Origin of the sequence: Pseudomonas sp. GCM10022186, assembly GCF_042656385.1 — a bacterium.
Classification (GTDB): Bacteria; Pseudomonadota; Gammaproteobacteria; order Pseudomonadales; family Pseudomonadaceae; genus Metapseudomonas.
Map to the genome: position 1 here is coordinate 55,854 of NZ_JBHSOU010000002.1, position 57,671 is coordinate 113,524.

Consider the following 57,671-nt stretch of genomic DNA (forward strand, 5'->3'; position numbering starts at 1 on the left):
CTTGCCCAGGCCGAAGAGCATCAGCACCGGGATCAGGTACACGAAGCTGGGCATGGTCTGCATGATGTCCAGCAGCGGCATCAGCACCCCGCGCAGGCGGTCGCTGCGGGCAGCGAGGATGCCCAGGGGAATGCCGATCAGCACCGAGATGAAGGTGGCCACCAGCATCAGCGCGACGGTCTGCATCAGCTTGTCCCAGAGCCCCACGGCGCCCACCAGGAACAGCAGCCCGGTGATCACCACCGTCGGCAGAATGCGCCGGGTGGCGTGCCAGGAAATCCCGGCGACCACGATCAGCACCAGCCACCAGGGCGTGGCGCGCAGGATCCCTTCCAGGTAGACGATGGCCCAGAGCAGGGTATCGGAGATGTGGCGGAACACATCGCCATAGTTGGTCACCAGGCTGTCTACCCAGCCATTGACCCAGTCAGCGATGGAGAAGGTGAAGCGTTCGGGGAACATAGCTCGCTCCGGTCATGTGGGAGGCCTTCTCCACCCGGGGAGAAGGCCGGTATCAGGGTTCGCCCGAAGCCTCAGAGGGCGGCTTCGATCTTCTTCGCCGCATCCTCGCTGACCCAGGCGTGCCACACCTCCGGGTGCTCCTTGAGGAAGACCTTGGCGAGATCCGCCGAGTCCATCTTCTCCTTGGCCATCTTCGCCAGGTTCTGGTTCAGCAGGTCGATCGGCAGGTTGACCTTGTTCAGTACCGCCACCAGTTCCGGGGCTTCGTCATGGAAGGTCTTGGACAGGCCGACCTGGATGGTCACGCTCTTGTCCACGCCGGGCTTTTCCTCCAGCTTCACCAGGTCGGCCTGGCCCATCAGCGGTGTCGGCGACCAGTAATAGAAAAGGATAGGCTCGCCACGGCGATAGCTCGACAGCACGGCCGCATCCAGGGCCGGGCCGGTGCCGGGACGGAAGTTGGTGAACTTCTCTTCCAGGCCGTAGCTCTTGAGCATCTCGCTGTTGTCCAGTTCGCAGGTCCAGCCGGCCGGGCAGTTGTAGAAGCGTCCCTTGCCCGGCTCCTCCGGGTCGCGGAACAGCTCGGCGTACTGGCCGAGATCAGCGATCGCCTTGAGCTGCGGGGCCTTCGCCTCGATGCCACGCTTGGCGTCGCCCTCGATCACGTAGCGCGGCACGTACCAGCCTTCGGTGGCGCCGACGATCGGCGCCCCCACGCCCACCACCTTGCCGGCGGCGGCAGCCTTGTTCCAGGCATCGCTGCGGCCGATCCACTCTTCGGCGAAGATCTGGATGTCATTGTTGCCCAGGGCCTGCTCCATGGTGATGGAGTTGCCCGGCAGGCTGTCGGTCTCGCAGCCGTAGCCGTTCTTCAGGACGAACTGCAGCAGGTCGGTGAGCAACATACCGCTTTCCCAGTTGAGCCCGGCGAACTTCACCGGCTTCCCGGATTCACACCAGCCCGCCGCCTGGGCGGAGGCCGACCCGGCCAGCAGGCCCGCCGCACACATCAGGCCCAACACTCGCTTCTTGAATTGCATGTTCCGACGCTCCTGAAACTTGGTAAGGGTTAAGGCAGTTCGTTCATTTGCGGAAGCCGGTGGTGCCGGCTTCCGCTGCCAATGACTGGCGATTGTTGTTTTCAACGACCGGCCACGACTCGTGATCGTCCCGGGGCCTCATGCAGTTGTTCTACGGTCTTCCTGACCCGAGGCTGGCGTTGTGCGCCCGCCTCTCATTTCAGTACTTCAGATTCACAGGCTCGGCAGCAGCTTCGCCGGCACCAGGGCGTTCAGGCAGCCGCTGGCCAGCAGGGTGCTGGCAGCCTCGATGTCCGGGGCGAAGAAGCGGTCTTCCTGGTAGTAGGGCACCTTGGCGCGCAGTTGGCCGCGGGCCTCTTCCAGCTTCGGCGAGCTCTTCAGGCCTTCGCGGAAGTCCAGGCCCTGGCAGGCGCCCAGCCATTCGATGGCGAGGATGCCGCGCACGTTGTCGGCCATGGCCCAGAGGCGCTTGCCGGCGTTGGGCGCCATGGACACGTGGTCTTCCTGGTTGGCCGAGGTGGGCAGGCTGTCGACGCTGGCCGGGTGGGCCAGGGCCTTGTTGTCGCTGGCCAGGGCGGCGGCGGTGACCTGGGCGATCATGAAGCCGGAGTTGACCCCGCCGTTCTCCACCAGGAAGGGCGGCAGCTGCGACATGTGCATGTCCATCATCAGGGAGATGCGGCGCTCGGACAGCGAGCCGATCTCGGCGATGGCCAGGGCGATATTGTCGGCGGCCATGGCCACCGGCTCGGCGTGGAAGTTGCCGCCGGAGATCACGTCGCCCTCTTCGGCGAACACCAGCGGGTTGTCGGAAACGGCGTTGGACTCGATCTCCAGCACTTCGGCGGCCTGGCGCAGCTGGGTCAGGCAGGCACCCATGACCTGGGGCTGGCAGCGCAGGGAGTACGGGTCCTGCACCTTGTCGCACTTCTCGTGGGAGCGGGCGATCTCGCTGCTGGCGGTGAGCAGGTCGCGGTAGGCGGCAGCCGCGTCGATCTGCCCGCGCTGGCCACGGGCGGCGTGGATGCGCGCATCGAAGGGGGCGCGGGAGCCGAGCATGGCCTCGACGCTGAGGGCACCGCAGACGCTGGCGGCGGCGTACAGGTCCTCGGCCTCGAACAGGCCGCGCAGGGCATAGGCGGTGGACACCTGGGTGCCGTTGAGCAGGGCCAGGCCTTCCTTGGCGGCCAGGGTCAGGGGTTCCAGGCCGGCGACGGCCAGGGCTTCGGTGGCCGGCAGCCACTGGCCCTTGTGGCGCGCCTTGCTCTCGCCGAGCAGCAGCAGGGACATGTGCGCCAGGGGGGCGAGGTCGCCGGAAGCGCCCACCGAGCCCTTGAGCGGAATGTGCGGATAGACCTCGGCGTTGATCAGCGCCACCAGCGCGTCGATCACCTTGCGGCGGATGCCGGAGAAGCCGCGGGCCAGGCTGTTCACCTTGAGCAGCATGATCAGGCGCACCATGGCGTCGTCCAGTGCCTCGCCGACACCGGCGGCGTGGGACAGCACCAGCGAGCGCTGCAGTTTTTCCAGGTCGGCCGGTGCGATGCGGGTCGAGGCCAGCAGGCCGAAACCGGTGTTGATGCCGTAGGCGGTGCGGCCCTCGGCGATGATGCTCTCGACGCAGGCGACGCTGGCGTCGATCGCCTTGCCGGCGCTGGCGTCCAGGGTCAGCTGCAGGGGCTGCTGGTAGGCCTTGCGCAGGTCGGCCAGGGTCAGGTGGCCGGGTTTCAGGTGCAGGTTCATCGAATGTCTCCTTGTCCGCCGCCATCGATTGGCGGCGTTCGTTGCACGTCGGACGCGGCGCCAGCGCCGCGTCCCTTATTGAAAGTTTGGCTCAGGCGCCGTTGGGGGCCTTGTCCAGGTTCAAGGGTTCGGTCGGCAGCACCATGTGCTCGGGCACCGAGCGGGCGGTGCGGCGGGCGACCAGGTAGTAGAGGACGCTGGGCACCACCAGGCCGATGATCCAGGAGATATCCACGCCGCCCAGGTAGTGCACCAGGGGGCCGGTATAGAGCTTGGTGGAGATGAAGGGCATCTGTACCAGCACGCCGATGGTGTAGACGATGATCCCCGGCATGTTCCAGCGGCCGTAGCGGCCGTTCGGATCGGACAGCGCCGGCACGTCGTAACGCTCCCTGGTGATGAAGTAGTAGTCCACCAGGTTCACTGCGCTCCAGGGGGTGAAGAACGCCAGCAGGAACAGGATGAAGGACTTGAACGCGCCCAGGAAGGAGTGCTGGCCCAGCAGCGCGATCAGGGTGGCCGCGCCGACGATGCCGAGCACGAAGACCAGGCGCTGGGTGCGCGATACCTCGATGTGCCCGCGGAAGCCGCTGATGATGGTGGCGATGCACATGAAGCTGCCGTAGGAGTTCAGGGTGGAGATGGTCACCTTGCCGAAGGCGATGCTGAAGTAGAGCAGCGCGGCCGTGGCGCCGGCGCCGCCGAGCCCGACGATGTAGGCGACCTCACGGCCGGCGAACTGACCGTTGGCCATGGCCGCGGCGAACACGCCGAGCACCATCGACACCTGGGCGCCGATCACCGAACCCAGGCCGGCGGCGAGGAAGGTCTTCACCGACGAAGTGCTGCTCGGCAGGTAGCGCGAATAGTCGGCCACATAGGGGCCGTAGGCGATCTGCCAGGACGCCGCCAGCGACACCGCGAGCAGGAAGCTGGACCAGCTGAAATGGCGGTTCTGCAACAGCTCGCCGATGTCGCCCAGGGCCATCACGCGGCTGAACAGGTAGATGAAGGCGATGATCCCGAGCACGCTGGCGATCCGCCCGATCATGTGGATCACCCGGTAGCCGAACACGGTCGACAGGACGATCACGCCGGCGAAGATCAGGATGCCCGCGCTATCGCTGACGCTGAGCAGCTGGCCGATGGCCTGGCCGGAAAGCACGGTGCCGGTGGCGGTGAAGCCGAGGTACATCAGGCACACCAGGACGATCGGGATGGCCGCGCCGTAGACACCGAACTGCACCCGGCTGGAGATCATCTGCGGCAGGCCGAGCTTCGGCCCCTGGGCCGCGTGCAACGCCATCACCGCACCGCCGAACAGTTGGCCGATGAGCAGGCCGATCAGCGACCAGAACACGTCACCGCCCAGCACCACGGCGAGGGCGCCGGTGACGATGGCGGTGATCTGCAGGTTGGCGCCCAGCCACAGGGTGAACTGGCTGTAGAGGCGGCCGTGGCGCTCGGCCTCGGGAATGTAGTCGATCGAGCGGCGCTCGATCAGGGGCTTGGCCGAAGGCTCGTGTGACTGGGTCATGCAACGGTTCTCCGCTAGGGCTGTTGTGACGATGCTCTTGTTGTTGTCCTGGTGCAGATCGAGAACTGACGTGCCTGCACGGCGCTCCACGGCGCCTCCCTGACGGGCTCAAGGCCCATGCGCAACACGCCGCCCAGGGGACCGGGACAGTGCGTGCACATGGGCCCGGAACTCAGCGCTTGCCGGTGATCATCGGCAGGTTCAGGCCTTGTTCCCTGGCGCAGTCGATGGCGATCTGGTAACCGGCATCGGCGTGGCGCATGACGCCAGTGCCCGGGTCGTTGGTCAGCACGCGGGCGATGCGCGCGGCCGCTTCGTCGGTACCGTCGCAGACGATCACCATGCCCGAGTGCTGGGAGAAGCCCATGCCCACGCCGCCGCCATGGTGCAGCGAGACCCAGGTGGCGCCGCTGGCGGTGTTCAGCAGGGCGTTGAGCAGCGGCCAGTCGGACACGGCGTCGGAACCGTCGGCCATGGCCTCGGTCTCGCGGTTCGGGCTGGATACCGAGCCGGAGTCCAGGTGGTCGCGGCCGATGACGATGGGCGCCGACAGCTCACCCGAACGCACCATCTCGTTGAACGCCAGGCCGAGCTTGGCGCGCAGGCCCAGGCCGACCCAGCAGATACGCGCCGGCAGGCCCTGGAAGCTGATGCGCTCGCGGGCCATGTCCAGCCAGCGGTGCAGGTGAGCGTCGTCCGGGATCAGTTCCTTGACCTTGGCGTCGGTCTTGTAGATGTCCTGCGGGTCGCCGGACAGCGCGGCCCAGCGGAACGGGCCGATGCCGCGGCAGAACAGCGGACGGATGTAGGCCGGGACGAAGCCGGGGAAGTCGAAGGCGTTGGCCACGCCCTCTTCCTTGGCCATCTGGCGGATGTTGTTGCCGTAATCGAAGGTGGGGATGCCCTGCTTCTGGAAGTCCAGCATGGCCTGCACGTGCACCGCCATGGATTGCTTGGCGGCCTTGACCACGGCCGCCGGCTCGGTCTGCGCGCGGTCGCGGTACTGCTCCCAGGTCCAGCCGATCGGCAGGTAGCCGTTCAGCGGGTCGTGGGCGCTGGTCTGGTCGGTGACCATGTCCGGGCGCACGCCCCGGCGAACCAGCTCCGGCAGGATCTCGGCGGCGTTGCCGTGCAGGGCGATGGAGATGGCCTTGCCTTCGGCGGTGTACTGCTTGATGCGCGCCAGGGCGTCGTCCAGGTCCTTGGCCTGCTCGTCGACGTAGCGGGTCTTCAGGCGGAAGTCGATGCGGCTCTGCTGGCATTCGATGTTCAGCGAGCAGGCGCCGGCCAGGGTCGCGGCCAGGGGCTGGGCGCCGCCCATGCCGCCGAGGCCCGCGGTGAGCACCCAGCGGCCGCTGAGGTTACCGTCGTAATGCTGGCGGCCGGCCTCGACGAAGGTTTCATAGGTGCCCTGGACGATGCCCTGGCTGCCGATGTAGATCCAGCTGCCGGCGGTCATCTGGCCGTACATGGCCAGGCCCTTGGCGTCCAGTTCGTTGAAGTGTTCCCAGGTGGCCCAGTGCGGCACCAGGTTGGAATTGGCGATCAGCACGCGCGGGGCGTTGGCGTGGGTCTTGAACACCCCCACCGGCTTGCCGGACTGCACCAGCAGGGTCTCGTCCTCGTTCAGCTCTTTCAGGGTCTCGACGATCTTGTCGTAGCACTCCCAGTTGCGCGCGGCACGGCCGATGCCGCCGTAGACCACCAGCTCCTTCGGGTTTTCCGCAACCTCGGGGTCGAGGTTGTTCATCAGCATGCGCAGCGGCGCTTCGGTCAGCCAGCTCTTGGCGTTCAGCTTGTTGCCACGCGGTGCGCGGATCTCGGTGTCACGGAATTTGGTCATGCCTGGCTCCTCATAGGGTGGTAGCGGTGGGCAGTGTCACTGTCTGACTGCGCGGGAAAGGCAGCGCACATCTACACACATATAAACTTGTACATACAAGCATATGCAAGCAAGGGGCCAAATCTCTTCCCGCCTCCTCACGAGAAAACGCGAAGCCTTGCGGCTCAAGGGCTGCAGACGATCCAGATGTATAGACAAGTAAAGCAGACGGGAGCCGGAAAACTGTTACCGCACGACGAGAATGCCCATTTTCGGAGCAGTCATGCTTCGAAGTGGGGCCCTAGGTAACAGTTATTTCAGTGACGCATCGATGCGCTGGGCGACATCCACCGGCACCCAGCTCGACCAGATATCCCGGTGCTGGCGATAGAAGGCATCGGCCATGGGAGCGGCCTCGGCGTGCTCCTCGGCCATGCGCGCGAGGATGCCGTTGAACAGCGGCAGGGGAATCTCCAGCTTCTCGAAGGCCTGCACCAGCGGCGGAGCCTTCTCGCGCAGGTCACGGGAGATGCCGATGGCGATCTTCGCCGGCAGCGAGCGGGTACCGATGGGCTGGGGGTTGTTCGGATCGATCAGGGTTTCCCAGGCCTTCTGGTCGAAGGGGGGCTCCTCCAGCTGCACCAGTTGGTAGCGGCCCATCAGCGGCGTGGGGGACCAGTAGTAGAAGAGGATCGGCTGACGCTGGCGGATCGCCGAGCTGATCGCCGCATCCAGCGCCGGGCCGGTACCGGTGCGGAAGTTCACGTAGCTGTCTTCCAGGCCATAGGCCTTGAGCTTCTGGCTGTTGACCCCTTCGCAGGTCCAGCCCGTGGGGCAGTTGTAGAAGCGTCCCTTGTCGGGTGACTCCGGGTCCTTGAACAGCGCCTTGAAGCGCGGCAGGTCGCTGACCGAGCGCAGTCCCGCAGCAGGCGCGCCCTCGCCTTTCACCAGGTAATCCGGCACCCACCAGCCTTCGGTGGCGCCTTTCACCGGCTCGCCGACGGCGAACACCTCGCCGGCCGCTTCGGCCTTGCGCCACAACTCGCTGCGGCCGGCCCATTGCTCGGCGATCACCTGGATATCGTTCTGCCGCAGGGCGTTCTCCATGGTCAGGGTGTTACCCGGCAGCACGTCCGTCTTGCAGCCGTAGCCTTTCTCCAGCAGCAGGCGCAGCACTTCGGTGGTGAACATGCCGCTTTCCCAGTTCAGCCCGGCCAGCACCACGGGCTTGGGGTAGGGGCATTCGGCGGCTTGGGCTTCCAGCGAGGCGGGCAGGACCAGGGACAGGACGATGGCGACGAGGACGCTGTGGCGGGGCATGGACGGCTCCGGTAGGCGTGGCGGGCGACAGGGTTAGGTGTAGACCCTGTGGCGCGGTCGTGCCTACCGGATTTCAGCGGCGGATTGAAACCTGTAGGGGCGAATTCATTCGCCAAGCAGGCCGAAGGTCTGCCCTTCAGGGTCCGCAAGGGGGCAGCTGTGCCGCCCTTGGCGAATGAATTCGCCCCTACAAGGATTGGCCGCCCCCGCTTAGCGCGGCGTCAGCTCGATCAGGCAGCAGGCGGCGCCTTGGGCGCTCAGTTTCACTTCGGCCAGGGCGCCGGAGGTTTCCAGGTGCAGGCAGTCATGGCGGCCCAGCACCCCGGAAGCCTGTCCATCGAGGCTGAGGCTCACCCCGCCTTCGGCAGCGAACAGCAGCAGGGGGCTGGCGGCGGAGAAGAGCTTGAGCTCGCCCTCGACCCGCAACCATTGCAGGCGAGCGCTGTAGCGCTGCGGCGAGTAGATGAGGTTGAAGTCGCGAATGGCGCCGTCGATCAGCTCGCAGTGCACGGTACTGCCGCCATCGAAGGCGAAGGCGTCCAGGGCGGTCAGGTCGCGGGAGCGCTGGCCATCCACCTCGAGGCGCATGCCGGCGCCTTCCAGCACGGTGATCACCCGCTGGTAGCCGGTGAAGGCGGAAAAGCCGCCGGACTCGCCGACATCGGCGATGGACAGGCGCCAGCCGAAGCCATCCAGGCCGTCGCCAGCATCACGGGCGATTTCCTGGGTGGAACCGGCGCCGTTCTTCCACGGCATGCGGGGATAGTCGGCGGCACGCAACAGGCGGGATTGGGTCATGAACCGAAACGTCCTTCGAGGCGGTAGCGGGAACCGGGATAGAGGAGACGCGCGCTGGTCACGGTATTGCGCCCGGACCAGGTGCGTCGGCGGATCAGCAGGCAGGGCTCGCCGCGCTCGATCTGCAGCAGCCGGCACTCCTCGGCGTCGGCCAGGATGGCCTCGACCACATGCTCGCCCTCGGTCAGCGGCGCCACCTGGGACAGGTAGGCGTAGGGCGTCTGGCGGGTGAAGTCCTGCTTCAGGTAATCGGGAGCGACCGCCGGGTTCACGAAGCGGTCCTCGATCTGCACCGGCACATCGTTCTCGAAATGCACGATGCGCGAATGGAAGACCCGCTGCCCCTCGCGCAGGTCCAGCGCCAGGGCGCGCTCGGGGCCGGCCACCTCATCCACCAGGCTGACCACCACGCAGTGGTGGCGATGACCGCGCAGGGCAATCTCCTCGGCAATGTTGTGCACCTCGAACAGCGCCGACTGACCCTTGGGTTCGGCGACGAAGGTGCCCACACCCTGCATGCGCACCAGCAGCCCCTCGGCGGTCAGCTCGCGCAGCGCGCGGTTGATGGTCATGCGGCTGAAGCCCAGCTCATTGACCAGTTCGCTTTCCGACGGCACGCGGTAGTGCGGCGGCCAGGCGCCGCTCTGGATCTGCTGGCTGATCATCTGCTTGACGCGGGCATAGAGCGGCGCGGGGGTTTCCCCTATCTGGGCGGCCAGCGAGGATGGTGCGGTGGGCGAACTGGACACGGGTATCTCCTTGTCGGCGTGGGCTGGACAGGCGAAGCCCGGAACGGGGTGCCCGCTCCCGGCATGTACCGGATTCGACAATTCCAGACAAGTGCGCGACTGACGTGAGTTTACGTTACACGCAAACGTCTGTATATGTATATACAAATAAAACCACCCATCCCGGGGTCCCTCGCCATGTCCGCATTCTTCGCCGAACGCGCCCTGCTGCCGCAAGGCTGGGCGCGCAACGTCCGCTTCGAAGTATCAATCAACGGCCTGCTCGAAGAGGTCCGGGCCGATGCCGGCGCGGACGGCGCCGAACGTCTGAACGGCCCGGTGCTGGCGGGCATGCCCAACCTGCACTCCCACGCCTTCCAGCGCGCCATGGCTGGCCTGGCCGAGGTGGCGGGCAACCCCAACGACAGTTTCTGGACCTGGCGCGACCTGATGTACCGCCTGGTGGGCCGGCTCGATCCGGACCAGGCGGAAGTCATCGCCCGCCAGCTCTATATCGAGATGCTCAAGGCCGGCTACACCAGCGTCGCCGAGTTCCACTACGTGCACCATGACGTCGACGGCCGCCGCTACGCCGATCCCGCCGAGCTCTCCCTGCGGGCCAGCCGCGCCGCCCGCGACGCCGGCATCGGCCTGACGCTGCTGCCGGTGCTCTACAGCCACGCCGGTTTCGGTGGCCAGGCGCCCAATGACGGGCAGCGCCGTTTCATCCACAGCACCGACAGCTACCTGGCCCTGCAGGAACGCCTGCGCAGCGAGATCGCCCGCCAGCCCAACCAGCGCCTGGGCCTGTGCTTCCACTCCTTGCGCGCGGTCACCCCCGAGCAGCTGGCCACGGTGCTGGGTGCCGAGCAGGGCGCCCGCCCCATCCATATCCATATCGCCGAGCAGCAGAAGGAAGTGGACGACTGCCTGGCCTGGAGCGGCCGCCGCCCGCTGCAATGGCTCTACGAGAACGCCCCGGTGGATGAACGCTGGTGCCTGGTCCACGCCACCCATGCCGAAGCGGACGAAGTGGCGGGCATGGCCGAGAGCCGCGCCGTGGCCGGGCTCTGCCTGACCACCGAGGCCAACCTGGGTGACGGCATCTTCCCGGCGGTGGACTTCCTCGCCAAGGGTGGCCGCCTGGGCATCGGCTCCGACAGCCATGTCTCGGTGAGCGTGGTGGAAGAACTGCGCTGGCTGGAATACGGCCAGCGCCTGCGCGACCAGCGCCGCAACCGCCTCTACCGCGCCGACCAGCCGCAGGTCGGCCGTACCCTGTTCGACGCCGCCCTGGCCGGCGGCGCCCAGGCCCTGGGCCAGCCGATCGGCGCCCTGGAAGCCGGCAAGCGTGCCGACTGGATCGTGCTGGACGGCAATGACCCCTATCTCGCCACCGCCGAAGGTGACGCCCTGCTCAACCGCTGGCTGTTCGCCGGCGGCGACCGCCAGGTGCGCGATGTGATGGTGGCCGGGCAATGGGTGGTGCGGGATGGGCAGCATGGAGCCGAAGAGAAGACTGCGAAGGCTTTCGCCGATGTGTTGAGGGCGGTGCTCGGCTGACTCCGCCAACCCTCTCCCCCAACCCCTCTCCCTGAAGGGAGAGGGGAGCTTATCCGTGCCCTGGTCTGGTCTGAAGTTCGACACAACTCCGAATTACCGGCTGAAAACGCCACTTCAGGCGCGAGTCACCCCTCTCCTCTTCAGGGAGAGGGGCCGGGGGAGAGGGCGCTATCCGGCCTGCGCCAGATCAGCAAGTCAGTGTCATACCCCCGCCCTTCGGCCGCTTCCATCAGCTGCTCGCGGGTCTTCTGCGAGAGCCTCACTTGAGTCCCTTGCCGGAGAACATCAGCACCTTGTCGCCGGCGTACTGCACGCTGACGAAGGTCTTCTCGTCGCCCCAGGTACAGCTGGTGAAGCCCACGGCGCCGGAGCATTCGGTGGGGCTGCCCAGCAGCATCTCCACCTCGGCCTTGGTCATGCCGGACTTGAGCTTGGAATAGTTCTCCTGATTGAGCTTGTTGCAGGCGACCAGCACCAGGCAGCAGGACAAGAGGGCGAGGGTACGCAGGGACATGGAGCACTCCTTGGCGGATGGGACGCGACCAGCTTGGCACAGCGGTCGCAGGAATGCCCCATTTGAACTTAGAAGCGTGATCCGGGTTCCAGCAGGAAAGCGGATTCTTCAGCGCTGGAGACGCGGCCGAGAATCGCGTTGCGATGGGGGAAGCGGCCGAAGCGGGCGATCACCCGCCGATGGCGCTCGGAGAAGTCGAGGAAACCGGCGAACAGGTCGCGCTCGGCGCTTTCGGCAGCGTCCAGCAACAGCTGGTAGCGGTACAAGGCGCGCTCCTGGCTGGCCAGGTCTTCGGCATGTTCCAGCACCAGGTAGACGAACACCTGGCGGATGGGAGCGAGATCCCGCTCCAGGCCGCGGGCCAGGCCTTCGGCCGCCCGTTCCTGGGCAAGGACGTCGCCGGCATAGGCACGCGGGCTGTCGCGGAAGATCATGCGCGGCAACTGGTCCAGCAGCAGGAGCAGTGCCAGCCAGCCGTCCGGCTGTCCGGCCCAGTCGGCGAGCCCGCCGGCCAGGGCCTGGTCCACCAGCTCGCCGAAGCGCTCGCGGGCTTCGGCGTCCTGGCTGTCCTTCTTGCCGAACCACAGCCTCTGGCGCGCTGCGGCGACCTGCGTGGCGGAGGCCTCGGGGCCGAACCACCAGTCGAGCAGCGGCTGCCAGGGCTGCACGGGTTACTCCAGGTGGTAACCGGTGACGCGGGCGACTTCTTCCTTGGAACCGAGGAAGACCGGCACGCGCTGGTGCAGGGAAGTCGGCTGGATGTCGAGGATGCGCTGACGGCCATCGGTGGAGGCGCCGCCGGCCTGCTCGATGATGAAGGACATCGGGTTGGCCTCGTACATCAGGCGCAGCTTGCCGGGTTTCTCCGGCTCACGGGCGTCCCAGGGGTACATGAAGATGCCGCCACGGGTGAGGATGCGGTGCACGTCGGCCACCATGGAGGCGATCCAGCGCATGTTGTAGTTCTTGCCCAGGGCGCCTTCCTTGCCGGCCAGCATCTCGCTGACGTAGCGCTTCACCGGGGCTTCCCAGTGGCGCTGGTTGGACATGTTGATGGCGAACTCGGCGGTGGTTTCCGGCACGCGGATGTTGTCGTGGGTGAGCACGAAGCTGCCCAGCTCGCGGTCCAGGGTGAAGCCCTTCACGCCATCGCCCAGGGTCAGCAACAGCATGGTCTGCGGGCCGTAGATGGCGTAGCCGGCGGCCACCTGCTTGGCGCCCGGCTGCAGGAAGGCCTGCTCGTTGAGGGCGTCGTTCTGGGAGAGGAACTGCTCGGGGCAACGCAGCACCGAGAAGATGGTGCCCACGGATACGTTGACGTCGATGTTGGAGGAGCCGTCCAGCGGGTCGAATACCAGCAGGTAGGCACCCTTGGGGTATTTGCCGGGGATCTGGTAGGCGTTGTCCATCTCCTCCGACGCCATGCCGGCCAGGTGGCCGCCCCACTCGTTGGCTTCCAGCAGGATTTCGTTGGACATCACGTCCAGCTTCTTCTGCACCTCGCCCTGCACGTTCTCGGTGCCCATGCTGCCGAGCACGCCGCCCAGGGCGCCCTTGGACACCGCATGGCTGATCTCCTTGCACGCACGTGCGACAACCTCGATGAGGAAGCGCAGATCGGCAGGAGTGTTGTGGCTTCTGGTCTGCTCGATCAGGTAGCGACTCAGGGTAACGCGGGACATGGAATGGCTCCGGAGGGTGGAAAAATGCGCGCAGTTTAGCGCGAGTCGGTTCGCAATGCCTCACAGCGGGATGGAAGGCTGCGAGGAAATTCGCCGCGATTTCCCACGCGGCTGTCGAAAACATCTGACGTCGGCGGCGACCAGGGGTTCAGCCATCGGTCGCCGCCGAAGCCGGCATCCGTCGCACCTGGTTGCGGCCACCGCGTTTGGCCTCGTAGAGCGCGGCATCGGCCGCCTGCATCAGCTCCTCCAGCGTCTGCCCCCGGGCCGGCCATACCGCCAGGCCAGCCGAGAGGGTGACCGACAGGCTCCCCTCGCGGGTTGGCAGCGGCCGCGCGGCCAGGTCGCAACAGAGTTCCTGCAGGCGGGCATAGGCCTCGTCGCCCGACGCCCCCGGCAACAGCAGCAGGAACTCCTCGCCGCCGATGCGGAACACCGCATCGCTGCCGCGCAGGTTGCCGGTGAGGTGGAGGGCGACGGCACGCAGCACATCGTCACCGACCAGATGGCCATGGCGGTCGTTGAGCTGCTTGAAGTGGTCCAGGTCGATCAGCGCCAGGGCGATGGGCGTGCGCTCACGCTGGCAGCGGGCGACCTCGCGGGCGAACAGCTCGCCCAGGTGGCGGCGGTTGTACAGGCCGGTCAAGGGGTCGCGCAGGGCCTGCTCCTGCAATTGCTCGTGCAGGCGGGTGATGGTGCGCAGGCGCTCCTCGCTGGTGGCCAGAGCTTCGGCCAGCTTGAGTTCGCTGCAATGGCGCTCGGTGATGTCACGCAGATAGAACATCTGCCCGAGGATAACGGTGCCACCGCGGATGACCCGCTCGATCTCGCGGGAGCGCACCTCGAAGTAACGCGATGAGCTGGCCGGCATCAGCAACATTTCGTGCTCGCCCGTATCCAGCATCGCCTCCAGTTCGACCCCGCACACCGGCCAGCTGGCCAGCGCCATGCCCTGCCAATCGCCGGGCTGCCCGGCCAGCGCGAGTGCGGCGGGGTTGGCGTCTATCACCCGGCGCCGCGGGTCGACCACCAGCACCGGGTCGGGCAGCTCTTCGAGCAACAGGTGGCGCGCCACCGGCAGCAGGTCGAACAGGCGAACCCCGAGGATCAGGCAGGCGAAGGCCACCAGGGTGAAGGCGAAGCTGAAGGGCGTGGGGTCGAAGCCGAACAGCGTCCAGCCATAGACCACATAGCTGAGGTTGGCGCCCCAGGGCACGCAGGTGACCAGTACGAAAGCCAGGTAGTGGCGGCGATGCACGCCTTGGCTGGCCAGGGCCGCGCGGGTCACCACGGCCAGGCAGAAGATCATGAAGACGTAGACGTAGATGGCCACGGCGTCGAACAGCGGGCCGTGGTCATAGCGGATCGCCGCGCCGAGGCTGTCGTCCACCGGCAGGGTGCCGGGGCCGTAGAACAGCTGGTGCCAGGGGTTGCTCAGGGCCATGCCGGAGGCCACCAGCGGCCCGATGCCCAGCAACAGGAACCCGCGCAGACTCAGGGGCTCGCGGATGCTGTTGACGTATTGCCAGAGGAACACCGCCCAGAAGGTGGGCACGCCGATGATCCCCGGCCAGGCCATGCTGGCCCAGAACACCTTGCACTGCGGCCCCAGGGCGGCCAGCTCCAGCCCGGCGGCGGCCAGCCACCAGAAGATTCCGAAATGCAGGACGATGAAACTCTCGCGCCCGGGGAAATGCCGCTGGCGACCGACCCAGCGCGCCATCAGGATCACCCCCAGGCCAACCAGCATGGTCAGGGCCACCGGAGCGTTCAGGCTCCAGCCGCTGGCCAGGCAGGCGTTCATCGCGGCACTCCGGCGGGCGCGGCCATGGGGCTGGGCGGAGCGGCGTGGAACTGCTGAAGGTTGGGCACTGGCCGTCGAGACCTGGAAATGGGGCTGCCCCGGGCAGCCCGACGAAAGACAGGACAAAGATACATCAAAAAGCCATCACTTCCTTGACGCGGCGCTACCTTGCGTCAGGAGCGCGCTGCCGGTCGGCGCAACAGACTGAAGGCCATGATGCCGAGCACGCCGACGCCCAGCAGCAGCACTGCCCAGAGGCCGATGCGCTTCCAGACCACCTGCCCGGCGCTCAGCCGCTCCGCCGGGTGGACACCGGCCTGCGGCGGTACCGCCAGCGCCTGGGCACGCCCCATCTTCTCCAGGCTGGCACTGTCGAAGCCGGGCACCAATGTGGCCAGGGGCAGCTCCCCACGACGGGCCTCGGGGTTGCCCAGGGCCAGGGTGAAGGGCGGGTTGCCGCGGGCGAGGAACACCACCTGGGTCGCGTGCATCCCCACCTCCAGGCGCGGAACCTGCTGGCCGAAGCCCCCCGCGCGCGGGTCCACCGTCAGGCGCAGTTGCTTGACCGCCATCCAGCCCGGCAGCTCCAGCTCTTCCTGCGCCACTTCCCTGCCGTCCCGAGGCAGGCGGTAGAGCAGGCCCGATACCAGCGGTTGCCATTGCGGTGCGCCGTCGCGGCGGGCCTCCACCTGCACCGGCAGGAGGCTGCCGGACCTTTCGACGGCGATGCGCAACCGCTCGATGGGCAGCCCCAGGGGCAGCTCCCACAGGTACTGCCCATCCTTGGCGCTGACCGGCTCCTGCGGCGCCGACCAGGCCATGGCCGCGGGCAGGCTTTCACGGCTGGCGCTCACCACCTTCACCGCAGTCAGTTCGGGAGCCTGCCGCGGGTTCTGCCAGAGCAGGCGCAGGTAACGCGCCTTGCGCCCGGGAAGGGTCACTTCGTGCTGGTCGATGCGTTGCCCGGCGAAGGACAGGCGCGCCACCTGCCCATCGCCCCAGGACTCCCAGTGCTGCAGGTCGTCGCTGGCGTCGATGCGGAACTGCTGGAAGCCTTCGCCGGCGCCGCTCCAGTCCAGGTCGAGTTTTTCCAGCGGCGCCTGCACGGCGCTGGCGTCCAGCAGCCAGCCGCGCAACTGCTCGCCGGCAGCGGTCGGGCTTTCCGGTACCACCTGCACCACGGTGCCCGTGGTGCTGCGCTCCACCCTCACACTGGGCACGCCAGCGGCGTTTTCCGCCGTGCCACGCAGGGGGAACCAGCGCAACAGGTGCTCGTGGCGTGCCCGGCGCTCGCTGGCGCTGCTGCGGGTCAGGGCATAGGCCAGTGCCTCGCCTTCGGCGTTGAACACCCGCAGGTCGCGCAGGTCGGCATGGCGCGCGGCAAAGTGCAGGTCCATGGGCAGCTCCAGGCGATACCAGGGCCCCTCGCCTTCCAGGCGCAGTTCGACGCGGGTGGCGAAATCCTCCGGCTGGTCGGCGGCCAGCAGGGGTTGGCAGAGCAGCCCCAGGCCGGCCAGCAGGGCCAGTCCGGGGCGACGCAGGCAGGACAATCCGATCATGCGTTGACCCGCTCCTCTTCAGGTTCCGCGCGCTTGGGCGGCAGCGGCGCGAAGTAGCCGACGACCAGCAGCAGCACGCCGACGCCGATGAAAGACACGATGCGTTCCAGGCCGCCGCGATTGCCCAGTTCGACGAAGAACAGCTTGGCCACCACCAGCGCGATCAGTGCCGCACCCACCAGCCAGAGTTCGCGCCGGGCGCGCAGGTGGCCGCCGACCATCAGGCCGAGGGCAATGCTGGTCCAGACGATGGACAGACCCGCCTGCACCAGCATGGACTCCAGTTGCGCCGAAAGCGTATAGGGCACCCCACCCCAGTGATGGGCGCAACGGAACACCGCCGCGGTGGCCAGGGCGAACAGCGATACGCCCGCCACGGCCTGGAGCAGCCAGGCCGGCAGCACGACCTGGCCGAACTGCGGCAGGCAATCCCGCAGCCAGAGCCAGACGCCGAGCAAGGCGAACAGCAGACCCAGTTCCAGGGGGTTGAGCAGCGGCAGATAAGGCAGCGGTTCGGCGGCGCCGTCGCTCCAGGCGTTGGCGATCCAGAACCAGGCGAGCATCAGCAGGGCCAGCGGCAGGGAGGCCCAGAAGCGGTACTCCCGCGGGTAGGCCGCCACCGGCCAGGGCAGGCCCGGCCGCAGCGTCACCAGCAGCAGCCAGGCGCTCGGCAGCAGCGCCCAACCCAGCCAGCGCCAGGCGTTGTACTGCTCGGACAGCAGCATCAGCAGGTAGCGCAGCTCCAGCGCCAGCACCCCGAGCAGCAACCAGCAGCCCAGCACATGGGCGGCGCTGCGCGCCCCCGCCGGCAGCAGGCCATCGAGCCTGCGCAGGGCCAGCAGGTGCACGGCGAACAGCGCGCCCCATCCACCCCAGCCGAGATCCGCCGCCGGGTGATAGCGCGATTGCCAGGCAACGGCCAGCGCCAGCACGCCGGCCGGCGCCAGCGACAGGCAAAGCAGCGCCAGGGCGCGCCACTGCTCGCGCCCGGCCAGCCAGGTGCAGAAGGCGACACTGGCAGCGGCCAGCAACAGGGCCAGGGGCACCTCTTGCCCCGGCGCCGCGAAGCGACCGATTTCCCCCAGCCAGGCCAGGGCCCACCAGCCCGCGCTCCAGGCCAGCAGCAGCTGCGCCAGATGCGCGAGGCTGAGGCCCCCCATTGCCGTTTCCCCGCGCGCCACCCGTTGCAGGCGCCAGGCCCCGACGAAGGCTGCCAGGGCCAGCACCGCCGGTGTCCAGAAACCGGCATGGGCCAGCGGGCGCAGGCCTTCGCCACTCGACTCGCCCAGCAGCAGCGGGCTCACCGCGAGGAAACTCATGCCCGCCAGCAATTGCAGGAACAGGCCGAAGTAGAAGCCGGCGCGCTGCTGCAGCTGCAGGCTGAGCCAGAGGATCAACAGTCCGCTACCGGCCCAGACGGCGCCAGCGGTACGCCAGGGCAGTACGAAGAGTACCGCCAGGTTGACGAAGGCCAGTCCCGCCAGCAGCACCACGGACAGCCCGCGCAACAGGCGTGCGTCGCTACGCGCCAGCGGGTGGCGGGCAGCCAGCAGCATCCCGGCGATCAACGCCAGGCCGATCAGCGAGGCCACCAGCAGGCCACGCCAGCCCGGTACCGCGCCGCTGCCCAGGCCGGAGCCGTCCAGGTCCAGCAGGAAGACCGCACCGCCCAGCAACTGCACGGCAAAGGCGCTGAACAGGAAGGTGCGGGACTCGAGACGCAGTCCGACGAACAGGGTCGCGAGGCCGGCCAGGGCCCAGGCGATGGCCGTGCCTTCGGCGTCGAACAGCAACGGCGCCATCAGGTAGAGGAAGGCCAGGCCGCCAACCGCCAGCAGCGGCCGGCCGCGCTGTTCCAGCACGCTGGCGGCATCGACGGGGGGCCGGCGCAGCTGCCAGAAGCTGAACAGCAGCGCCATGCCAAGCATCAGCGCCCCCAGGGACGAGCCGTCCAGCAAGGTATCGCTTCCGGTGCGCAACCCGCCGAGGAAGGCCAGTGCCGCGCCGAACTGCAGCAGCAGGGCGAAGGCCCGGGCCAACGGACGCCCCTGGCGCAGGCCGAGCCAGTAGATGCCCGCGCCCTCCACCGCCCAGGCGGCGGAGGTCCAGCGCGCATCCAGCCCCAGCGGGATGGCCAGGCTGCCGAAGACCACCCCCAGGGCCAGGCAGGTTTCCACCAGCAGCAGCGCCCGGCCGGCGGTACGTCCGGCCAGGGTGCGGGCCAGCAGGAGATAGAAGAGTCCCAGGGCGAGGGCACTGAAAGCGGCACCGAATTCGATATGGCGGATCAGCGCCACCTGCAGGCCGAAACCGATGATGGGCGGGCCGAACAGCACGGTGCCGTCGACGATGTCGGCCTGGCGCGCCGACCAGCGCAACAGCTCGTCACGCCCTTGCGGCGCCTCCCCCGCCTCGGCCAGCTTGCTGCGTGCGAAGAGCAGGCCGATGCCGACATACATCAGGAAGAACAGCACCAGGAAGGGCTCGGTGCTGGCGAACAGTTCCGGCCGGTAGGAACGCAGGCCCCAGGCGAAACCTATGCCGAAGGTGCCGACGAAGCCGATCAGGTTGAGCAGGCGCCAGGCCTTGAACCAGGCGATGGCGAAGATGCCGGCATTGAGCAGGGCGAAGTAGCTGAACAGCGCCACATGGTCGCCGCTGCCGCTGGAGGTCAGGATGGGCGCGGCGAAACCGCCCAGGGCCGCGGCGGCGGCCAGGCCCAGGGCGTCCTGGGCCACCGCCAGGATGGCGGAAAACAGGGTCACCGCAACCAGCAGGGCGAAAGCCATCTTCGGGTCCAGCAGCGGGTGCAGGCGCATGGCAGCGAACACCGTCAGGTAGAGCACGGCGATGCCGGCGCCCTGGAGCATCAGCCCATAGCCGGGATTGCGCCGGCGCAGCCACCAGCCGAGGCCGAGCAAGGCGATAGCGGCGAGGGCCACCCCGGCGTAGCGCAACTCCACCGGCACCACCATGCCTTCGGTGGCATAGCGCAGGAGGAAGGCCAGGCCGAGGAACAGCAGCACCACGCCGACACGCAGTACGGTATTGCCACCAAACAGCCAGTTGCGGGCGGCGGCGAAACCACGTTCGAGCAGGGAGGGCTCGCGGGGCCCGGGCGGCTTCGGGGGGGCCTGGCGGGGTGCATCGCGCCGGGCTTCCCGGCCCCAGGCAGCGGCGCTGGCGGCAGCGGCCGGCGCGGGCTCCGCCTCGGCCGCGGGGGCGGGTTCCTCCAGCACCTCGGCCGGCAGCTCCCAGAGCAGCTCGGCCTCGCCCTCCGGCACGGCTTCGGCTGCAGGCACCGGCGCCACCGGCTCGGCAGCGGGCGGGGGCGCCTCGGCAGCCGGCTGTGCCCCGCCCTGCTCCAGCTTGAGCAGGCGCTCGTGGATGGCCTGGGTGCCCTTGTCGAAACGGGCGGCGAAAGCGTCGAGCGCCTTGCGCAACTCGGCGTTGTCCCGTGCCAGCGCCTGGAGGCGAATGGCCTGGCCAAGCCCCAGGCCCATCAGGCCGCCGAGCAGGGCCCCGACGACGCTTTCATCGATGGCGGCCCCGAAGGCCAGGCCAACCAGCATGAAGATCCATTGCATGCAGTGTCATCCCGGAAGATTGAGCGCCGGCCAGAATTTACAGGAATGCAGTACCGGCCCAATTAGAGACGAGTGCCGGCTGGTCCACAGACACAGAAACTTCCTACAGCTCAGCACGAGATCCAGGAAAATGTGGGACGTCGATGGGAAATTTCGCGTTCCCCGACGGGAAACTGTTCACTTTTTCACCGACATCGCTATGATGCCCGCCCCCATTCCCTGCCCTGCTCGCCGACCATGAAGACCATGATGATCGTCGGTGCCGACCTCGACCGGACGGACACCTGGATCAAATACGAAAAGACCATGTGCCACGCCTGCGTCTCCAGCTGCTGCACCATGCCGGTCGAAGTGCGTCTGAGCGACCTGATCCGCCTGGAGCTGGTGGCCGAGTTCGAGCGCGGCGAGCCGCCGAAGAACATCGCCAAGCGGCTGATGAAGGATGGCGTGGTGGAACGCTTCAACCAGAAGTCGGGGATCTTCACCCTGACCCGCATGGGCAACAACGACTGCTACTTCCTCGACCGCAAGAGCCGTCTGTGCACCGTCTACGACAAGCGCCCGGAAACCTGCCGCAACCACCCGCGGATCGGCCCGCGCCCGGGCTACTGCGCGTTCAAGCCGATCAGCCGCTGAGCTGTCGGCCCCCTACAGACTCCCCCTAGGTTGCGCCGAGCGCAGCAGGCCCAACAATATCGCTCGGCTTCGCCGCGTTGGGCTTCGTACCTCAGCCCAACCTACCGCGCTGAGCCATGTAGGGTGGATAGCGCTTTTCTATCCACCAGCGAGGCCGGGCAAGGTACCGATGGGTATCGCCCCGCTCCACCCATCCTACGTACTGGAGCAAAGCAGTACCCATCAGCCAGGAATCGATGGGTATCGCCATCCAGGCTCAACCCCTGACGGCGGAAATCACCTTCTTCACCAGGCTCACCCCCGCCAGCACCAACGCGCCGGAAAAGATGCCCGCCAGCCCGTCCACCAGAATCTGCACCAGCCAGGAGAATCCGCCGGAAGCGGCCAGCACCGGCTCCAGCAGATGGTGGGCCGCCGGGATGCCGTGGAGGATGATGCTGCCGCCCACCAGAAACATGGCAGCGGTGCCCAGCACCGACAGGCCCTTCATCATCCAGGGCGCGGCGGCGAGGATGCCACGGCCGATGGCCCGTGCCGCCGCGTTGGCCTGGCGGACGAGGTAGAAGCCCAGATCGTCCAGCTTGACGATGCCGGCCACCAGGCCGTAAACGCCCACCGTCATGATCAGCGCGATGCCGGCCAGAACCGTCACCTGTTTGCCGAAGGCGGCGTCGGCAACGGTGCCCAGGGTGATCACGATGATCTCGGCGGAAAGGATGAAATCGGTGCGGATGGCGCCCTTGATCTTGTCCTTCTCCATGGCCACCAGGTCCACCGCCGGATTGGCCACGGCTTCGGCCAGCGCCGCATGGTGCTGCTCATCTTCCTCATGGCTGTGCAGCCACTTGTGCGCCAGCTTCTCGAAACCTTCGAAGCAGAGGAAGGCGCCGCCCAGCATCAGCAGCGGGATCACCGCCCAGGGCGCGAAGGCGCTGATCAGCAGGGCCGCAGGCACCAGGATGGCCTTGTTCACCAGGGAGCCCTTGGCCACCGCCCAGACCACCGGCAGCTCGCGCTCGGCGCGCACGCCGCTGACCTGCTGGGCGTTCAGCGCCAGGTCGTCACCCAGCACGCCCGCGGTCTTCTTCGCGGCGACTTTGGTCATTACCGAGACGTCATCGAGCAGGGTGGCGATGTCGTCGATCAGGGTCAGCAGGCTGGCTCCGGCCATGGTGGGTCCTTGCAGAGGGGAACGGGGGCGTTCAAGCAGGCGAACTACAGACAAAAACGCCCCGCCGGTCAACTCAAAAACACCACCGCCCCCCCCCTGCCCCAACTCAGGCCGTGGCGCCCAGGGCATCCATGGCCTGGGCGTAGCTGCGGCCCCAATGCCGCCGATCGGGCTCCTGGGGGCGCCAGGCACGGCAATAGAGGTTCCAGGCGTCCCCCACTTCCCCCACAGGTGGTAGTCGCTCGCCTTCGATATGCAGGCGCAACCGGACGAAGACGGCCGACAGCAGGTCGTCATGTTCCAGGGCGGCGAACACCCGCTCCTCGATGGGCGGCACCTGCTGCCTATCGCAGACCTCCACCGCCATGGCGGCGGTCGCCGGGTGACGTAGCACGGCACCCAGGCTGTCGTCATCCGGGTCGACGCGCCAGTAGCCGCGCTCGGGTCCGCTAACGGGCCGCCGATCATGAAAACCGCTTTCCTGCAGGCCGATGGCCAGCAGCATCACCTCGGCCCTGGCGCCTCCCAGGGCCGGAGGCAGCATTGCCAGTGCCGGCTCGAGGACGGTCCGGCGAATCTCTACCAGTTTCATGCAGTCCTCCTGCGTTCCGCCAGGCCGCCGTCATAGGAGGCCTGGAGCGATCAAAAGGAGGACCACAGCATGAGCGCGCCGGGGGCTTCAACCGGGAGCTGCGCGCTAAGGACTATTCGTACAGCATCCCAATCCAACGACTGACGCCAGGTATGACAGAAGGGATTGGCGAAGGGAGCCCGCGCCCTGGGCATGCCCAGGCGCGGGCGGGCGTGGATCAGCCTTGCGGACGCTTGCCGGCCTCGGACTCGCCGCTGACCACTTTCATGTCACCGCCCTTGGCCTTGGGCTTGATCAGGCTGAAGTCGATCAACGCCTTGGGCTGATAGGGGTCGCCGATCAGCAGCGGGCGAGGCTGGAAGGCGGCATTGACCAGGCTGCGGCTCGGCTCGAACTCATCGAAACCGATCCCGGCCAGGTCCGCCCAGGTGTGGATGAAGCTCGAGCTGCTGTAGGGCCGGCCGAGGTTGGCGGCGAGTTCCAGCGGGTGCTCGGCGCGCCATTGGGGCGAGCGCCAGATCATGAACGGGATGGTGTACATGGGGGCGGTGGGTGCCGCCTCGTTGCGCCCAAGCACCTCTGGGTGCTCGGGGTCGAACACCGCTTCGCCGTGGTCGGACAGGTAGAGCAGGAAGCCGTTGGCGCGGCTGCCGGAGAAACGCTCGATCAGGCTGGACACCACATGGTCGTTGAACAGCACGGCATTATCGTAGCTGTTGTAGGTGGGCAACTGGTCGTCGGTGACATTGGCCGGCACGCCCTGACGGTCGGTGAAGCGCTCGTACTCCGGCGGGTAGCGGTACTGGTAACTCATGTGAGTACCCAGCAGGTGCACCACGATGAACTTGCGCGGCGCCGGGTCGGCCAGCACCTTTTCAAACGGGGGCAGCACGTCATCGTCGTACTGGCGCGCGTTCTGGTTGCGGTTGTTGTTCAGGTAGAACTGCTCGTCCGCCTGCTTGGAGAAGGTGGTGAGCATGGTGTTGCGCTTGGTGAGGGTCTGCTGGTTGGTGATCCAGTAGGTCTTGTAGCCGGCCTGCTTCATCATGTTCAGCAGCGACGGCCGGGTCAGGTAGAGGTCGGGATTCTTCTCGTCGGCGAAGGTCAGCACCTGCTGCAGCGCCTCGATGGTGTAAGGGCGCGGCGTGATGACGTTGTCGAACACATCCAGCTGGTCGCGGATACGGTCCAGGTTGGGGGTGGTCGGGCGCGGGTAGCCGTAGAGACTCATGCGCTGGCGGTTGGTCGATTCGCCGATCACCAGCACCAGTGTCGCCGGCAGGCCGGCGTTGGCATCCTTGAGGTTGGCCAGCGGCGCGATGCGCGCATTGCCCTGCAGCAGGTCATCCATTTCCGCCAGCTGCTGGCGGTACTGCCGGTAGCCCACCAGCAGTTGCCAGGGCACGGCGGGCTCCATGCGCTTCTCGAAACTGTCGCGGGCGGCCTCGAAGGTCTCGTTGCCCAGGCCCTGCTTCACCGCCGGGTATCCCACCAGCGCCGCCAGCAGCGCCAGGCTCGCCACCAGCGCCTTGCGCCGCGGCAGATGGACCGGCCGTAGGCGCATCCAGAGCAGCACCGCGCCCAGGGCGTAGCCGAGGAAGGCCGGCACCATCCACCAGGCGAAGTACTGGGCGAGGTATTCCGAACCTTCGGCCACGTTCGACTCGAACATGATGAAGATGACGCTCTGGGAAAACTCCTGGCCGTAGACCAGGAAGTACCCGAAGGCCGGCAACGAGGCCAGCCAGAGCAACAGGCCCAGGCCGGCGGCGATGGCGCGAGTCCGCCCCGGGAACAGCAGCACCGGGATCAGCCACATCCCGCTGAGCAGGAAAGCCTGGCGAAAACCGCTGAAACCACTGGTGCCGGTAACCTGGATCAGCAGTTGGGTCACACCCGAGAAATACCAGAAGAACAGGAAGAGCCGGCCCAGCCCGGCCCAGTCGAACGGCCGATCCTCGGCCTTGCGTACATCGGAATTCATAGACCTCCGCCCCGCTCGGAACTTGAACGGTCGAGTTGCTCGAAAAGTAGGGAGTATGACTGCGGAAATCTGAAAAGTTCGTCAAACCCTGGCTGAACGGGCAGGATAAACCGCCCTTTCCGGTGCGCGCGGGATGGGCAGGGAGAAACGGCCGGCGGAACACGCCGCCGGCCGGGTCGATCAGAAGTCCAGGCTCAACGCCAGGCTGACGCCCTGCTGGGTGTCGTCCTCGCCCTTGCGCCAGCTGTAGCCGCCGCGTAGCGAAAGATCCGCCGCCAGCTGCTGGCTGAAGCCGAGGCTGACCCGGTCCAGGCGGTCCTGCGGGGTGAACCCCTCGAGGGTGAAGCGGTTGCCGGGCAGGCTGTTGAGGGCGATGGTCAGGTCCTGGGTGTCGTCCTCGTATTCACGCTCGTGGGCGTACTCGGCGAATACCTGGGTATCGGCGCCGAACGTGTACTTGCCCTGGAGGCCGGCGCCCAGTCGCCTGGAGTCGCGCTTCTGCTCGTCGTAATCGAGCGCGGTGGAGCTGGCGCCATCCTCGGCATAGCCGTCGACCTCCACCCGCGCGTAATCGGCGCTGATGAAGGGCGACAGGTGCCAGGGGCTGTCGGCCCGCTGGGCGATGTCGTAGCCCAGGCGCGTGCTGAACGCCCAGAGATGGCCATCGGTGTCGCCCTTCTCGCTGCGCGAACCGCCGCCCAGGGCGAACTTGCGCTTGAGGTCGTCATAGTCGAGGTAGCCGCCGGTCAGCGCCGCATCGGCCCACCAGCGGTTCTGCTGGTACTGGACGAAGGCGCTGGCCAGGTAGCTGTTCAACTGGTACTCGGAATCCTCGGCGCCGGCCTCCAGCTCCTGCCGGAAGAAGCCCGCCGCGACGCCGGCACGCCAGGCATCATCGATCCGGTAGCTGCCGCCGAGGGTGAGGTTGTAGCCATTGCCGTCACCGCTGGCTGCGCTGTCCTGGGAATCGAAGTCCAGGTGCTGGCCACCGCCGGCGACGAAGGCGCGCCACTGGCCGACGCCCTGCCAGTTCTCCCAGTCCGCCTGCCACTGGTTGCGCAGCTCGTCCTGGTAGGCACGCAGGGTGCCATGGGCCATTTCCGGCAGCAGGGTCACTTCCCAGGGCGCCGCCAGCAGGGAATAGGCGTAATCGGCGATCAGCCGCTGGCCGGCGATGGTCGGGTGCACGCTGTCGTTGAACAGCAGCCGGGGCGGGGCCGGCGTGGTGCCGTTGAGCCCGAAGGTGGGGTTCATGATGCAGCCATTGCCGCTGAAGCAGGTACCGACCAGGTTCTGGTCGCTGGCCAGGCCATAGGTGCTGGGGTTGGCCAGGGTTTCCCCGACCAGCAGGGGAATGTTCAGCGGGATGATATTCGCGGGCACCTGGCTCAGCTGCGCGGTCAGCGTGGAGTTGAAGGCGGCACTGAGCTGGCTGGCGAAGGCTTGCTGCGGAGTGCCGAAGGTGGCCGGGGTCAGGCCCAGGTCGGGCAATAGCCAGACCATGATGTAGCGGGCGCCGGCCTGCTGCAGGGCCTCCACGCTGTCGACCAGGCGCCCCGCCGCCTGCTGTGCCTGGAGCCCGTTGAGGATGCGCCCCTGGAGGAAATCGTTGCCACCGCCGGTGAGGTAGTAGAGCGCATTCGGGTCGGCGCCCAGGCCCTGGCTGGCGCGATCCACCAGGTAGCCGTCACGGCTGCGCAGGGTGACGCCGCCGTTGGCGACCACCGAGCCACCCGGCGCGGTGATCGAGTCTAAGATCTGGTCGGTGCGGTAACCGCCGACCGCCCAGTTGTTGCCGTCGGCAATACCGAGTTGAGCGTTGACCGGCGAAGTGGACGCCGCCAGCTCCCCGGCGGCGATGCCGAGCTGTCCCCCCAGCAGCATCGGCGTGACCGGGCCGAAGATTTCGCCACTGCCGTTCTGGAAGGTCGGCCCGACCCGGTTGGTGAAGCGCGTGGTGCTGCCGGCCGGGCCGGCCGGATCCGGGAACTGCCCGGCATCGCTGAGACTGTCGCCGAACACCACCATGGTGGAATAGGGGGCGGGGGCCGCGTTAAGTGCAGTGGACAGCGTGGTCAGCAGGCAGGCTGCCACGAGTGGCTTGAGCGCCATTCCGGTCATTGTGCTTACTCCGTGCTTGTTCTTGTTTTCCGGGCCTGCGCGACAACTCCAAAGGCCGCCCTCAGGCGGACAGCATAGACGGGAAGGGATATATGGTTTGGGTGGGTAGCCGTCACTGCCAGTGAGCCGTTCTTTTCAGGCAAGACTTGCTCGGCATCAGAGCTACCCGCCAAGGCGGGTCAAGCGCCTTGGCAGATTCAGTTGGTCGGAAGGCTCGCGGAGGGAAATGAATCCGCAGCCCTTAGTCAGTCATGTACTTGGGGGAACGGGGACCGTACAGAATCCCGGGGGACCGTCCTGCAGACAGCAGTCGTCCTGCGGCAAGTCCGGCGATCGGGTACGCCGCGTCCTCCTGAACACCGCTGACGATCTGCTTTACCGCTGCAGCGATCAGTAGACCAACCAGGCCCCCGCTGTTCTGATTGTTGCCCTCTTCACTGGACGCCCTGGCTGTTCCGGTCCAGAGTGCGGCACCAGTGTTGAGATCCACCAGCTTCGCGCTGGCGGTGACAGCCGTCTCACTACTGATCAGTTTGTAGCTGGTGCCGTACTCCTTCACCGTGATGTACAAGGCGGCATCCGCACCGAATATCTTCCTGAGCTTTTTCGGCGCGACCTGATGAATGTCCCCGGGAGCAGTGACCCCGTTCTGGCGAAAGGTTTCATCCACCAGCGCGACGGGCATCACGTAATACCCCGCTTCCGCCAGAGGTAAGGTCACCTGCGAGAACAAACCATAGGTCGCTTGCACATCAGGCGACTCGTTCATTGGAGGCAGCACGATGATCGAGCGGGGCCGACTTTCCTTGAACGCCGAGTAGTCGACGGTTTTCACCTCCGCACACCCTGCGAACACCCCGACTACCACCAAGTAAACCAGTCCTTTCAGCAGGCGAGCCATCATGGCCTGTCTCCTTGCTTCGCATTCTTCAGCAAAAAGTCCATATAGGCGGCAGACTCCGGAAACAGAGCCTTCTCCGTCTCGAACTGCTGCACCATCTGATCATCCCGACCGATGCCCGAATACAGCAGTCCCAAATGGGCGTGATATCCAGGAGGAACCACCCCGCCCTTGGCCCGGATTTTCTGGAGATCACGCTCCAAGGCTTCAACTTGCGCTTCCCTGGATTCACCCCTGAAATACTCGCGAACCTGCGACTGATAAGTCTCCCACTGGTACAAAGGTTTCGTGCTCGTGCACCCCACGAGGCCAAGACTGCCCGTCAGCATCGTGACGGCGAGAAACCCTCTCCCGAATTTCGTATTCATGTCTGGCTCTCCCTTCCCTACCGCCTCGCCGGTGCCCAGGCGCCGGAATCTATTGCGTTCACCAAGGCTTCAACAGCTTCCCGTATAGCCAGATCGAGCACCTTTCCATTCAAGGTCGAGTCATAGCTGGCCGTACCACCGAAACCGACGACCTCACGATTCGACAAGGCGTATTCACCCGCTCCCTGGGTCGAGTAGACGACCTCCGACGTGGAAACGTCGACGATGTTCAGGTTGACCTTTGCGTATGCCACCTGCGACTTGCCACGCCCCAGGATGCCGAACAATTGGCGATCCCCGACCTCCTTGCGGCCAAACTCGGTTACATCCCCGGTCACCACGTAACTGGCCCCCTTGAGTCGCTGGGTTTCCCCCTTGATGGAGGATTCAAAGCGACTTTCCGTCAGGTTGTCCCGATCTAGGACATTGAAACGGCTGGACTGATGCAGATGCGTGATAAGAATCGTCTTCGCTTGCCCACCCAGGCGATCGACGCCGTCGGAGAAAATTCCGCGCATGTAACTCGAACGATTATCGAACTTGCCTACGGAGATTGGCGTATGTGGGCCTGCAGATGGCCTGTTGAAGCTTTCAACACGCTGCACGAGCAATGATCTGGAAGTTTCCGTTGCACACCCGGCCAATGCGACAAGCACCAACGAACCTACGCCTAACAATATTTTTCTTGCATACATCCGCACCCTGCTCCTCCTGCTTCCATAAATATCTAGCGCGACATGGAGACTCCAACCACCAGCGCGAGGTCGATTCAGTCTCGTCGATTGATTTCCTAGACCCAGGCAACCGACTGGCCGACTGATCTAGAGATACTTGGCGCACTGAAAAGTTGGTGAATTTTGCACGAACCAGGACTCAATAAGTTCCCTTACGCGCAAGGAATATTCCTGCAAGCTTGTAGGATCAAGAGACCAGCCCAGTAGACAACTTAGCGCAGGGAAAACAAAAAAGAACAAAAAAGGGGACAACAAAAAAGGGGACCAAAAAAGGGGACAGATTTATTTTCCCTACTCTAATTTCGGCCGTCCCTGCTTGCGCCGTTCAATCCGTACACCCGCAATACGCTCAACTTCATCCACAAAGCGGCTGCTCCCCGTCAGTTGACCGCGTTGAATGGCCTCTCGAATCAGGCTCAGTTCCTCGGTGGGCACCGCCTGCCTGACGAACTCGGCATACCGGCGGCGCCGTTCGTCATCACTAGTACCGAGCGCTTGGAAACACGGGTCGTCGTCCAACCAGTTCTGCTCGGCTGCAACCCCAATACGCAGGGCGTAGCTGGACCAGGGATAATCCCCTGCCTCAGCCACCATGCACGCCCGCACGGGGTTCAGTTCGATATAGCGACTACAGGCCAACAAGTAGGCATCGGACTGCACGATGCTCGACTTGAAGCGGCTTTCCCACAGGGTGCCGGAACGGCCTTCCAGGCGATTGCGGTAGCGCGTTGCGCGAGCCGCCAAGGTCTTCATCAACTGGCTAAGCCCGCCCAGTGAATCATCCGGGGCCAATAGCAGATGCACATGGTTGGTCATCAGGCAGTACGCATAGACCTTGACGCCGAAGGCATCCTTCAACTCGCGCAGGTCAGCCAGGTAACGCTCGAAATCAGCCGCCTCGGCAAACACGACCTGCCGGTCATGGCCACGCTGGACGATGTGATGCGGATAGTTTGGCAACAAGACTCGCCCGACCCTGGGCATGACTCCTCCCTCCATGACGACCTATAACCTGCTCTCTCTTCCCGAGGAATTAGAGTAGGAAAAATAAATCTGTCCCCTTTTCCGCTTTTCCGTCGTCCCCTTTTCCGTCCCTATGGATAACTAGGGCCTGCTCTCTTCCCAAGGAATTAGAGTATGAAGAATAAATCTGTCCCCTTTTCGCCGCTAAATTGAGCCCGCCCTGATTGATAGCGCTTTCTGCGCCGGCGCTACCTTTCACACTAACAAAACTAAGCCTGAGCTAAAGAATATAACCTATCTCTCTCTTCAGGAGCATCCAGCCGATCAAAATCCCTAACAAATTCCTCTAGCTCAGCACGCATTTCAAGATGGAATCTCCATAGCGCGGTGGCACCGGAATTTTGGATAAACTCCAATCCAATTAAGATATCCTCTGAGTTTTCGCGCTCCTGCCCTCTCATATCAGAAATTAGTCTTTTTAATAAATCTGAAAAATAGCCTTCGCATTCAGGAGAAAAAAGCTCCCTGTACATACCGGGCTCGTTACGGGCGAAATCTTCTGAAAACTCTAGCTCTCCATCCGTATAGTCAATATAGGACTCCAAAGCAGAAGATCGCCTTCCGCCCCGGAGCAAAAATAAATAATAAACAATCCTAACAATAGTTTTACACACTTACAATTTACCTCAATGGCTGCAAATGCCAAACTTCCTTGGTGGCTGGATTGTAAATCATCTCCATTGCCTCATTCGTGTACCGGAAGAAGCCGTTCTTTCTATCTGGAGTTACAGATGTAGCTGTTTTTAGCACCTCATCTGCCTGAACGAAGGGAGCACCGCGACCAGTGGACCATAGACGATTGTAGTAATACTCGGAAAACTTAAATGGAGTGCCTTCAGCTTGGTAGAAGCCATCAATCACTTTGATTTCAGGAAGGCTACCTTTCGCACCGCCAGAGCCCAAGAATCCCTTCAAGGCCTCCAGCAGACCGCCGCTGCTCTTCAGTACAGTCTTCGCTGCGCTCGCTAGGCCAACCGCTGCGCCCGCGAGTTCGGCCGTTTCCAGCACATCCAGCCGATGCTGTTCCGACTCCGTCGGACTGAACAGTGTTTCCTTGGTGCCTGAGAATCCGTTCAGGAACTGGTTCACCAGCGCCAGCGCCTTTGGATTGACTGTCTCGATGCCTTCCCCATGGGCCGCGGTAACCTCCAGCGCATGCACTAGGTCGCTCTGGCTAATTCCTTCTGCTCCGGGAGCGCAAAGGCCTGGCCTTTGAACGCACGCCATCTGGACGCCTTGGGCAAAGCTCTCCGCGTTCTTGCGATGAAGTTCGTGGTTGTAGAGGGTCGCCTGCTGCGCCACCCACCCCGCTTTCTCCTGCGCCTTCTCATCGCCACCCGCCGCTGCGGCAACCGTGATGCCAATCAACTGCGAAGTCATGGCCAGCACGCGTTCATGGGCCTCACCGGGGAAGAGGTCCTTGCCGAAGGTGTCCACCAGCGGCAAAAAGGGGACCGGCAAAAAGGGGACAGATTTATTTTCCCTACTCTAATTTCGGCCGCCCCTGCTTGCGCCGTTCAATCCGTACACCCGCAATACGCTCAACTTCATCCACAAAGCGGCTGCTGCCCGTCAGTTGGCCACGTTGAATCGCCTCGCGAATCAGGCTCAGTTCCTCGGCCGGCACCGCTTGCCTGACGAACTCGGCATACCGGCGGCGCCGTTCGTCATCGATAGCGCCGAGCGCTTGGAAACACGGGTCGTCGTCCAGCCAGTTTTGCTCAGGTGCGTCCCCCATACGTAGGGCGTAGCTGGACCAGGGATAATCCCCTGCCGCAGCCACCATGCACGCCCGCACTGGGTTCAGTTCGATATAGCGACTACACGCCAACAAGTAGGCGTCGGATTGCACAATGCTCGACTTGAAGCGGCTTTCCCACAGGGTGCCGGAACGGCCTTCCAGGCGATTGCGGTAGCGCGTTGCGCGAGCCGCCAAGGTCTTCATCAACTGGCTAAGCCCGCTCAGCGAATCATCCGGGGCCAATAGCAGATGCACATGGTTGGTCATCAGGCAGTACGCATAGACCTTGACGCCGAAGGCATCCTTCAATTCGCGCAGGTCAGCCAAGTAACGCTCGAAATCAGCGTCCTCGGCAAACACGACCTGTCGGTTATGACCACGTTGAACGATGTGATGCGGATAGTTTGGCAACAAAACTCGCCCGACCCTGGGCATGACTCCTCCCTCCATGACGACCTATAACCTGCTCTCTCTTCCCGAGGAATTAGAGTAGGAAAAATAAATCTGTCCCCTTTTCCACACTCAAGGGGTGCGACCCGGGACGTCAGGGAAGCTTTTCATGTACAGCGACTAAAAGCCAGGCGTAGAGCGACGCCAACTTCTTCAGGGGTGCTAGTGGCTGGGATGATTACATAATCGCTTCCCCCCAGCCCTGTTCCGCCCCATCCTTCAAGCTTTTCATGGCGACTGGGGCGAATAGTCATGCTGCCTTCCTTGAGTTCGATACTGCAATTCTTCATGTCTTTAAAAAGGGCTCTTTTTGTTTTGTAGTCGTACTTTTCCATCAATTGTGAAATCCAGTCTTTATAGCGTTGCTCCGATGCGTCGAAGTCATACAACTCACTATCAAACGTAGCCTCCGGATGAATCCACACGTCTTTTCGAGGCTCCGGCAAGACAAAACGGCTTTTCGAGAGCGCATCCAGCAGTGCCTCTCCAACTGCTTGATCAGAAGCATCTGGGGCTAGTAAATGCGTAACCCCTTTATGATCGGCTTGACTCATCCGATAACCGGAATAAGTCTCTATGCAAATAAATTCTTTGTTCAGCTTGGCATTCGCCCAAGCCCTAGGAATAACATCATTCATTATTCTATCACCGTTACTTTCAATTTCACGCCCAAGCTTTCAGCATATTGTAACAAAAAAGGGGACAGATTTATTTTCCCTACTCTAATTTCGGCCGTCCCTGCTTGCGCCGTTCAATCCGTACACCCGCAATACGCTCAACTTCATCCACAAAGCGGCTGCTCCCCGTCAGTTGACCGCGTTGAATGGCCTCTCGAATCAGGCTCAGTTCCTCGGTGGGCACCGCCTGCCTGACGAACTCGGCATACCGGCGGCGCCGTTCGTCATCACTAGTACCGAGCGCTTGGAAACACGGGTCGTCGTCCAACCAGTTCTGCTCGGCTGCAACCCCAATACGCAGGGCGTAGCTGGACCAGGGATAATCCCCTGCCGCAGCCACCATGCACGCCCGCACGGGGTTCAGTTCGATATAGCGACTACAGGCCAACAAGTAGGCATCGGACTGCACGATGCTCGACTTGAAGCGGCTTTCCCACAGGGTGCCGGAACGGCCTTCCAGGCGATTGCGGTAGCGCGTTGCGCGAGCCGCCAAGGTCTTCATCAACTGGCTAAGCCCGCCCAGTGAATCATCCGGGGCCAATAGCAGATGCACATGGTTGGTCATCAGGCAGTACGCATAGACCTTGACGCCGAAGGCATCCTTCAACTCGCGCAGGTCAGCCAGGTAACGCTCGAAATCAGCGCCCTCGGCAAACACGACCTGTCGGTTATGACCACGTTGAACGATGTGATGCGGATAGTTTGGCAACAAGACTCGCCCGACCCTGGGCATGACTCCTCCCTCCATGACGACCTATAACCTGCTCTCTCTTCCCGAGGAATTAGAGTAGGAAAAATAAATCTGTCCCCTTTTCCCTAGTCCCCTTTTCCACTAGGTACTGCACGTCACCCTGGATGAATTGGTTTTCGAAGAAGGCGAACGCGGACCGTCTGATGACCTGCGCTATCAGTTCGAAGCAATTTCACGCATGCCCGAACACGAGCAGGAACTGGTGCGCGGCCTGCTCGATGCGGTGATCGTCAAGCATCAGGTGGCCGGGGCCATTGCCCGAACGGCAGGGCCAGCGGCTAAAGAAAAGGGCACGTCACAAGCAGGCAGCTAAGAAAAACTCGTGCGCTACAGCTTGTAGCACCGTTTCCCCAGTAAATTCGCGGCCTGCAGGGCAGTCTGTAGTCGCCTCTGACTACAGCCGATTTTCCGCCAAATCGCTGCAGCCCAGTAACCACGCGGCTTTGGCCGCACCGGCAAGGTGCGTATGGTGTATCGCCAAATCGCCGGGGTTTAAGGGCTGCCAGAAACCGCGAAAATCGCACCGATTTAAGGGAAAACACCGGCCAGAGGGTCAAAACCTTCGCCAGCGGCTTGACCGCTGGCAGCGGTAGCCGAGAAGTAGCAGAAAGATAGCCGCTCGATAGCAGGGAGATAGCAGCCAGATAGCACAAAAGAAGCAGTTCGGACGGCGTGCTACACAGTCGCCGTCAAGCAACTCGAAAGCAACACATCAGCAACTGAGAAAGAACAGAAAAACAACACGAGACAACAGAAAGAGAACACCTGACAACTGAAAAGCAACACCGGCGCGAGGCCGGTGTCAGGGGAGCGCTCAAGGGGTGCGACCCGGGACGTCAGGGAAGCTTTTCATGTACAGCGACTAAAAGCCAGGCGTAGAGCGACGCCAACTTCCTCGGGAGTGCTGGTGGTTGGAATAATTACATTATCAGCCTCAGATAAGCCCTTCCCACTCCAGCCTTCTAGCTTTTCATGGTGGCTCGGACCGATTATGATTTTTCCACTAAAGCTTTCAATATCACAATTTTTCATGTCTTTAAAAAGGGCTCTTTTGGTTTTGTAGCCGTACTTTTCCATCAATTGTGAAATCCAGTCTTTATAGCGTTGCTCCGATGCGTCGAAGTCATACAACTCACTATCAAACGTAGCCTCCGGATGAATCCACACATCTTTTCGAGGCTCCGGCAAGACAAAACGGCTTTTCGAGAGCGCATCCAGCAGTGCCTCTCCAACTGCTTGATCAGAAGCATCCGGGGCCAGTAAATGCGTGACCCCTTTATGATCGGCTTGACTCATCCGATAACCGGAATAAGTCTCTATGCAAATAAATTCTTTGTTCAGCTTGGCATTCGCCCAAGCCCTAGGAATAACATCATTCATTATTCGATCACCGTTACTTTCAATTTCACGCCCAAGCTTTCAGCATATTGGGTTGCTCTATTGACTTCCAGCCATTGTGCTGGGGTAGTCGCTTTGGGAATTGCCACTTGCACTTCACGCGCGGCTATTTGAGCGTTACTTAACGAAGTTCTCCCCAGTGCGTACTTATCATGAAAAAGGGGACAGATTTATTTTCTGTACTCTAATTTCTCTGAAAAAGGGGACAGATTTATTTTCTGTACTCTAATTTCTCAGTTCGTTGCGCAGCAGCCTGTCGATCCTGACCAGCCCCCTGAAGCGCTAACTACTTAGCGCCTGACCGCGCCAGATGTCCTTGCACCAACTTATTCTCACCAACAAGCCGGATCGACTAGAAAATTAGAGTAGGAAAAATAAATCTGTCACCTTTCCCTGTCACCTTTCCCTAGTCCCCTTTCCCTACTTGCTTAAGTAGCTATCCGTTCAACCACATACGTAGTGAATTTATTCGGCTCTTCTTCCAAGTGCAATCTTCTACACTTAGGGCATTGATATACTGTAATTGACCGTTCATCAATAGCCTCATAAAACTGATCAGATGACAGTCTATCCCTTTTCGCCTAAGAGCAGGAAAAATAAACCAACCCCCTTTCCAGACCTTACAAAAATGTCTCGATATCATCTAAGGCATCAGAAACTCTCCCAGCTACTGCGCCATTATCAAGATGACTTCGCAGCCTTTTCACAACATGCCCCTTATCAACAATACCGTGTTTTCTAGCCAGGTGCCCTAAGCAAGTCGCGGCAAGCCCGCTTATATCTGAATTTGGGTGCTCCAGAAAATCTAGCAACTTATTCTGTACCCAGGCAAAATCATTCTCGCAGCTTGAAATAGACACAAGTGCAAAAGAAATTTTTTCAACATCAGCGGAACCGAGTGCTTCTTCCGCATCAGCCCTGCTAATTTCCTTAACAGGCAAATATTTCACGATCAATCGCCCCTCCTGTTAATGTTTCCCTTTCTGTCCACCATACCGGCTTTCTGTAACGCCTTCTGCATATCTGGATGAAGATCTTTCCAAGATCTGACATGCCCATGGTATGTCGAGCCCAATGTCTTATCAAATACAACAAACTCATTTGTCTTGATATCAACTCCAACCCGCCGAGGGGACGACAGCTTTACTTGAATTGAATTGTCCAATACTTCTTGACCATTAGCAGGAGCCCGACTCTTAACTGGATTGTCAACCTTCCCATGATAAGGCGCTGCTTCATAGTCCAGTTTAGTAGTAGAACTAATGCCACTTCCATCTGGGGCCTTACGGCTTGGTTTCCCCGCACCAATGATCCCAGCAAGGAGCTGGACCGCATTTGCCCAGAATCCAGCACTTTCTCCATCACGGTCCTCAACTACGTGATTCGTGATGATGTTTTGCGCTGCCTGATTGCTCTCCGGGATGATCCAACCGATTGCAGTAGCAGCGCCGGTATCTCCGCTTGAGCGGACCTGATCAGCCAGAGCTTGAATCTTGGGAGCATCAGCGAATAGCTCGTTGGAAAGCTGAGCGCACCCTTTCAGATCGCGCAGGCAAAGCGAGTCGAGTTCGCGATTTCGCTGCTCATCCAGTTGAGCCCAGCGACTTTGGACCTCAAGACGGCACTCCTTGTCCGTACAAGCGGCACGCTCTTTGAGCATCTGCTCAACTTCTGCATGCTTCAGGTAGTTGAAGACCGTCGCCTGCTGCGCCACCCACCCCGCTTTCTCCTGCGCCTTCTCATCGCCACCCGCCGCTGCGGCAACCGTGATGCCAATCAACTGCGAAGTCATGGCCAGCACGCGTTCATGGGCCTCACCGGGGAAGAGGTCCTTGCCGAAGGTGTCCACCAGGGCTTCGTTGGCGCCGGCCGCCAGGGCTCCGGTTCTGAAATCACCTCCGGCAGCCTCGGCAATCAGGCCGCCGACGATGGCGTGTACGGCGACCTTGGTGGGCAGGCCGGTGCCAACCAGGCTGTTGCCCACTTTCTGGTAGATAGCCGCCGTGAGGGCATTGGCTGCCAGATCGACTGCCGCCTGGGCCAGGTTGTCCTTGAACTTGCCGCCACTGACCACCGTTTTCAGGGCGGAATTGACGGCTAGTTCAAGACCAATGCCTCCACCGGCAACCCCACCGCTTACGCCTGCCGCCACATAGTTCTTCAGGCTGTCGCTGCTGAGGGTGTCTTTCAGCGTCGCGCCCAGGTCGCCCTTGTTGTTGATTACGCTGGTGGCGCCGGTGGTGGCGACCGAGGTGATGGCGCTGGTGGCCGCGACATTGCCCCAACCCGCGGCGACGCTGGCACCCACGGCATTGGTGCCGGCGGCGGCCATGGCGGTGCCTGACCCCGCCGTCGCTCCTGCCGAGGTGCCAACAGCCGCGCTGGCCGCTCCCCAGGTCAGGTAGGTCACGAGGATGGCCACCGCCAACTGCGCCCCCACCCCCAACCCCGAATGGCTGTAGTTGAAGCTGTCGTGAACTTCCCTCACCCGCCGCCAGTCGACGTCCCCGCGCTGTTCCAGCGCCTTGATCCAGGCGAGGTTCGGATCGGCCTGGACCATGGCGTCGATGGTCTGGCTAACGGTTTGCTGGTCGATCTGCTTGAGGTCGAGCTTCAGGCCGTCCACGGCGTGGATGGCGATTTCGCCCTGGGCGAGGAGTTCGCTCTGGCGCAGCGTCTCGTCGGTGGTGCCCTTGCCCTTGGCGCTGGTCCAGGCCAGGTCGCCCTTGCTCTTCTCGTGGCTTTCCTGATGCAGGTCCTTCACCGCTTCGAAGGCGATCTCGCCGCCGCTGTCCAGGGTCAGGTCGGCGCCGGAGTCCAGCTTGGCCTTCTGGTAGCGCTGGTCGCCCTCGCTGGCCAGGGTGAGGTCGCCGCCGGTGGTGATCTCGCTGCCAACGTGGCGGATGTCGGTGACTTCATCACGCTGGGTCTTCTTGCTGCCGAAGCTGCCCTTTTTCTTCTTGTCGTAGAGGCTGGAGTCGCTGTCTTCGGCCGCCAGCAGGCTGAGGTCACGGCCGGCGTAGAGGTAGGCGTCGTCGCCGGCCTTGACCTGGCTGGCGCTGAGGGTCAGGTCACGCCCGGCGAGGGCGGTGAGGTCGCCGCCGGCTTCGATGACGCTGCCCTGCTGGCGCACGCTGTCGCGCTCGATATCGACCTTCTTGCCTTTTCCTTTGTAGTGGTACTCGTAGTGGCTTTCGTCGGCCGCCGAGGCGATGGTGAGGTCGCGGCCCGCCGCCAGTTCGAGGTCACCGCCGGCGCCCACGCGACTGGCGATCACCGCCAGATCCCGCCCGGCCTCGACCTTGAGATCACCGCCCACCTGCACCTCACTGCCATGCTGTGTGATGCTGGTTTCGCTCCAGCGCGATTTCTTGCCACGGCCTTCGGCGTGATCGATCTCGGCCACCGAGGCGATGGCCAGGTCGCGGCCGGCGCTGAGGCTGGCGTTGCCGCCGGCATTGATGTGGCTGCCGAGATTGGCGAGGTCGCGACCGGCCGAGAGGCTGAGGCTGTTGGCGGCCTCGATGCGGGCGCTGGCGTTGAGCACGCTGTCGGTCTGCCGCAGGCTGGCGCCGCCATGCTCGAGGGTACTGACACTGCGTTCGTTGACGATATCGCCGGTGAGGGCGATGGCGCTGACGTCGCGCCCGGCAATGATGCCGCCCTGGGCGTTACGGATGCTGTCGGTGGCCAGAAGGTCGAGGCGATTGCCCGCCTCCATCAGGCCGCTATTGACGAGGTTCTTGCCGGTGGCGCTGAGGTTGTCGCTGGCGCGCAGGGTGCCCTGGTTGGTGAGATCGCCGCCGCTGACCAGGTTGACGTCCCGGCCCTGGATCAGCGCGCCATTGGGTGCCAGGCGCCCCTTGGCCTGGGCCAGGTAGAGCACTGGCACCAGGACCTTCTCGCCGTTCACCACATGATGTTCCATCCAGACGATGTCGTGGGTCAGCGCCGCCACCTGGGCGGCACTCAGGCCCACACCGACGCTGAGGTTCAACGCCTGCTGGCTGGCCAGGGCGTTGTCCATCAGGTAGCGGAACATCGCCTCGTCGCTGGTCAGCCCGGCGAGGAAGCGCTGGCCGGTGCGGGCGGCGATGGCCTCGCGCATCAGGCGCTGCTCGTAGAGGCCGTCGCCGAGGCGTTTCTGTGCCTGGTCCGGGTCGTAGCCCAGGCGACCGAGCAGGTAATCGGAGCTGAGGAACTGCTTGAGGCTGGTCAGTTCGGGGTTGGTTTCGATCAGGTACTTATGGGGCCTGGACGGTGCCTGGAAGGTGGGCTGCCGCTGGATCTGCTGGACCGCCTGCCCATCCGGCGACGCTGCGTCACCGCTGGGGTCTGGCGCCTGGACCTGCCCGGGGGTCATGCCGCCACCGGCCAGGGTACGGCCTGGCAAGACGGTAACGACCGACGCCCCATCGACCTCGACGCGGATGGCACCAGCGCTGGCGCCGTCCCCTCCGGCGCGTTGCCAGTCACCCAGGCCAAGCTGCGAGCCACCGGTCTGGGCATTGCCGCTGACCTGCACCTCACGCACCTGGGTATCGGGAAGCTGGCGCTCGCGCTGGGCGAGGCCGACGCTGGCGCCGCCCATGGTCCACTGCTGTGGGGCGTTGCCGGCAATACCGGCCTCGGCGTCGCTGCCACCCTGGCCGCTCAATCGGAACAGGCCATTTTCGCCGCTGGGCAGGCTGAAGCCGGGCAAGTTGAGCGGGTTGACCTGCTGTTGGGCGAGGTCGGGTGGCAGTTGCGCATTGAGCTGTGCCGGCGTCGAGAGGCTGTTGGCGTCGGTGGCCGTGCTCTGCACGCGACTGCCCCCCAGCGCGCCGGGCTCGCCCGGCCGCAGGCTGCCGTTGACGATTTCCTGGCTGGCCTGCACGTCGATCCGGCCACCGGCCTGGATGATGGCCTGGGCCACCACGGCCCCCGTGGTCGGCAGGTTCTGGTCGCTCTGTTTGACACCGATGAGGATGGGGTCGGCGGCCAGGCGGCCCGGGTCGTAGTCGTCCGAGTTCGGGTCGTTGAAGCGGTTGTAGTGCTCCTGGTTCTGGACGAAGCCCCAGTACTCGGGATCGCTGCGGGTGTAGATCTCGTAGGTGCGATAGCGCTCGTAGCCACCCGCCGCGCCGACGTTGCTGAGGCGCTCCGCGCTGACGCTGAGATCTCCCGCCGCGGACACCAGGCTGTTCTGGTTGTTGAATTGGTCGCCCTGGAACACCAAATGGCCACCGGCGATCAGGCTGCCGCTGGCGGAGTCTTCTATCACCTTGGCCTGGTAGGTTTCCTTGACGTTGTATAGGGCCCAGCAGTGCTTGCCCTTGCAGTTGTCGGTCGCGGTGATGGTGATGCGGCCGGCATGCAGTTCGAGGCTGGCCTCGAAGCGGTCCTTGCGGTTGGTGAGCTGGCTGACCGAGAGGCGCATGTCGCCCTGGCTTTCCAGGGTCGAGGAGATGTTCTCCAGCACCGCGCTGCGTGCCCCGGCGTCGTTGGCGGCGATGTCCAGCGCTCCCAGGCTGAACAGGTCGGTATGGCGGTTGATGAAGCTGTCCACGCGCAGGGTCATGTCCGCGCCGCTGAAGATCAGCCCGTTTTCGTTGAGCAGGTTCGGCGCCACCAGGCGCAGCTGGCCGGCACTGCCCAGGGTGCCGAAGTTGCCGATGGCCCCGGCGTTGATCCTCATGTCGCTGGCGGAGGTGATTCGGCCAGCGTTGGTGAGTAGCCCTCCGACCTGGATATCGGTGACGTCGCCGCCGGTGATGCGGCCCTCGCCGGGCAGGTCCAGCCGGCCCGTGTTGAGGCTCAGGCGACCCAGGCTGCTGATGCGGCCGCTGCCGCTGTAGCTGCCGCTGAGGTCTAGACGGAAATCGCCATCGCTGGCGAGCAGCCCCAGGTTGGTCCAGGTGCCGCCGCTGCCGCTGAACCGGTCGCTGGCGAGCAATTTACCGCCGGCGGTCTGGGTAAACTGGCCGACCTGGACGATCAGGCTGCCGGCCTGTAGCACGCTGCTGTTGGTCCAGCTGTCGGCGGTGATGGTCAGCACGCCACGGGTGACCAGGCTGCCATCGCCGTCGGTGGCGCTGAGGGTGTCGATATCGAAGGCGCCACGGCCCACATGGAGCACCTTGCCGCCGGCGTTGAGGAAATTGCCGGCGCTCACGCCAAGTTCGTGGTTGGCGCTTTCCAGCGCGCCGCCACGGTTGTCGAAGAGCCCCTGTAGGCTGAGCTGGGTGCGGCCGCCGCCGCCCAGGGCGCGTAGTTGTCCACTACGGTTGTCCAGCGAGGCGGCGGCCAGGGCCAGGGTGCTGTCGCTTTCGATGATCCCGTGGCGGTTATCGAGGGCGCCGGACAGGCCGAAGTCCACCGCACCGGCGGCGATCTGCCCGCCATTGGTCACCTGGGTGCCGCTGACCTGGAGCAGTTGTTTGGCGAAGAGCCCGCCCTGGCGGTTGTCGAGCTGCCCCGCGGAGAGCCGAGCGTCGCCACCAAGGGCCGATATGTGCCCACCCCGGTTGTTCAGACGGGAGGCGGCAAGCTCCAGGGACTGCGCCTGGATGACGCCACCCGCACCGGACCGAGCGCTGTTGTCGAGCCAGTCGCCCAGGCGCGCCTTGACCCAGCCGCGCAGGCTGGCGAGGACGCCGTCGCGGTTGTCCAGCGTAGCGGCATCGAGTTCGACGTTGCCGTCCTGGCTGATGAGCCGGCCGCCCAGGTTGGCGAGGGCCCCGCCGACCGCCAGGGCGAGGTCGCCCTGGACCTGCAGGGTGCCGCCGGTGTTGTCGAGGCTGGCGGCCATCAGCTCGAGACCGGCATTGCGGCTGTAGATGAGGCCGTCATTGTTGTTCTGCACCGCACCGCTGGCGGTGAGCCGCAGGGCATCGTTGGCGGCGAGGGTGCCCTGGTCGCGGTTGTCCAGGCTGCCGGTGAGCAGGGTCAACAGGCCCTGGCTGGCGATCTGGCCGCCACGGTTGTCGACCCGGCTCGCCCCCTGCAGGAGCAGCAGGCCGGTACTGGCCAGGGTCCCCCGGATGTTGGTCAGGGCACCGAGCAGGTTCAGGGTGACTGCGCCATTGCCGGCGATGCGGCCGCCGCTGTTGTCCAGGTCGGTGGCGTCCAGCATCAGGTCCTGTTGCGCCTGCAGGGTGCCGGCAGCGTTGTTCAGGCCGACCGCCTTGAGGCTCAGGCCGGCGCCGCTGTCGATCAGGCCACCCTCGCGGTTGTCCAGCAGGTCGGTGAGCTCGAGCGTCTGCCCGGCACCGCTGGAAAGAATGCCTTTGTCGCTGTTGTCCAGGCTGGCCGCCTTGACGCTGAGGCCGCCCAGGCTGACCAGGGCGCCTTCGCCCCGGTTGAGCAGGGCGCCAGTGAGACGGACGTTGAGGTCGCCACTGCGGCTGGAGAGGGTGCCGCCGGCGCTGTTGTCCAGGCTCAGGCCGCTGAGGTCGAGGCCCAGCCAGCCGGAAATCAGCCCGCCCTGGTTATTGGCGCTTGCCAGTTGCAGGCCGAGTTGGCCATTGCTGATCAGCTTGCCGCCGCGGTTATCGAGGTGGCGCAGGTCGAGGGCGAAGCTCTCGCGGCTGCTGATTTCCCCACCCCGGTTATCGAGATCGCGCAGGTGCTCCAGGCGCAGCGGGCCGTCGGCGAGGATCAGGCCCCCCTGGTTGTCCAGGTCGCCACCCTTCAGGTCGAGGGTGACGCCGGATTCGCCGATCAGGCGGCCCTGGTGCTGCACGAACTGGCCGGTGCGCAGGGCCAGCTCGCCCTTGGCGGAGATCTCACCGCCGTCATTGGCCAGTTGCTGGCGGCTGGCCAGGGTCAGCCAGCCCTGGCTGTTGATCAGGCCCTGGCCACTGTTGTCCAGGCTGCCGGTGGAGAGATCCAGGGCCGCTCCCGCCAGCAGGCTGCCGCCCCGGTTGTCCAGGCTGCCACTGGTCAGGCGCAGGGCCTGGGCGGCGCTGACCAGGCCTTGCCAGCCGTTGACGAGCAGTTGTTCCACGCCGAGGTCGAGGTCGCTCCGGCTGCTCAGGGTGCCGCCGCTGTTATCGAGGTGGGCGGCCCGGATGGCGAGACTGGCGCCGGCGATCAGGCCCTTGAGGTTGCCCAGGGCCTGCTCGATACGCAGGGTCAGGGCCTGGGCGCTGAGCAGCTTGCCGCTGCTGTTGTCCAGATTGCGGGCGGCCAGGGTGAAGGCCTGCTGGCTGGAAATTTCGCCATCCTGGTTGCGCACGTCGCCGAAGTTCTGCAGCAGTAACTGGCCAGGGCTGTTGAGCAGGCCGCCACGGTTATCCAGAGCGCCGCCCTGAAGGTCGAGGCGGAGGTCGGACTGGCTGAACAGTTGGCCGCCGCCATGCTGGTCGAGTCTGGTGGCGCGTACGTCGAGGGCCTTGGCACTGCCTATCCGGCCCTTGTCGCTGTTGTCGATCAGGCCGGTGTCGAGGCTGAGGGTGTCGCCACCGATCAGTTGCCCGCCCCGGCGGTTGTCGAGGGCCGTGCTGCGGACCTGCATGGCCCCCTGTGCGGAAAGCAGCCCCTGGCGGTTGTCGAGGTGGCCGCCGTGCAGTTGCAGGCCGTCGTCGGTCACTGCCTGGCCGCCCTGGTTGTCCATCGCTGTCCTGGCTTCCAGAACCAGCGGGCCGCCGGCGGACAGCGTACCGCCAGCGTTGTCCAGGGTATCGGCGGCAATGCCCAGGGCGCCTTCGCCGCTCACCAGGCCCTGGCGGTTGGAGAAGCGCTCGCTCAGGTCGAGCCGGAGGTCCTGCCGGCTGGCCAGGGTGCCGCCGTCGTTGGCCAGTTCCCGGCCATCCAGGCGAAGGCCACCACTGGCGGACACCAGGCCCTTGGCCTGGTTGATCAGCCGGTCGATCGCCAGCGCCAGCGAGCCGTTGGCCAGCAGCTTGCCACCCGAGTTGTCCAGGTACCCGCCGCTGAGGCTGGCGTCGGCCCGGCTGGAAATCTCGCCGCCGCGGTTGTCGGTCTCGCCAACCGCGAGCCTGATGCCTTTCACCGCTCCCACCAGGCCGCCCGCGCGGTTGTCCAGGCTGCCGGCCTGGAGGTTGAGCTTTTCCAGGGCAACCAACTCACCGCCCTGGTTGGCCGCCTGACCGGCCACCACGAGGTCAAGGTCTCCCGTGCTGCTGATCAGGCCCTGGCTGTTGTCCAGGCTTCCTGCTTCGAGCCGGAGGCCGGCTGCCGAAATCTGGCCTTTGACGTTGTTAAGGGCCTGGGCGATGCGCAACACCAGCGGCTGGTTGCTGAGCAGGCTGCCGCCGTTGTTGTCGAGTTCCCGAACCGCCAGGCTGAGGCCCCGCTGGCTGGAAATTTCCCCGCCCTGGTTACGCAGCAGGCCGACGTTATTCAACAGCAGCCAACCCTGGGCGTTGATCAGGCCACCGTCGCGGTTGTCCAGTTCGCCCTGGTTGAGATCGAGGCTGAGGTCGGCCTTGCTGAAGAGTTCGCCGCCATCCCGCTGGTCGAGGCTGGCGATATTGGCGTTCAGCGGGCCATTGCTGGCGATGCGCCCCTTGCCACTGTTGTTCACCTGCGCGGCCTGGAGGTTCAGCTGGGCGCCGCTGGTCAGGATGCCGCCCTGATTGTTGTCCAGGTCACCGGCGCGGACCCGGCTGTCGCCCCTGGCGCTGATCCGGCCATGGTGACTGTTGTCGAGCTGGCCGCTGGCGAGCTGCAGGGCCGCATCGGTGAGGATAGCGCCGGCACGATTGTCCAGCGGACCAGCGCTGGTCAGGTTCAGGTCGCCGGCGCTGGAGATAGTGCCGGCCCGGTTGTCCAGGCGACTGACGCTGAGCGCCAGGGTGCCCTCGCTGCTGACCAGGCCCTGATGGTTGACCAGGGTGCCGCCCGGCTCGCGGCCACTGGGGGCCAGGGCAAGCACCAGCGCCTTGGCGCTGGCCAGGGTGCCATCGCTATTGTCCAGGCTGCTGCCACTGAGCGCGGCAGACGCACGGCCGAAGACAAGGCCCTTGGCCTGGTTGATTACACGGTCCACGGCAAGGACGAGGTCGGTACCGGCCAACAGCTTGCCGCCGCTGTTGTCCAGGTGCTGGCCCGAGAGGGTCACCCCGGATTGGCTGGATATCTCGCCGCCGCGGTTGTCGATCTGGTCGACTGCGAGCGTCAAGGCCCCTGTACTGCCCACCAGACCACCCTGGCGGTTGTCGAGGGTGGCGGCGTCGAGGGCGAGGCGGCCCTGGGCAACCAGCTCGCCGCCCGCCTGTTCCAATGTGCCAAGGCTGGCCTTGAGGTCGGCCTGGCTGGCGATGCGGCCCTGGCCGTTCTGCACCTCCCGGGCATTGAGCTGCACGGGGCCGGCGGCAGTGATGCGGCCGCCCTGGTTGTCCAGGCGCTGCCCCTGGTAATCCAGGCTGGCCTTGCTGCTGATCTGGCCCTGCTCGCGGTTGTCCAGCAGGTCGATCCTGAGTGCCAGCGGGCCATTGGCGGCCAGGTTGCCGCCACGGTTATCCGACTGCCCGGCGAGGATGCCAATCCGGCCCTGGCCGCTGACCAGGCCAGCGCGGTTGTCCAGGCGGCCGGCCTGGATATCCATGCCCCCCATAGCGAGCAGGCTGCCCTTGCCCTGGTTGTCCAGCAGACCGCTGAGCAGGATGCCCAGGCTGCCGTCCGTCACCAGCGTGCCTCCCTGACTGTTGTCCAGGCTGGCGGCCTGCAGGCTGAGGTCGCGGCCGGAAACCAGGGTGCCGTTACGGTTGTCCAGCGCGCCTTCCAGGACGATGGACAGGCCACCGTCGCCGAGCAGGTCGCCATCCCGGTTATCCAGGCCGGCGGCTTCGAGCCTGGCGGCACCTGCCGAGGACAGTTCCCCGGAACGGTTGTCGACCCGGCCGGCGACCAGCAGCAGCAGGTTGCCGCTGCTGGTGAGCAGGCCGCCGCGGTTGTCCAGGGAGGCGCCGCGCACCTCCACGCCGGCGCCAGCGATCCGCCCCTTGAGGTTGTTCAGGGCGCTTTCCAGCCGCAGGGTCAGGGCCTGGGCGCTGAGCAGCTTGCCGCTGGCGTTGTCGAGGCTGCGGGCGGCCAGGGTGAAAGCCTGTTGGCTGGAGATTTCGCCACCCTGGTTGCGGACCTCGCCGAGGTTCTTCAGCAGCAGTCGACCGGGAGCGTTGAGCAGGCCACCGCTGTTATCCAGGTGGCCGCCGTTGAGGTCGAGGCTGAGGTCGCTGTTGCTGTTGAGCTGGCCGCCGTCCCGCTGGTCGAGGCCGGTGATGCTGGCGGCCAACGGACCGTTGCTGGCGATGCGGCCCTGGCCGCGGTTATCCACCTGACCGGCCTGTAGGTCCAGACCGGCGCTGCTGGTCAGTTGACCGCCCTGACTGTTGTCCAGTTTTCGGGCAGCTACCCGGGTATGGCCATTGGCGCCGATATGACCCGCCAGGCTGTTATCCAGCGTGTCCGCTACCTGGATATCGAGACTGCCCTGGCTGCCAACCCGGCCTTGCCGGCTGTTGTCCAGGGAGCCCGCCTTGAGCTGCAGCCGCTGGTTGGCGCCGAGGGCGCCAGCCTGGTTGTTCACGGCCTCGCTGGCGGCGAGATCGAGGATCTGTTCGGCAATGACCTTGCCACCACGGTTGTCCAGGCTGTCGGTGCGCAGGCGGGCATTCGACTGGCTGGAAACTTCGCCGCCACGGTTGTCCAGCTGCCCCACGCCGACGTCGAGCGGTCCTCTGCTGGTGATCAATCCGCCCTGGCTGTTCTGCAGCTGATCGGCTGTCACCGCGAGATCGCCCTGGGCCAGCACCCGGCCCTGGCGGTTGTCCAGCTTGCCGGCGGTGACCTGGGCACTGCCCTGGGCGCTGAGGGTGCCGCCCTGGTTGTCCAGGGTCTGGCGGGCGCTGACCGTCAGGGTGCGATTAGCCGCCAGGGTACCGGCGTTGCGCAGCGCCCGCGCCTGTACCTGCACGTCGCCGCCGCCATTGCGGCTGTTGTCCGGGTTGACCCCGGCCTCGACCACCCCCTGGTTGAGGGTGCGTCCGCCGCTGTGCAGGCGCACGGCGTCCTTCGCCGCCAGGCTCTGGCGAAGGGCCAGGTCGCCCTGGGTCTCCACCGTGGCGCTGCCGCCGGCGTAGGCCGGGCCGGTCAGCTCGGCGCCCTGCGCCTTGACCCGCAGGTCGCCGGCCGCCGCCGTCTGCGCCAGGGTCACCTGGCCGTTGGCGTCGATGCGGATATCGCCGGCGCTGGCGGCCAGGTTGCCGGCCAGCCGCACGCCGACCCCGGCTTCGGTGCCCAGCAGGCGGATGGCCCCGGCGTACATGCCACCCAGGGCGGAGCTGTCGAGGGCCAGGGCCGGCGCGGGGCTGCCATCGGCGGCGCGCGGCGTGGCGGCCAGGCTGTCGGCCTGCACGTCGTTGCGCCCGGCGACGACGGTCAGGTGGCGGGCGTGCAATTCGGCATTGAGCCGGGCACTGCGGGTGATCAGCTCGAACTGGTCGACATTGCCGGCGTTGAGGCCGGCACCTTCGAGGGCGATGTCGCCGCCGTCCACCTGGAAACGGTCGAGGCGCCCGCCCTCCAGCACCGGTGTGCCGGTGGTCAGGGTGGCGCGCGGGGTGTTGAGGAAGCCGCAGCCGTTGCAGGTGAGGCCATGGGGGTTGGCGACGATGACCCGCGCCGACTGCCCGGCCACTTCGGTGTAGCCGCCGAGCAGGCTGCGGTTGCCGCCGGTGACTTCGTTGAGGATGGTGCCGGCGGCACGGCCCTGGAGGTTGGGGTTGCCGAGGATCAGGCCACCCAGCTGGGTGGCCTGGGTCCTGTCGGTGGCGTTGTTGAGGATCAGGCCCTCTGAACCGACGTGGTACTCGCTGAATCTGTTGTGGGACAGCCCGCTGCCGTCGGGGGTGGCGATGTTGACCACCGGCACGCCGTTGCCGGCCTGGCCCAGCTGGGTATTGCCGCCGGCCGCCTGGTCCACCGCCAGCTGCGCGGCGGTGGCGACGATCGGGTCGAGGAAGAGGATGCCGGCCAGGACCAGGGCGAGGTTCTGGAAGAAGGGACTGCGGGTATCCATGCTGCGGGACTCCTGTCCTGGCCGACTCAGAAGAAGAGGTCGAAGCGGAAGTAGACGGGGCGCTCGCTGCGCTCGATGGCGTCCGGACGCTCCAGCGAATGGGCGAAGGTGAGCGCGGCGGCGAGGTGCTGGCCGCGGGCGCTGAGTTCCAGCGCGTGGCTGCTCAGGCAGCCACTCTGGCCGGGGTTATGGGCATTGCCGTGGATCACGCCGAGGTCGTAGGCCAGCGCCGCGCCGTACTCCTGCAGCCAGGGCCGCAGCGGCTCCCAGGTAACCGCACGGCGCCAGCGCAGCTGGTTGCGCCAGTAGCCGCCGCTGTCGCCGGCCAGGGACTGGTCCTTGAAACCCCGCACCGAGCTGAGGCCACCCAGGCTGATGCGCTGCGGGCTGAACAGTGGGTCTTCGCTGCGCTGGCCATGGGCGAGGCTGTCGAAGCTGAGGTTCTCGCCCCAGAGCTGGAAGGGCTGCAGGTAGCTGAGGGTGAGGCTGTACTTGCTGTAGCGCGCCACTGGTTCGCTGCCCCGGGGGTGCCCGGCGCCCTGGGCGTCCAGGGCCCCGATGCCGCGCTGCCAGCCGAGGTCCAGGTTGACGAATGCCGAACCCATGCGGCGGCCGTGGTTGAAGCCGAACTGGACTTCGGTCAGGCGCTGGCTGGAGGCCTCGATCAGGCTGTCCTCGACGTAGTTGCGGGTGCGCAGGTGGGCCAGGCCGAAACTGGCGGCGGTCTTGCCGACGCTGTCGCGGTGCAGCACGCGTTCGGCGCGCAGTTGGTGGTTCTTGCTCTCGCCATCGAGGGCGAAGGCGAAACCGGCGCTGTCGGTGCGGGTGCGGTAGTAGCTCTGGCTGTAGCTGTAGCCGAGGCTCCACCAGCCATAGGGAAGGCTGTAGGAGAAGCCCTGGTTCGCCGAATGGCGCCAGCGATCGCTGACCGCATCGCCGCCGCCGCGCAGGTTGAGCTGGTCGGCGAGGCCCAGGGGGCTGTCCCAGTCGAAGCTGATCCCCCATTGCTGTTCGCCGGTGCTGCGCTGGCCGTCGTTGTCGCGGCTGAGGCCGACGCGCCAGGGCTTGGCGGCCTCGCCCTGGAGCCGAACGCGGCTGCCGCCGGGCTGTTCTCCGGGCACCAGCTCCAGTTGGGCCGGGCGCGAGGGCAGGCGATTCAGTTGGTCGACCAGTTGTTCCAGTTCGCGAAGGTCGAGCACATCGCCGACACGGCCGGGGAAGGTCATGGCCAGTTCGCGGTCGCTGGCCACGGAGGAGCTGTCGAGCCCCTCCAGGCGCCCCTCGATCACTATCACTTCGAGTTCGCCGTCTGCCAGGTCCTGTTGCGGCAGGTAGGCGCGCGAGGTGACGTAGCCCTTGTCGATATAGAACCCGGTGATGGCCTTGAGCAGCTCGTTGAGGCCGGCGCTACCCAGGCAACGCCCCTCGAAGGGGGCCAATAGTTCACGCTGGCGCGGGGCGGGAATGTGGTCGGCGCCTTGCAGGCGGATGGTGCGTATGAGGAAGCACCGGGCTTCGTCGGCGGGCGCCGGCGGCTCGGTCGGCACGGTTTCCCCGGGCAGTTGCTGCAGCTCATCGAGACGCCGGCGTTGTTCGTCGAGGATGCGTTCCTGGCGCTCGCGGATCAGCTCGCGGTCGCCCGGCAAGACGTCGGCGCCAGCCCATTGCGCGATGCCTGGGGTGAAGATGAGCAGGAGAAGGAGATGGCGTTTCAATGAACGCGCGCTGGGCAATTCCATTGCGTTGGGCCTGATGTGAAAGCAGGCGCCAATGAAAGCAACTGAGCGGGGCGCGGTATGCCGGTGCGCTCTGAACAGTCAGATGGAAATGTCCTGATTGGGTGTATGAAGGGTTTCTGGTGAGTTGAAGCCCGCCCTACGGAAAGGCACCTGGCACAGGGCGGACATCTACGAAGTGGATCCCCGCGGTGGTGGACAGAAGAACGCTGTCCACCCTACGCAGCAGGTCGAATGCCCACGCCTGACGCCGAGTGAGCCGCGAGCAAGGGCTGGTGCGCACAGCGCACCCTACGGACGGCGGACCAAGAAAGAAAAAGCCCCGCCGGATCGCTCCGGCGGGGCCTTTTTCACTACGGTGCCGAGTTACACCTTGCTACGCTCGTAGCGCTTGCGGTCGTTCTCGTTCAGCAGCTTCTTGCGCAGGCGGATGGACTTCGGAGTCACTTCCACCAGCTCGTCTTCATCGATGAATTCCAGGGCCTGTTCCAGGGTGAATTTCAGCGCCGGGGTCAGCTGGATGGTCTCGTCCTTGCCGGAAGCGCGCATGTTGTCGAGCTTCTTGGCCTTGGTGGGGTTGATCACCAGGTCGTTGTCGCGGCTGTGGATGCCGGCCAGCTGGCCTTCGTAGACTTCGTCGCCGGGGGACAGGAACAGCTTGCCGCGGTCCTGCAGGGTTTCCAGGGAGTAGGTCAGCGCGGTGCCGGTGGCCATGGAGACCAGCACGCCGTTCTGGCGGTGGGCGACGTCGCCGGCCTTCACCGGACCGTAGTGGTCGAAGGTGGAGGTCAGGATGCCGGTGCCCGAGGTCATGGTCAGGAAGGCGTTGCGGAAGCCGATCAGGCCACGGGCCGGGATCACGTATTCCAGGCGGATACGGCCCTTGCCGTCGGGGATCATGTTGGTCATGTCGCCCTTGCGCAGACCCATCTGCTCCATCACCGGACCCTGGTGTTGTTCCTCGATGTCGATGGTGACGTTCTCGTAGGGCTCCTGCTTGACGCCGTCCTTCTCGATGATCACCACTTCCGGGCGGCCCACGGCCAGCTCGAAGCCTTCGCGGCGCATGGTTTCGATCAGTACGGACAGGTGCAGTTCGCCGCGGCCGGAAACCTTGAATTTCTCGGCCGAATCGCCCGGCTCGACGCGCAGGGCCACGTTGTGCAGCAGTTCCTTCTCCAGGCGGTCCTTGATGTTGCGGCTGGTGACGAACTTGCCTTCACGGCCGGCGAAGGGCGAGTCGTTGACCTGGAAGGTCATGCTCACGGTGGGCTGGTCGACGGTCAGCGGCGGCAGGGCCTCGACGTTCTGGACGTCGCACAGGGTGTCGGAGATGAACAGTTCTTCCATGCCGCTGACGCAGACGATGTCGCCCGCTTCGGCTTCCGGCACTTCCACGCGCTGCAGGCCATGATGACCCATGATCTTCAGGATGCGGCCGTTGCGCTTGTTGCCGTCGGCGTCGATGGAGACCACCTGGGTGTTGGACTTGATGCGGCCGCGAGCGATACGGCCGATGCCGATCACGCCGAGGAAGCTGTTGTAGTCCAGCTGGGAGATCTGCATCTGGAAGGGGCCTTCGGTGTCCACCACCGGGGCCGGCACGTGGTCGATGATGGCCTGGAACAGGGCGTCCATGTTGTCGTCCATCGCCTCGTGGTCCAGACCGGCGATGCCGTTCAGGGCGCTGGCGTAGACGATCGGGAAGTCCAGCTGCTCGTCGGTGGCGCCGAGGTTGTCGAACAGGTCGAAGATCTGGTCGATGACCCAGTCAGGACGGGCGCCCGGACGGTCGATCTTGTTCACCACCACGATCGGACGCAGACCGGCCTTGAAGGCCTTCTGGGTCACGAAGCGGGTCTGCGGCATGGGGCCGTCCTGGGCGTCGACCACCAGCAGCACGGAGTCCACCATGGACATCACGCGCTCAACCTCGCCACCGAAGTCGGCGTGGCCGGGGGTGTCGACGATGTTGATGTTGTAGCCGTTCCACTTGATGGCGGTGTTCTTCGCCAGGATGGTGATGCCGCGCTCTTTTTCCTGGTCGTTGGAGTCCATCACGCGCTCGGATTCCGCTTCTTTGCGGTCGAGGGTGCCGGACAGCTTCAGGAGCTTGTCCACCAGGGTGGTCTTGCCATGGTCGACGTGGGCGATGATGGCGATGTTGCGGAGGTTCTCAATCACAGTGTTGTTGTCCTAGATGAAAGCTGGAGGCTTGAAGCTGAAAGCTGGAAGTAACGGCCGTCCGGTCGGGAGGATGGCTGAGCCAGATGACGTTACGGTTGATCGGGCAGGCTCTTTTCACTTCAAGCTTCCCGCTTCCGGCTTCAAGCTTGCGGGCCTGTAAACCCTGACGTTGGCATGCCCCTCGCTGAGCAGATGGTGGGCATGCAGGCGGCTCATCACGCCCTTGTCGCAATACAGGAGGTACTGGCGGTTGGCGTCCAGTTCCTTGAAGCGGTTGTTGACCGCATAGAAAGGCAGGGCCTGGACTTCGATGCCGGGCAGCTCCAGGGGTTCATCTTCCCGGGCATCCGGGTGGCGGATGTCGAGGACGATCTGCCCCGGCAGGGCTTCGCGCACTTCTTCCACGGCCAGGTCCTGGCCCAGTTCGTCGATCACCCGGTCGATGGGCACCAGGCGCGCGCGTTCCAGGGCGCGCTCGAGGATGGCCATGTCGAACTGCTCTTCCTCGTGTTCGATGCGGCCGATCTTGGCGCGGGTGGTCGGGTTCACCGAGATCACGCCGCAGTATTCGGGCATGTGCTTGGCGAACTCGGCGGTGCCGATCTTCATCGCGGTGTCGATGATGTCCTGCTTGTGGCTGGCGATCAGCGGGCGCAGCACCAGCATGTCGGTGGCCGAGTCGATCACCGAGAGGTTGGGCAGGGTCTGGCTGGACACCTGGGAGATGGCCTCGCCGGTCACCAGGGCGTCCAGGGTCAGCCTGCGCGCCATGCGGGTGGAGGCGCGCAGCATCATGCGCTTGAGCACCACGCCCATCTGGCTGTTGTCCACCTTGCTGAGGATCTCGCCGACCACTTCCTCGAAGGGCACGCTGATGAACAGCACACGCTGGGAACGGCCGAACTTCTCCCACAGGTAGTGGGCCACTTCCATCACGCCCAGTTCGTGTGCACGGCCGCCGAGGTTGAAGAAGCAGAAATGGGTCATCAGGCCGCGGCGCATCATCTGGTAGGCGGCGACCGTGGAGTCGAAGCCGCCGGACATCAGCACCAGGGTCTGTTCCAGGGAACCCAGCGGGTAGCCGCCGATGCCGTCATGCTGGTGGTGGATGACGAACAGGCGCTGGTCGCGCACTTCCATGCGCACCAGGACTTCCGGCTTGTCCAGGGAGATGCCGGCGGCGTTGCACTCCTGGCGCAGGCGGCTGCCGACATGGCGCTCCAGCTCCATGGAGGTGAAGCTGTGCTTGCCGGCGCGCTTGCAGCGCACGGCGAAGATCTTGCCGGGGATCCGGTCGGCGTAGTGCAGCTTGCACTTTTCCAGCACATCGTCGAAATCGCCCAGGGGGTACTCGTGCACTTCGAGGAAGTGGGCGATGCCGGGCGTGCAGGTCAGGCGCTCGATCATCTCGCGCAGCAGCTTCGGCTCGGTCTGCCGGGTCTCGACTTCGAGGTTGTCCCAGACGCCGGTCACCTCGAGCTCCGGATCCAGGTCCTTGAGGACCGCGCGGATGTTCTTCGAGAGCTGGCGGATGAAATGCTTGCGCACCGGCCGGCTCTTGATGGTGATTTCCGGGAAGACTTTGACGATGAGTTTCATGAAAACAGCGCTTGCGACGGCGGCCGAAAAAGAGGGGCGCGGATTATAGCGGAAATTGTTCAAGCTTTGACCAAAATCATTCGGCAAAGCCTAGTGCGCACCAAAACAGGGCGTGCACGGCGCAACCAGCACGAAAACGGTGCGCAAAACTGCTCACAATTGGAGCCAAGGCCCCGCCAGGCGCGAGTTTTGGGCCCTCTGCCCATTCCGGGGCACTGGCACGCAATTTGCTCCCTTGTGAGGCAGGTCGCCCTGGCAGACTATCCCGCCCCGGCGTCACCCCGAATTTTTGGGAGGCAAGGTTCCCTGCCCCCGTCCACCTGGAGGACAACATGTCGAAGTCGCTTCAAATGATTAAAGAACACGACGTGAAGTGGATTGATCTGCGCTTCACCGATACCAAAGGCAAGCAGCAGCACGTGACCATGCCGGCCCGTGACGCCGATGACGATTTCTTCGAACACGGCAAGATGTTCGACGGCTCCTCCATCGAAGGCTGGAAAGGCATCGAAGCCTCCGACATGATCCTGCTGCCGGACGACAGCACCGCCGTCCTGGACCCCTTCACCGAAGAGCCGACCCTGATCCTGGTCTGCGACATCATCGAGCCGAGCACCATGCAAGGCTACGACCGCGACCCGCGCGCCATCGCCAAGCGCGCCGAGGAATACCTGAAGTCCACCGGTATCGGTGACACCGTATTCGTCGGTCCGGAGCCCGAGTTCTTCATCTTCGACGAAGTGAAGTTCAAGTCCGACATCTCCGGCTCCATGTTCAAGATCTTCTCCGAACAGGCTTCCTGGAACACCGACGCCGACATCGAAGGCGGCAACAAGGGCCACCGTCCGGGCGTGAAGGGCGGCTACTTCCCGGTACCGCCGGTCGACCACGACCACGAAATCCGTACCGCCATGTGCAACGCCCTGGAAGAAATGGGCCTGGTGGTCGAAGTTCACCACCACGAAGTGGCTACCGCCGGCCAGAACGAGATCGGTGTGAAGTTCAACACCCTGGTCGCCAAGGCTGACGAAGTCCAGACCCTGAAGTACTGCGTGCACAACGTTGCCGACGCCTACGGCAAGACCGTGACCTTCATGCCGAAGCCCCTGTACGGCGACAACGGCTCGGGCATGCACGTTCACATGTCCATCTCCAAGGATGGCAAGAACACCTTCGCTGGCGAAGGCTATGCCGGCCTGTCCGATACCGCCCTGTACTTCATCGGCGGCATCATCAAGCACGGCAAGGCCCTGAACGGCTTCACCAACCCGGCCACCAACTCCTACAAGCGTCTGGTTCCCGGCTTCGAAGCCCCGGTAATGCTGGCCTACTCCGCCCGCAACCGTTCCGCCTCGATCCGTATCCCGTACGTGAACAGCCCGAAAGCCCGCCGTATCGAAGCGCGCTTCCCGGACCCGGCTGCCAACCCCTACCTGTGCTTCGCCGCCCTGCTGATGGCCGGCCTGGATGGTATCCAGAACAAGATCCATCCTGGCGATGCCGCCGACAAGAACCTGTATGACCTGCCGCCGGAAGAGGCCAAGGAAATCCCGCAGGTTTGCGGCAGCCTGAAAGAGGCGTTGGAAGAGCTGGACAAGGGCCGCGCGTTCCTGACCAAGGGCGGCGTGTTCAGCGACGACTTCATCGATGCCTACATCGAGCTGAAGAGCGAAGAAGAAATCAAGGTGCGCACCTTCGTGCACCCGCTGGAATACGACCTGTACTACAGCGTCTGATCCACGAATACCTATAAATAGCGTCAATATTAAGGCCTCCCTCGGGAGGCCTTTTTTATTGTCGAAACGGAGGACATGGCATCTTCTGTAGGGGCGAATTCATTCGCCAAGGGTTGCGCAGCAGCCCCCTGCGGCCTCCGGGGGCAGACCTGCAGTCCGCTTGGCGAATGAATTCGCCCCTACAAGGGAATGCAACCCTCGGTCAGATCCCCCCATCCGTCGGTACGCCCTGTTCCTCCGGCGGTTCGGACCTGGAAGTGCGCGCCCGGCTCAGTTGCACGTTCAGGCGCGGCATCGCCAGTTCCAGGCCGGCCTGGTCGAGGCGGCGGCGCAGGCGCAGGTTGAACGCACGCTGCACTTCCCACTGCTTGATCGGCGCGGTCTTGAAGCGGAAGCGCAGGATCGCCTGGCCATTGTCGAAGCTCTCCACGCCCTGCATTTCCAGCGGCGACCACAGGCTGCGGTAGACGGCGGGATCGCTGCGCAGCTCCTTGGCTACTGCCTGCACCAGCGCCAGGGCGTCGTCGATGGGCATGCTGGCCGGCACCGGCCAGCGGAACATGGCGTAGCCGAACTGCCGCGAGTAGTTCTTGATGCTCTTGATCTCGCTGAAGGGGATGGTGTGCACCACGCCGTCCAGGTCGCGCAGGCGCACGGTGCGGATGGTCAGGCCCTCCACCGTGCCCAGGTGGCCGCCGACGTCCACGTAGTCGTCGATCGACAGCGAGTCCTCGATGATGATGAACAGCCCGGTGATCAGATCCGCCACCAGGGATTGCGCGCCGAAGCCGATGGCCAGGCCGATCACGCCGGCACCCGCCAGCAGCGGCGTGACGTTCATGCCCATATTGGCCAGGGCGACGATCAGGGCGATCACCGCGATGGTGACGAAGAGCACGTTGCGGATCAGCGGCAGCATGGTCAGGGCGCGGGTGTTGCCGCGATTGCGGCCGCTGACGCCCAGGCTGTGCTGCACCGCCGTATCGGTAAGGATCCATACCAGCCAGGCCGCCAGCAGGGTGGTGCCGAAGCTCACCACCTTGATGCTGATCTGCTCGCCATCGCCCTCGGCATAACGGATCAGCGACATGCCCCAGACCCGCAAACCCACTTCGACGAAGAACAGCATCACGAACAGGTGCACCAGGGTGAAGCCGAAGCTCTGCAGTTGCTCGACATAGGGTGCGCTGCGCCGTGGCCCCTCGCCGATGCGGCCGGAGCGGCGGCGGATCAGGCCGATCACGGTCATCGCCACCACCGCCAGCACCGCCGAAAGCAGGGCGCGGCGCAGGGCCGAGTTGCTGTCGCCGGCGGAGACGAAGGTGGCGAACAGGGAGGTGCCCACCAGCAGCAGCACCGGCACGAACCACAGGGTGCCGACCAGCTGTACCAGGTCGTGCAGGCTGCGGCGCTTGAGGCGCAGCTCCAGCGGCTGGTTGCGGATCAGGTGGGCGATGGGGCGGCGGAAGCGCAATACGAACAGCGCCGTGAACAGGGCCGCGCTGCCGTTGGCCAGGGTGCTCAGGCAGATCGCCGTGTGTTCGCCCAGGCCGGCGATCAGCCTCGGGTCATGGGCCGTCTCGCCCAGGGCGGCCAGGCTGCCGATCAGCCAGAGCGGACGGAAGGCCTGGCGCCGCAGGATATCCAGTGCCCGCTGGCGGTGCGGCCCGCCGAGTAGCGACAGGCAGATCACGCAGAGCGCGGAGAACAGCGTGCCGGATACCAGCACGTAGGCCATCACCATCGCCAGGGTCTTGCTCAGGGAGCTGGGCAGCACCACCGAGAGGTAGAGGGTGATCAGGAAAGCGATCAGCCAGGGCCCCAGCTTGCGCAGGGCGAACAGCACCAGGTCGCCGGTCTTGGGGTTGTGCGGCAATTCCGCCGACAGGCCGAAGCGCTCGCGCATGCGCCGCCCCAGCCAGAGCAGCGCCGAAGCCAGACAGGCCCAGAGCAGGATGACCACGGAGAAGTCGAAGACGATCACCGGCAGCTCGCGCCAGGACGGCATGCGCTCCTCCAGTTCGGCGTGGGCCAACTGGAACTGCCGGCCCCAGAGTCGCAGCGGACTGTTTTCGCCCTGGAAACGCTTCTCCAGCCCGCCGAGGGTATCGCCGATCAGCGCCAGCACGCTGCCGTCCTCCTCCTTGCCCTTCTGGGTAACGTCGCGCATCTGCTTCAGTTTCTTCAGCAGATCGGCGCGCTGCTGGTCGTTCTCCAGGGTCTGGATCACCTGGTTGAGCGACTGCTCGAGCTGGGCGCTGCTGATCTGCTCACCGCCCGAGGAACTCCCCGCCAGCGGATTGGGCAGCGCCGCCCGGCTCTGCGGGGCGCAGAACAGGCCGAGGAGCAGGCAGAGCAGCAGCGGGACAATGAAACGAAGGGTAGGCAAGGACAGCATCGGCACGAGAGGGACATTCCCTGAAAACAAGTCGGACCGCAGCATCATACAAAAGCCGGCGGCCCGAGCCTCCAATCGGCGGCAATCGCCTACAGAGGTTGCGGCATGATCGGGACGCCTTGTCCATGTCGATTCGATCATTCCTGTAGGGTGGATAGCGCTTTTCTATCCACCAGCGGGGCCGTGCAAGACGCCGATGGTGGAAATCCCTGAAGGGATTTCCACCCTACGCCCCGATTGAAATGGAATCTCCCACAAGCGGCGCCATTGTTGCTCAGCCGCACA

The 57,671-nt window shown here is 64.7% G+C and carries 38 protein-coding genes and 2 pseudogenes (1 of these 40 only partly in view); 4 read left to right on the plus strand and 36 right to left on the minus strand.

What is annotated here, in order from left to right; genetic code table 11:
* From ACFPU0_RS01055 to hutC, 8 genes are all read right to left on the minus strand, one after another.
* On the minus strand, positions 1-462 hold the 5' portion of the coding sequence (locus ACFPU0_RS01055) for an ABC transporter permease (protein WP_377690942.1). Its footprint begins 390 nt before the window's first position; the window shows 462 of its 852 coding nt (coding positions 1-462); its start codon is at positions 460-462; its stop codon lies beyond the left edge, outside the window.
* 71 nt (positions 463-533) lie between these two features.
* Positions 534-1,502, minus strand: coding sequence for an ABC transporter substrate-binding protein (locus ACFPU0_RS01060; protein ID WP_377690943.1), 969 nt, complete (start codon positions 1,500-1,502; stop codon positions 534-536).
* A 213-nt stretch (positions 1,503-1,715) separates the two neighbouring features.
* Entirely contained in the window at positions 1,716-3,245 is a 1,530-nt protein-coding gene (gene hutH, locus ACFPU0_RS01065) for a histidine ammonia-lyase (RefSeq protein WP_377690944.1), read from the minus strand.
* A 91-nt stretch (positions 3,246-3,336) separates the two neighbouring features.
* Positions 3,337-4,782: a purine-cytosine permease family protein gene (locus ACFPU0_RS01070; protein ID WP_377690945.1), complete on the minus strand. Its 1,446-nt coding sequence runs from the start codon at positions 4,780-4,782 to the stop codon at positions 3,337-3,339.
* Between the two features lie 172 nt (positions 4,783-4,954).
* Complete coding sequence (hutU, locus tag ACFPU0_RS01075; RefSeq protein ID WP_377690946.1) at positions 4,955-6,625, minus strand: urocanate hydratase; 1,671 nt, start codon at positions 6,623-6,625, stop codon at positions 4,955-4,957.
* Between the two features lie 291 nt (positions 6,626-6,916).
* Entirely contained in the window at positions 6,917-7,924 is a 1,008-nt protein-coding gene (locus ACFPU0_RS01080) for an ABC transporter substrate-binding protein (RefSeq protein WP_377690947.1), read from the minus strand.
* A 210-nt stretch (positions 7,925-8,134) separates the two neighbouring features.
* Positions 8,135-8,722 (minus strand): HutD family protein, encoded by a 588-nt coding sequence (locus ACFPU0_RS01085; protein WP_377690948.1) that lies wholly within the window; start codon positions 8,720-8,722, stop codon positions 8,135-8,137.
* The gene (gene hutC, locus ACFPU0_RS01090; RefSeq protein WP_377690949.1) at positions 8,719-9,471 is read right to left on the minus strand and encodes a histidine utilization repressor; all 753 of its coding nucleotides are present in this window, start codon (positions 9,469-9,471) and stop codon (positions 8,719-8,721) included. Before hutC ends, ACFPU0_RS01085 begins: the two co-directional genes overlap by 4 nt.
* Positions 9,472-9,648: 177 nt before the next feature.
* Between hutC and ACFPU0_RS01095 the strand changes: the two genes are divergently transcribed.
* On the plus strand, positions 9,649-11,013 hold the full coding sequence (locus tag ACFPU0_RS01095; RefSeq protein ID WP_377690950.1) for a formimidoylglutamate deiminase: 1,365 nt from the start codon (positions 9,649-9,651) through the stop codon (positions 11,011-11,013).
* Positions 11,014-11,272: 259 nt separating this feature from the next.
* Here the strand turns inward: ACFPU0_RS01095 and bamE are convergent, their stop codons facing one another.
* The 6 genes from bamE to ACFPU0_RS01125 all read right to left on the minus strand — a co-directional run bounded on the left by bamE (position 11,273) and on the right by ACFPU0_RS01125 (position 20,159).
* Entirely contained in the window at positions 11,273-11,527 is a 255-nt protein-coding gene (gene bamE, locus ACFPU0_RS01100; protein WP_377690951.1) for an outer membrane protein assembly factor BamE domain-containing protein, read from the minus strand.
* Between the two features lie 68 nt (positions 11,528-11,595).
* Positions 11,596-12,195, minus strand: a complete 600-nt coding sequence (locus ACFPU0_RS01105) for a DUF924 family protein (RefSeq protein ID WP_377690952.1) — start codon at positions 12,193-12,195, stop codon at positions 11,596-11,598.
* A 3-nt stretch (positions 12,196-12,198) separates the two neighbouring features.
* Positions 12,199-13,209: a class 1 fructose-bisphosphatase gene (locus ACFPU0_RS01110; protein WP_377690953.1), complete on the minus strand. Its 1,011-nt coding sequence runs from the start codon at positions 13,207-13,209 to the stop codon at positions 12,199-12,201.
* A gap of 148 nt (positions 13,210-13,357) precedes the next feature.
* The gene (locus ACFPU0_RS01115) at positions 13,358-15,013 is read right to left on the minus strand and encodes a histidine kinase N-terminal 7TM domain-containing protein (protein WP_377690954.1); all 1,656 of its coding nucleotides are present in this window, start codon (positions 15,011-15,013) and stop codon (positions 13,358-13,360) included.
* A 173-nt stretch (positions 15,014-15,186) separates the two neighbouring features.
* Complete coding sequence (locus tag ACFPU0_RS01120) at positions 15,187-16,572, minus strand: DUF3999 domain-containing protein (RefSeq protein ID WP_377690955.1); 1,386 nt, start codon at positions 16,570-16,572, stop codon at positions 15,187-15,189.
* A complete protein-coding gene (locus tag ACFPU0_RS01125; RefSeq protein WP_377690956.1) occupies positions 16,569-20,159 on the minus strand; it encodes a DUF2339 domain-containing protein in 3,591 nt (1,196 codons plus the stop codon). The genes ACFPU0_RS01120 and ACFPU0_RS01125 overlap by 4 nt, the downstream gene beginning before the upstream one ends.
* A gap of 237 nt (positions 20,160-20,396) precedes the next feature.
* On the opposite strand from ACFPU0_RS01125, the gene ACFPU0_RS01130 reads away from it, so the two are divergent.
* Positions 20,397-20,795: a YkgJ family cysteine cluster protein gene (locus tag ACFPU0_RS01130; RefSeq protein WP_377690957.1), complete on the plus strand. Its 399-nt coding sequence runs from the start codon at positions 20,397-20,399 to the stop codon at positions 20,793-20,795.
* A gap of 256 nt (positions 20,796-21,051) precedes the next feature.
* On the opposite strand, the gene ACFPU0_RS01135 is transcribed toward ACFPU0_RS01130, so the two are convergent.
* From ACFPU0_RS01135 to ACFPU0_RS01195, 13 genes are all read right to left on the minus strand, one after another.
* A complete protein-coding gene (locus ACFPU0_RS01135; RefSeq protein ID WP_377690958.1) occupies positions 21,052-21,966 on the minus strand; it encodes a DUF808 domain-containing protein in 915 nt (304 codons plus the stop codon).
* 106 nt (positions 21,967-22,072) lie between these two features.
* Positions 22,073-22,558 carry a hypothetical protein gene (locus ACFPU0_RS01140; RefSeq protein ID WP_377690959.1) on the minus strand — a complete coding sequence of 162 codons (486 nt, stop codon included), beginning with the start codon at positions 22,556-22,558 and terminating at the stop codon, positions 22,073-22,075.
* 217 nt (positions 22,559-22,775) lie between these two features.
* Complete coding sequence (gene cptA, locus ACFPU0_RS01145; protein ID WP_377690960.1) at positions 22,776-24,542, minus strand: phosphoethanolamine transferase CptA; 1,767 nt, start codon at positions 24,540-24,542, stop codon at positions 22,776-22,778.
* Between the two features lie 180 nt (positions 24,543-24,722).
* Positions 24,723-26,663 carry an esterase EstP gene (estP, locus tag ACFPU0_RS01150; protein WP_377690961.1) on the minus strand — a complete coding sequence of 647 codons (1,941 nt, stop codon included), beginning with the start codon at positions 26,661-26,663 and terminating at the stop codon, positions 24,723-24,725.
* Between the two features lie 241 nt (positions 26,664-26,904).
* Complete coding sequence (locus tag ACFPU0_RS01155) at positions 26,905-27,567, minus strand: DUF799 domain-containing protein (RefSeq protein ID WP_377690962.1); 663 nt, start codon at positions 27,565-27,567, stop codon at positions 26,905-26,907.
* Positions 27,564-27,932: a DUF4810 domain-containing protein gene (locus ACFPU0_RS01160; protein WP_377690963.1), complete on the minus strand. Its 369-nt coding sequence runs from the start codon at positions 27,930-27,932 to the stop codon at positions 27,564-27,566. Before ACFPU0_RS01160 ends, ACFPU0_RS01155 begins: the two co-directional genes overlap by 4 nt.
* Positions 27,933-27,949: 17 nt before the next feature.
* Positions 27,950-28,627, minus strand: a complete 678-nt coding sequence (locus tag ACFPU0_RS01165; protein WP_377690964.1) for a CsgG/HfaB family protein — start codon at positions 28,625-28,627, stop codon at positions 27,950-27,952.
* 330 nt (positions 28,628-28,957) lie between these two features.
* Entirely contained in the window at positions 28,958-29,650 is a 693-nt protein-coding gene (locus ACFPU0_RS01170) for a transposase (RefSeq protein WP_377690965.1), read from the minus strand.
* A 248-nt stretch (positions 29,651-29,898) separates the two neighbouring features.
* Positions 29,899-30,303, minus strand: a complete 405-nt coding sequence (locus ACFPU0_RS01175; RefSeq protein ID WP_377690966.1) for a hypothetical protein — start codon at positions 30,301-30,303, stop codon at positions 29,899-29,901.
* Between the two features lie 7 nt (positions 30,304-30,310).
* Complete coding sequence (locus ACFPU0_RS01180) at positions 30,311-31,135, minus strand: hypothetical protein (protein WP_377690967.1); 825 nt, start codon at positions 31,133-31,135, stop codon at positions 30,311-30,313.
* 37 nt (positions 31,136-31,172) lie between these two features.
* Positions 31,173-31,865 carry a transposase gene (locus tag ACFPU0_RS01185; RefSeq protein WP_377690968.1) on the minus strand — a complete coding sequence of 231 codons (693 nt, stop codon included), beginning with the start codon at positions 31,863-31,865 and terminating at the stop codon, positions 31,173-31,175.
* A 122-nt stretch (positions 31,866-31,987) separates the two neighbouring features.
* Positions 31,988-32,518 carry a contact-dependent growth inhibition system immunity protein gene (locus ACFPU0_RS01190; protein WP_377690969.1) on the minus strand — a complete coding sequence of 177 codons (531 nt, stop codon included), beginning with the start codon at positions 32,516-32,518 and terminating at the stop codon, positions 31,988-31,990.
* A 79-nt stretch (positions 32,519-32,597) separates the two neighbouring features.
* Positions 32,598-33,290 carry a transposase gene (locus ACFPU0_RS01195; protein WP_377690970.1) on the minus strand — a complete coding sequence of 231 codons (693 nt, stop codon included), beginning with the start codon at positions 33,288-33,290 and terminating at the stop codon, positions 32,598-32,600.
* A gap of 127 nt (positions 33,291-33,417) precedes the next feature.
* On the opposite strand from ACFPU0_RS01195, the gene ACFPU0_RS01200 reads away from it, so the two are divergent.
* Positions 33,418-33,621, plus strand: a complete 204-nt coding sequence (locus ACFPU0_RS01200; RefSeq protein WP_377690971.1) for a hypothetical protein — start codon at positions 33,418-33,420, stop codon at positions 33,619-33,621.
* Between the two features lie 536 nt (positions 33,622-34,157).
* Here ACFPU0_RS01200 and ACFPU0_RS01205 read toward each other — a convergent pair.
* The 8 genes and pseudogenes from ACFPU0_RS01205 to thiI all read right to left on the minus strand — a co-directional run bounded on the left by ACFPU0_RS01205 (position 34,158) and on the right by thiI (position 53,252).
* Entirely contained in the window at positions 34,158-34,688 is a 531-nt protein-coding gene (locus ACFPU0_RS01205) for a contact-dependent growth inhibition system immunity protein (RefSeq protein ID WP_377690972.1), read from the minus strand.
* Positions 34,688-34,876, minus strand: coding sequence for a hypothetical protein (locus ACFPU0_RS01210; protein WP_377691331.1), 189 nt, complete (start codon positions 34,874-34,876; stop codon positions 34,688-34,690). Before ACFPU0_RS01210 ends, ACFPU0_RS01205 begins: the two co-directional genes overlap by 1 nt.
* A gap of 450 nt (positions 34,877-35,326) precedes the next feature.
* Entirely contained in the window at positions 35,327-35,662 is a 336-nt protein-coding gene (locus ACFPU0_RS01215; protein ID WP_377690973.1) for a hypothetical protein, read from the minus strand.
* Positions 35,659-38,967, minus strand: a pseudogene (locus tag ACFPU0_RS29440) (hemagglutinin repeat-containing protein); the annotation flags it as partial. The pseudogene ACFPU0_RS29440 and the gene ACFPU0_RS01215, both read right to left, overlap by 4 nt.
* Before the next feature lie 879 nt (positions 38,968-39,846).
* A pseudogene (locus ACFPU0_RS01220) lies at positions 39,847-47,730 on the minus strand (filamentous hemagglutinin N-terminal domain-containing protein); the annotation flags it as partial.
* A gap of 26 nt (positions 47,731-47,756) precedes the next feature.
* Positions 47,757-49,469, minus strand: coding sequence for a ShlB/FhaC/HecB family hemolysin secretion/activation protein (locus ACFPU0_RS01225; protein ID WP_377690975.1), 1,713 nt, complete (start codon positions 49,467-49,469; stop codon positions 47,757-47,759).
* A gap of 363 nt (positions 49,470-49,832) precedes the next feature.
* Positions 49,833-51,650: a translational GTPase TypA gene (gene typA / locus ACFPU0_RS01230; protein WP_377690976.1), complete on the minus strand. Its 1,818-nt coding sequence runs from the start codon at positions 51,648-51,650 to the stop codon at positions 49,833-49,835.
* Positions 51,651-51,767: 117 nt separating this feature from the next.
* Positions 51,768-53,252 (minus strand): tRNA uracil 4-sulfurtransferase ThiI, encoded by a 1,485-nt coding sequence (gene thiI / locus ACFPU0_RS01235; protein WP_377690977.1) that lies wholly within the window; start codon positions 53,250-53,252, stop codon positions 51,768-51,770.
* Between the two features lie 332 nt (positions 53,253-53,584).
* Between thiI and glnA the strand changes: the two genes are divergently transcribed.
* On the plus strand, positions 53,585-54,988 hold the full coding sequence (glnA, locus tag ACFPU0_RS01240) for a glutamate--ammonia ligase (RefSeq protein ID WP_377690978.1): 1,404 nt from the start codon (positions 53,585-53,587) through the stop codon (positions 54,986-54,988).
* A gap of 202 nt (positions 54,989-55,190) precedes the next feature.
* On the opposite strand, the gene ACFPU0_RS01245 is transcribed toward glnA, so the two are convergent.
* A complete protein-coding gene (locus ACFPU0_RS01245; RefSeq protein WP_377691332.1) occupies positions 55,191-57,386 on the minus strand; it encodes a mechanosensitive ion channel family protein in 2,196 nt (731 codons plus the stop codon).
* Positions 57,387-57,671: the final 285 nt, after the last annotated feature.

Coding starts and splice junctions, on each gene's coding strand:
- ACFPU0_RS01060 (WP_377690943.1), bottom strand. CDS start 1,502: ATGCAATTCAAGAAGCGAGTGTTGGGCCTGATGTGTGCGGCGGGCCTG.
- hutH (WP_377690944.1), bottom strand. CDS start 3,245: ATGAACCTGCACCTGAAACCCGGCCACCTGACCCTGGCCGACCTGCGC.
- ACFPU0_RS01070 (WP_377690945.1), bottom strand. CDS start 4,782: ATGACCCAGTCACACGAGCCTTCGGCCAAGCCCCTGATCGAGCGCCGC.
- hutU (WP_377690946.1), bottom strand. CDS start 6,625: ATGACCAAATTCCGTGACACCGAGATCCGCGCACCGCGTGGCAACAAG.
- ACFPU0_RS01080 (WP_377690947.1), bottom strand. CDS start 7,924: ATGCCCCGCCACAGCGTCCTCGTCGCCATCGTCCTGTCCCTGGTCCTG.
- ACFPU0_RS01085 (WP_377690948.1), bottom strand. CDS start 8,722: ATGACCCAATCCCGCCTGTTGCGTGCCGCCGACTATCCCCGCATGCCG.
- ACFPU0_RS01095 (WP_377690950.1), top strand. CDS start 9,649: ATGTCCGCATTCTTCGCCGAACGCGCCCTGCTGCCGCAAGGCTGGGCG.
- bamE (WP_377690951.1), bottom strand. CDS start 11,527: ATGTCCCTGCGTACCCTCGCCCTCTTGTCCTGCTGCCTGGTGCTGGTC.
- ACFPU0_RS01110 (WP_377690953.1), bottom strand. CDS start 13,209: ATGTCCCGCGTTACCCTGAGTCGCTACCTGATCGAGCAGACCAGAAGC.
- ACFPU0_RS01115 (WP_377690954.1), bottom strand. CDS start 15,013: ATGAACGCCTGCCTGGCCAGCGGCTGGAGCCTGAACGCTCCGGTGGCC.
- ACFPU0_RS01120 (WP_377690955.1), bottom strand. CDS start 16,572: ATGATCGGATTGTCCTGCCTGCGTCGCCCCGGACTGGCCCTGCTGGCC.
- ACFPU0_RS01125 (WP_377690956.1), bottom strand. CDS start 20,159: ATGCAATGGATCTTCATGCTGGTTGGCCTGGCCTTCGGGGCCGCCATC.
- ACFPU0_RS01130 (WP_377690957.1), top strand. CDS start 20,397: ATGAAGACCATGATGATCGTCGGTGCCGACCTCGACCGGACGGACACC.
- ACFPU0_RS01135 (WP_377690958.1), bottom strand. CDS start 21,966: ATGGCCGGAGCCAGCCTGCTGACCCTGATCGACGACATCGCCACCCTG.
- ACFPU0_RS01140 (WP_377690959.1), bottom strand. CDS start 22,558: ATGAAACTGGTAGAGATTCGCCGGACCGTCCTCGAGCCGGCACTGGCA.
- cptA (WP_377690960.1), bottom strand. CDS start 24,542: ATGAATTCCGATGTACGCAAGGCCGAGGATCGGCCGTTCGACTGGGCC.
- estP (WP_377690961.1), bottom strand. CDS start 26,663: ATGACCGGAATGGCGCTCAAGCCACTCGTGGCAGCCTGCCTGCTGACC.
- ACFPU0_RS01155 (WP_377690962.1), bottom strand. CDS start 27,567: ATGATGGCTCGCCTGCTGAAAGGACTGGTTTACTTGGTGGTAGTCGGG.
- ACFPU0_RS01160 (WP_377690963.1), bottom strand. CDS start 27,932: ATGAATACGAAATTCGGGAGAGGGTTTCTCGCCGTCACGATGCTGACG.
- ACFPU0_RS01165 (WP_377690964.1), bottom strand. CDS start 28,627: ATGTATGCAAGAAAAATATTGTTAGGCGTAGGTTCGTTGGTGCTTGTC.
- ACFPU0_RS01170 (WP_377690965.1), bottom strand. CDS start 29,650: ATGCCCAGGGTCGGGCGAGTCTTGTTGCCAAACTATCCGCATCACATC.
- ACFPU0_RS01185 (WP_377690968.1), bottom strand. CDS start 31,865: ATGCCCAGGGTCGGGCGAGTTTTGTTGCCAAACTATCCGCATCACATC.
- ACFPU0_RS01190 (WP_377690969.1), bottom strand. CDS start 32,518: ATGAATGATGTTATTCCTAGGGCTTGGGCGAATGCCAAGCTGAACAAA.
- ACFPU0_RS01195 (WP_377690970.1), bottom strand. CDS start 33,290: ATGCCCAGGGTCGGGCGAGTCTTGTTGCCAAACTATCCGCATCACATC.
- ACFPU0_RS01205 (WP_377690972.1), bottom strand. CDS start 34,688: ATGAATGATGTTATTCCTAGGGCTTGGGCGAATGCCAAGCTGAACAAA.
- ACFPU0_RS01225 (WP_377690975.1), bottom strand. CDS start 49,469: ATGGAATTGCCCAGCGCGCGTTCATTGAAACGCCATCTCCTTCTCCTG.
- thiI (WP_377690977.1), bottom strand. CDS start 53,252: ATGAAACTCATCGTCAAAGTCTTCCCGGAAATCACCATCAAGAGCCGG.
- glnA (WP_377690978.1), top strand. CDS start 53,585: ATGTCGAAGTCGCTTCAAATGATTAAAGAACACGACGTGAAGTGGATT.
- ACFPU0_RS01245 (WP_377691332.1), bottom strand. CDS start 57,386: ATGCTGTCCTTGCCTACCCTTCGTTTCATTGTCCCGCTGCTGCTCTGC.